This is a genomic window from Microbulbifer elongatus (assembly GCF_020524885.1).
Classification (GTDB): Bacteria; Pseudomonadota; Gammaproteobacteria; order Pseudomonadales; family Cellvibrionaceae; genus Microbulbifer; species Microbulbifer elongatus_A.
In genome coordinates this window covers 1-57,671 of the sequence record NZ_JAIVKJ010000006.1, presented here as the reverse complement: position 1 = coordinate 57,671, position 57,671 = coordinate 1, and the positions used below count along the sequence as shown (strand labels likewise).

The 57,671-nt window shown below is 57.5% G+C and carries 49 protein-coding genes, 1 tRNA gene and 1 riboswitch (1 of these 51 running past the window's edge); of the genes, 19 read left to right on the top strand and 31 right to left on the bottom strand.

Annotated features, from left to right (window positions below; all coding sequences use genetic code 11):
• From purM to LC059_RS16995, 9 genes are all read left to right on the top strand, one after another.
• Positions 1 to 350: the 3' portion of a phosphoribosylformylglycinamidine cyclo-ligase gene (purM, locus tag LC059_RS17035; RefSeq protein WP_226705075.1), read on the top strand. The gene continues 715 nt to the left of window position 1, outside the view; 350 of the gene's 1,065 nt are visible here — the last part of the coding sequence; its start codon lies beyond the left edge, outside the window; its stop codon occupies positions 348 to 350.
• Positions 351 to 357: 7 nt separating this feature from the next.
• Positions 358 to 1,029, top strand: a complete 672-nt coding sequence (gene purN, locus LC059_RS17030; protein ID WP_226705074.1) for a phosphoribosylglycinamide formyltransferase — start codon at positions 358 to 360, stop codon at positions 1,027 to 1,029.
• 61 nt (positions 1,030 to 1,090) lie between these two features.
• Positions 1,091 to 1,885, top strand: a complete 795-nt coding sequence (locus LC059_RS17025; RefSeq protein ID WP_226705073.1) for a DUF3108 domain-containing protein — start codon at positions 1,091 to 1,093, stop codon at positions 1,883 to 1,885.
• 229 nt (positions 1,886 to 2,114) lie between these two features.
• Positions 2,115 to 3,590 carry an OmpP1/FadL family transporter gene (locus tag LC059_RS17020; RefSeq protein ID WP_226705072.1) on the top strand — a complete coding sequence of 492 codons (1,476 nt, stop codon included), beginning with the start codon at positions 2,115 to 2,117 and terminating at the stop codon, positions 3,588 to 3,590.
• Positions 3,591 to 4,178: 588 nt separating this feature from the next.
• Positions 4,179 to 5,561: a CmpA/NrtA family ABC transporter substrate-binding protein gene (locus LC059_RS17015; protein ID WP_226705071.1), complete on the top strand. Its 1,383-nt coding sequence runs from the start codon at positions 4,179 to 4,181 to the stop codon at positions 5,559 to 5,561.
• A gap of 100 nt (positions 5,562 to 5,661) precedes the next feature.
• Complete coding sequence (locus LC059_RS17010; protein ID WP_226705070.1) at positions 5,662 to 6,654, top strand: ABC transporter permease; 993 nt, start codon at positions 5,662 to 5,664, stop codon at positions 6,652 to 6,654.
• 46 nt (positions 6,655 to 6,700) lie between these two features.
• Positions 6,701 to 7,579: an ABC transporter ATP-binding protein gene (locus LC059_RS17005; RefSeq protein ID WP_226705069.1), complete on the top strand. Its 879-nt coding sequence runs from the start codon at positions 6,701 to 6,703 to the stop codon at positions 7,577 to 7,579.
• Between the two features lie 162 nt (positions 7,580 to 7,741).
• Positions 7,742 to 8,965, top strand: coding sequence for an alginate export family protein (locus LC059_RS17000; protein WP_226705068.1), 1,224 nt, complete (start codon positions 7,742 to 7,744; stop codon positions 8,963 to 8,965).
• 105 nt (positions 8,966 to 9,070) lie between these two features.
• A complete protein-coding gene (locus tag LC059_RS16995) occupies positions 9,071 to 9,286 on the top strand; it encodes a hypothetical protein (RefSeq protein ID WP_226705067.1) in 216 nt (71 codons plus the stop codon).
• Positions 9,287 to 9,304: 18 nt separating this feature from the next.
• Here the strand turns inward: LC059_RS16995 and LC059_RS16990 are convergent, their stop codons facing one another.
• From LC059_RS16990 to LC059_RS16950, 9 genes are all read right to left on the bottom strand, one after another.
• Positions 9,305 to 9,601 (bottom strand): c-type cytochrome, encoded by a 297-nt coding sequence (locus LC059_RS16990; RefSeq protein WP_226705066.1) that lies wholly within the window; start codon positions 9,599 to 9,601, stop codon positions 9,305 to 9,307.
• A 171-nt stretch (positions 9,602 to 9,772) separates the two neighbouring features.
• Positions 9,773 to 10,537, bottom strand: coding sequence for a HesA/MoeB/ThiF family protein (locus tag LC059_RS16985; RefSeq protein ID WP_226705065.1), 765 nt, complete (start codon positions 10,535 to 10,537; stop codon positions 9,773 to 9,775).
• A gap of 40 nt (positions 10,538 to 10,577) precedes the next feature.
• Complete coding sequence (gene thiE / locus LC059_RS18075; RefSeq protein ID WP_226705064.1) at positions 10,578 to 12,128, bottom strand: thiamine phosphate synthase; 1,551 nt, start codon at positions 12,126 to 12,128, stop codon at positions 10,578 to 10,580.
• Positions 12,125 to 12,970, bottom strand: a complete 846-nt coding sequence (locus tag LC059_RS16975) for a thiazole synthase (RefSeq protein WP_226705063.1) — start codon at positions 12,968 to 12,970, stop codon at positions 12,125 to 12,127. The genes thiE and LC059_RS16975 overlap by 4 nt, the downstream gene beginning before the upstream one ends.
• A 2-nt stretch (positions 12,971 to 12,972) precedes the next feature.
• On the bottom strand, positions 12,973 to 13,173 hold the full coding sequence (gene thiS / locus LC059_RS16970) for a sulfur carrier protein ThiS (protein ID WP_226705062.1): 201 nt from the start codon (positions 13,171 to 13,173) through the stop codon (positions 12,973 to 12,975).
• Positions 13,173 to 14,252 carry a glycine oxidase ThiO gene (gene thiO / locus LC059_RS16965; RefSeq protein ID WP_226705061.1) on the bottom strand — a complete coding sequence of 360 codons (1,080 nt, stop codon included), beginning with the start codon at positions 14,250 to 14,252 and terminating at the stop codon, positions 13,173 to 13,175. The genes thiS and thiO overlap by 1 nt, the downstream gene beginning before the upstream one ends.
• A gap of 187 nt (positions 14,253 to 14,439) precedes the next feature.
• On the bottom strand, positions 14,440 to 16,374 hold the full coding sequence (gene thiC / locus LC059_RS16960) for a phosphomethylpyrimidine synthase ThiC (protein WP_226705060.1): 1,935 nt from the start codon (positions 16,372 to 16,374) through the stop codon (positions 14,440 to 14,442).
• A 126-nt stretch (positions 16,375 to 16,500) separates the two neighbouring features.
• Positions 16,501 to 16,599: riboswitch (TPP riboswitch) on the bottom strand.
• A 265-nt stretch (positions 16,600 to 16,864) separates the two neighbouring features.
• On the bottom strand, positions 16,865 to 18,232 hold the full coding sequence (gene safD, locus LC059_RS16955; protein ID WP_226705059.1) for a sulfoacetaldehyde dehydrogenase SafD: 1,368 nt from the start codon (positions 18,230 to 18,232) through the stop codon (positions 16,865 to 16,867).
• A 32-nt stretch (positions 18,233 to 18,264) separates the two neighbouring features.
• Positions 18,265 to 19,038 carry a sulfite exporter TauE/SafE family protein gene (locus LC059_RS16950; RefSeq protein WP_226705058.1) on the bottom strand — a complete coding sequence of 258 codons (774 nt, stop codon included), beginning with the start codon at positions 19,036 to 19,038 and terminating at the stop codon, positions 18,265 to 18,267.
• A 323-nt stretch (positions 19,039 to 19,361) separates the two neighbouring features.
• Between LC059_RS16950 and LC059_RS16945 the strand changes: the two genes are divergently transcribed.
• Genes LC059_RS16945 through LC059_RS16935 form a run of 3 tightly spaced genes read left to right on the top strand, consistent with a single transcriptional unit; the run spans position 19,362 to position 23,212 of the window.
• Complete coding sequence (locus LC059_RS16945; protein WP_226705057.1) at positions 19,362 to 20,912, top strand: thymidine phosphorylase family protein; 1,551 nt, start codon at positions 19,362 to 19,364, stop codon at positions 20,910 to 20,912.
• Between the two features lie 15 nt (positions 20,913 to 20,927).
• Positions 20,928 to 21,854, top strand: coding sequence for a ribose-phosphate diphosphokinase (locus LC059_RS16940; RefSeq protein WP_226705056.1), 927 nt, complete (start codon positions 20,928 to 20,930; stop codon positions 21,852 to 21,854).
• Complete coding sequence (locus tag LC059_RS16935; RefSeq protein ID WP_226705055.1) at positions 21,851 to 23,212, top strand: MBL fold metallo-hydrolase; 1,362 nt, start codon at positions 21,851 to 21,853, stop codon at positions 23,210 to 23,212. Before LC059_RS16940 ends, LC059_RS16935 begins: the two co-directional genes overlap by 4 nt.
• A 67-nt stretch (positions 23,213 to 23,279) precedes the next feature.
• Here the strand turns inward: LC059_RS16935 and LC059_RS16930 are convergent, their stop codons facing one another.
• The 11 genes from LC059_RS16930 to LC059_RS16880 form a co-directional block, all read right to left on the bottom strand.
• Complete coding sequence (locus tag LC059_RS16930; protein ID WP_226705054.1) at positions 23,280 to 24,236, bottom strand: acetyl-CoA carboxylase carboxyltransferase subunit alpha; 957 nt, start codon at positions 24,234 to 24,236, stop codon at positions 23,280 to 23,282.
• 253 nt (positions 24,237 to 24,489) lie between these two features.
• A complete protein-coding gene (gene dnaE / locus LC059_RS16925) occupies positions 24,490 to 28,020 on the bottom strand; it encodes a DNA polymerase III subunit alpha (protein WP_226705053.1) in 3,531 nt (1,176 codons plus the stop codon).
• Between the two features lie 391 nt (positions 28,021 to 28,411).
• Complete coding sequence (locus tag LC059_RS16920) at positions 28,412 to 28,654, bottom strand: DUF1289 domain-containing protein (protein WP_226705052.1); 243 nt, start codon at positions 28,652 to 28,654, stop codon at positions 28,412 to 28,414.
• Positions 28,641 to 29,195: a gamma carbonic anhydrase family protein gene (locus LC059_RS16915; protein WP_226705051.1), complete on the bottom strand. Its 555-nt coding sequence runs from the start codon at positions 29,193 to 29,195 to the stop codon at positions 28,641 to 28,643. The genes LC059_RS16920 and LC059_RS16915 overlap by 14 nt, the downstream gene beginning before the upstream one ends.
• A 124-nt stretch (positions 29,196 to 29,319) precedes the next feature.
• Positions 29,320 to 29,802 (bottom strand): methylated-DNA--[protein]-cysteine S-methyltransferase, encoded by a 483-nt coding sequence (locus LC059_RS16910; RefSeq protein WP_226705050.1) that lies wholly within the window; start codon positions 29,800 to 29,802, stop codon positions 29,320 to 29,322.
• Positions 29,799 to 31,295 carry an AlkA N-terminal domain-containing protein gene (locus tag LC059_RS16905; protein ID WP_226705049.1) on the bottom strand — a complete coding sequence of 499 codons (1,497 nt, stop codon included), beginning with the start codon at positions 31,293 to 31,295 and terminating at the stop codon, positions 29,799 to 29,801. The genes LC059_RS16910 and LC059_RS16905 overlap by 4 nt, the downstream gene beginning before the upstream one ends.
• Positions 31,296 to 31,454: 159 nt before the next feature.
• Positions 31,455 to 33,194, bottom strand: a complete 1,740-nt coding sequence (locus LC059_RS16900; protein ID WP_226705048.1) for a dipeptidyl-peptidase 3 family protein — start codon at positions 33,192 to 33,194, stop codon at positions 31,455 to 31,457.
• A 295-nt stretch (positions 33,195 to 33,489) separates the two neighbouring features.
• Positions 33,490 to 35,298, bottom strand: a complete 1,809-nt coding sequence (locus tag LC059_RS16895) for an ABCB family ABC transporter ATP-binding protein/permease (protein WP_226705047.1) — start codon at positions 35,296 to 35,298, stop codon at positions 33,490 to 33,492.
• Positions 35,299 to 35,390: 92 nt separating this feature from the next.
• Complete coding sequence (locus LC059_RS16890) at positions 35,391 to 36,002, bottom strand: NUDIX hydrolase (protein WP_226705046.1); 612 nt, start codon at positions 36,000 to 36,002, stop codon at positions 35,391 to 35,393.
• A gap of 89 nt (positions 36,003 to 36,091) precedes the next feature.
• Positions 36,092 to 39,250 (bottom strand): efflux RND transporter permease subunit, encoded by a 3,159-nt coding sequence (locus tag LC059_RS16885; RefSeq protein ID WP_226705045.1) that lies wholly within the window; start codon positions 39,248 to 39,250, stop codon positions 36,092 to 36,094.
• Between the two features lie 39 nt (positions 39,251 to 39,289).
• The gene (locus LC059_RS16880) at positions 39,290 to 40,609 is read right to left on the bottom strand and encodes an efflux RND transporter periplasmic adaptor subunit (RefSeq protein WP_226705044.1); all 1,320 of its coding nucleotides are present in this window, start codon (positions 40,607 to 40,609) and stop codon (positions 39,290 to 39,292) included.
• Positions 40,610 to 40,804: 195 nt separating this feature from the next.
• Between LC059_RS16880 and LC059_RS16875 the strand changes: the two genes are divergently transcribed.
• The 5 genes from LC059_RS16875 (at position 40,805) to LC059_RS16855 (ending at position 47,106) form a co-directional block, all read left to right on the top strand.
• On the top strand, positions 40,805 to 42,097 hold the full coding sequence (locus LC059_RS16875; protein WP_226705043.1) for a lipopolysaccharide biosynthesis protein: 1,293 nt from the start codon (positions 40,805 to 40,807) through the stop codon (positions 42,095 to 42,097).
• A 110-nt stretch (positions 42,098 to 42,207) separates the two neighbouring features.
• Positions 42,208 to 43,641 carry a basic amino acid/polyamine antiporter gene (locus tag LC059_RS16870; RefSeq protein ID WP_226705042.1) on the top strand — a complete coding sequence of 478 codons (1,434 nt, stop codon included), beginning with the start codon at positions 42,208 to 42,210 and terminating at the stop codon, positions 43,639 to 43,641.
• A gap of 56 nt (positions 43,642 to 43,697) precedes the next feature.
• Positions 43,698 to 44,966 (top strand): arginine deiminase, encoded by a 1,269-nt coding sequence (gene arcA, locus LC059_RS16865; RefSeq protein ID WP_226705041.1) that lies wholly within the window; start codon positions 43,698 to 43,700, stop codon positions 44,964 to 44,966.
• Positions 44,967 to 45,038: 72 nt separating this feature from the next.
• Complete coding sequence (gene nhaC / locus LC059_RS16860; protein ID WP_226705040.1) at positions 45,039 to 46,529, top strand: Na+/H+ antiporter NhaC; 1,491 nt, start codon at positions 45,039 to 45,041, stop codon at positions 46,527 to 46,529.
• Between the two features lie 40 nt (positions 46,530 to 46,569).
• On the top strand, positions 46,570 to 47,106 hold the full coding sequence (locus tag LC059_RS16855; protein ID WP_226705039.1) for an NUDIX hydrolase: 537 nt from the start codon (positions 46,570 to 46,572) through the stop codon (positions 47,104 to 47,106).
• 29 nt (positions 47,107 to 47,135) lie between these two features.
• On the opposite strand, the gene LC059_RS16850 is transcribed toward LC059_RS16855, so the two are convergent.
• The 7 genes from LC059_RS16850 to LC059_RS16820 form a co-directional block, all read right to left on the bottom strand.
• Positions 47,136 to 47,453 carry a YqfO family protein gene (locus tag LC059_RS16850; RefSeq protein ID WP_226705038.1) on the bottom strand — a complete coding sequence of 106 codons (318 nt, stop codon included), beginning with the start codon at positions 47,451 to 47,453 and terminating at the stop codon, positions 47,136 to 47,138.
• An 18-nt stretch (positions 47,454 to 47,471) separates the two neighbouring features.
• Positions 47,472 to 48,326: a thioredoxin gene (gene trxA / locus LC059_RS16845; protein ID WP_226705037.1), complete on the bottom strand. Its 855-nt coding sequence runs from the start codon at positions 48,324 to 48,326 to the stop codon at positions 47,472 to 47,474.
• Between the two features lie 120 nt (positions 48,327 to 48,446).
• A complete protein-coding gene (locus LC059_RS16840) occupies positions 48,447 to 48,761 on the bottom strand; it encodes a BolA family protein (RefSeq protein WP_226705036.1) in 315 nt (104 codons plus the stop codon).
• Positions 48,762 to 48,792: 31 nt separating this feature from the next.
• Positions 48,793 to 49,581, bottom strand: a complete 789-nt coding sequence (gene djlA, locus LC059_RS16835) for a co-chaperone DjlA (protein WP_226705035.1) — start codon at positions 49,579 to 49,581, stop codon at positions 48,793 to 48,795.
• Positions 49,582 to 49,783: 202 nt separating this feature from the next.
• Positions 49,784 to 51,052: a sodium ion-translocating decarboxylase subunit beta gene (locus LC059_RS16830; RefSeq protein ID WP_264189701.1), complete on the bottom strand. Its 1,269-nt coding sequence runs from the start codon at positions 51,050 to 51,052 to the stop codon at positions 49,784 to 49,786.
• Between the two features lie 56 nt (positions 51,053 to 51,108).
• On the bottom strand, positions 51,109 to 52,902 hold the full coding sequence (oadA, locus tag LC059_RS16825; RefSeq protein WP_226705033.1) for a sodium-extruding oxaloacetate decarboxylase subunit alpha: 1,794 nt from the start codon (positions 52,900 to 52,902) through the stop codon (positions 51,109 to 51,111).
• A 134-nt stretch (positions 52,903 to 53,036) separates the two neighbouring features.
• Entirely contained in the window at positions 53,037 to 53,282 is a 246-nt protein-coding gene (locus LC059_RS16820) for an OadG family protein (protein ID WP_226705032.1), read from the bottom strand.
• 344 nt (positions 53,283 to 53,626) lie between these two features.
• Here LC059_RS16820 and LC059_RS16815 point away from each other — a divergent pair, with 344 nt between their 5' ends.
• Positions 53,627 to 54,628: a tRNA dihydrouridine synthase gene (locus tag LC059_RS16815; protein WP_226705092.1), complete on the top strand. Its 1,002-nt coding sequence runs from the start codon at positions 53,627 to 53,629 to the stop codon at positions 54,626 to 54,628.
• Positions 54,629 to 54,886: 258 nt separating this feature from the next.
• Positions 54,887 to 54,963 (top strand) — tRNA-Arg (locus tag LC059_RS16810).
• A gap of 117 nt (positions 54,964 to 55,080) precedes the next feature.
• Here LC059_RS16810 and LC059_RS16805 read toward each other — a convergent pair.
• The 4 genes from LC059_RS16805 to LC059_RS16790 form a co-directional block, all read right to left on the bottom strand.
• The gene (locus LC059_RS16805) at positions 55,081 to 55,608 is read right to left on the bottom strand and encodes an arsinothricin resistance N-acetyltransferase ArsN1 family B (protein ID WP_226705031.1); all 528 of its coding nucleotides are present in this window, start codon (positions 55,606 to 55,608) and stop codon (positions 55,081 to 55,083) included.
• A gap of 132 nt (positions 55,609 to 55,740) precedes the next feature.
• A complete protein-coding gene (locus tag LC059_RS16800; RefSeq protein WP_226705030.1) occupies positions 55,741 to 56,598 on the bottom strand; it encodes a CPBP family intramembrane glutamic endopeptidase in 858 nt (285 codons plus the stop codon).
• A gap of 170 nt (positions 56,599 to 56,768) precedes the next feature.
• Positions 56,769 to 56,993: a hypothetical protein gene (locus tag LC059_RS16795; protein WP_226705029.1), complete on the bottom strand. Its 225-nt coding sequence runs from the start codon at positions 56,991 to 56,993 to the stop codon at positions 56,769 to 56,771.
• Between the two features lie 133 nt (positions 56,994 to 57,126).
• Positions 57,127 to 57,507: a hypothetical protein gene (locus LC059_RS16790; RefSeq protein ID WP_226705028.1), complete on the bottom strand. Its 381-nt coding sequence runs from the start codon at positions 57,505 to 57,507 to the stop codon at positions 57,127 to 57,129.
• Between the last annotated feature and the right edge of the window lie 164 nt (positions 57,508 to 57,671).

Sequence of the window (57,671 nt, the reverse complement as noted above, 5' to 3'; positions counted from 1 at the left end):
TGACGCTGATGAAAGAAGTTCAGGTCAACGCCCTGAGCCATATCACTGGTGGTGGCCTGCTGGAAAACCTGCCGCGGGTACTGCCGGAAAATGCGCGCGCCGTCATCGATACCAACAGCTGGGAGCTCCCGCCCGTATTCCGCTGGTTGCAGGAAGCCGGCAATATCGAAGGGCGCGAAATGTACCGCACCTTCAACTGCGGCGTGGGCATGGTGATCTGTGTACCTGCGGCGGACGCCGACAAGGCCGTCGCCAAACTGAAAGAACTGGGCGAAGACGCCTTCATCGTGGGCAGCATCGAAGCCGGTTCAAGCGCTGACGCCGAAGCTGTTGAGCTGGCGGGACTGTAAGCCGACGATGTCCACCTCTTCCTTATCAATGCCGGATGGCAAGTGCCGCGTTGTGGTCCTGATCTCGGGCAGCGGCACCAACCTGCAGGCGTTTCTCGACGCCGCAGCGAGCGCCGAGTGCGACTACACCGTTGAGGCCGTCATCAGCAACAAAGCCGATGCCTACGGTCTCACGCGCGCGCGCAATGCTGGCGTTGCTACCGACGTATTGAGCCATCGGGAATTCTCTGATCGCGAGAGCTTTGACCAAGCAATGATCAAAGTCATCGACGGCTATCAGCCCGACCTGGTGATACTGGCCGGCTTTATGCGCATCCTCACTCCGGACTTTGTCCGCCACTACAGCGGCCGTCTGTTGAACATTCACCCATCCCTGTTGCCCAAGTACCAGGGCCTGCACACGCACCAGCGCGTACTGGACGCCGGTGACAGTGAACACGGGGCGACTGTACACTTTGTCACCGAGGAACTGGATGGCGGGCCACCTGTGCTGCAGGCCGCCGTGCCGATCGAGTCCGGCGACACCGCGGACACGCTTTCACAGCGCGTTCAGGTACAGGAACATATCATCTATCCGCTGGCCGCCAGTTGGTTTGCCCAGGGGCGGCTGAAAATGGTCGGCGATCGCGCCGAATTGGATGGCGAGCTGCTGCCTCGCAGCGGCAAACGCCTCGACTGACAGGCCGTCTACACTTTCGGCCTGAATCATGGAATCAGAATTTCAGGCCGGAGGTGGAACCTTGTCTCACAACGCACTGTTCAAGAATGTATTCGCTAAGAAAGTACTTGGCTGCGCCGTATACTCCCTTCTGACATTACTGGCGGCAACGCCAATCAGTCATGCCGAGCCAGCGACTGGTGCAGCCGTTCAACCCGAAAGCCCCGTCAAAGTCCTGCTCCCCTTTTCCGCCACCTACGAAGCGAAGTTCAGCGGCTTTGCGGTAACTGCGGAACGCAAACTCAGTGGCTCGCCCGCCAGTTGGCGCCTGGATTTTTCCGCCCACTCAGTATTTGCCAAAATCGAAGAGTATTCGCGCTTTGCCCAGCAGGGTGGGCAACTGGTGCCTCAGCACTATGACTACCAGAAGTCCGGCCTGGGTAGAGATCGTCACACCGCGCTCAGCTTTGAAGACAACGCCAGCCGCGTGGTGAACGTCTACGACAAATCCCGCAGCATTGAAAAGGCGCCCGCCAACGTACAGGACAAAATCAGCTATCAGCTGCAGCTGGCCATGGATGTGGCGAATAAAAAATCCCCGCTCAAGTACCAGGTAGCCGATGGCAAAAAAATTCGTGAATACGAATTTCGCGTGGCGGGGAGAGAAAATTTGAAAACGCCAATGGGTGTGATCGAAACGGTCAAGGTTGAGCGCGTGCGAGAAGAAGGCGCAGAGCGCATCACCAACATCTGGTTTGCGCCGCAGTGGAACTATGCGTTAGTAAAGCTTATGCAGCAGGAAGATAATGGCAAAAGCTACCAAATCACCCTGACAAAATTATCCATTGATGGCAGAGATATCGTCACAAAAAATTAACGAGAAAATTTTTTTCACATCCTCCAAAAAATTTACGACAAGTCGTAGATTTTTCCGCTACAGACAACTATAAAGTCGTCGCATTCTCCCCGTGCGTAAAAATCGCACTGCTAGAATCAAGCTACTGGGAATTTGTTTGCTTGAAGCAAAAACTTTCTGGAAAAGCTTCTTCGCCAGTATTGGGGCAATTTCCCGCTGGCATAATTTTCAGCAATTAGAGTGGGACCTCATGACTATCAAAACTCTGCGTAAAGCCGCTCTGGCCGCAGCGATCTGCTCCGTCTATGGCGGCACTTTCTCCAGTGGCGCTCTGGCCGCGGGTTTCGCCCTTCAGGAATCCAGCACTACAGGCCTGGGTCGCGCGTTTGCCGCGGAAAACGCCATTGGCGACAACGCAGCAATTCTCGCCCGCAACCCCGCCGGCTCCGCACTCTTTAATGAGATGGCATTCTCTGTTGGCGTTACCTACGTAAACCCTGAAATCGATGCCGCCGGTACCACCGATTACTACCTGCTTACCTCCACTGGCCCGAGCCTCGCGGCTTCGGTTTTTGATACTGCAAACGACTACGCAAGTAGTGCTTTCGTACCAAATGCCTATCTGGCGGTTCCATTTGACGATTGCTGGTCGTTTGGCCTTGCCATGAATACCGACTACGGTCTCGAAACCGATTTTGACGCCGATTGGCCGGTAACCCACATTGCCGACAAGACTGAACTGCTTTCTGTCAATATCGCACCTTCCGTGGCGTTTGACTGGAACGATCAGTTCAGCATCGGCGTGTCTGCGAACTTCCTGTATGCAGACGCGACACTGAAGAGCAAAGTCCCCCGCGACTTCGTACTCGATGCCGCAGCCCAGCAGCTGCTCGGCACCTCGGTTTCCGACGCGCGCATTCTCGACGCGGACGGTGATGACTGGGATTACGGCTGGAGCATTGGCGCCCTGTGGCGCAGCGTCGATGGCCGCACCCATATTGGCGTTTCCTACCAGTCAGAACTGGATCCGGAGATTGAGGCGGACGTCGACTCCGACCTTCTGCAGGCGTTCAACAACGCGGGACAGCCAATCGGCACGTTCAGCAATGAACGCGCCAACCTGACACTGGACCTGCCCGACACCTTCGAGCTGGGCATCTATCATCGCTTCCACGATGAGTGGGGCGTAGCCTTCGGTGCAATGTGGACGGACTGGGACGACTTCGAGCGTCTGGAAGCCTTCTTCCCCGGCCAGGTTGCCGGCGGAGAACCAATCCCTGACTACAACCCCCTGCTGATCAAGGAAGAGAATTTCTCCAGTGGCTGGCGCTACAGCCTCGGCCTGGAATACTACCCATGTGATGAAGTCACCTGGCGTATCGGCTACGCCTACGATGAAGGCGCTGCGCGCAATGGCTTCAATGAAGACGCGATTCTTGAATCGCAGTCAGTAGGTTTTGTTCCCGATGGACTCCCGGTAACCTGGCGCACCCTGTCCATCCCCGATGCAAATCGTCAGTGGGTCACCTTTGGCGGCACCTATGAGTTCAACAATCAACTGAGCATCGATGGTGGCCTCGCCTACCTGTGGGGCGACGATGAGCGCATCCAGGAATTCCAGGCACTGCCGCTGACTCCGGACATCGGACTTGGAACCTACTTCGATGGCGGTACTACCAACCTCGAAGCCTGGTTGATAGGTGCGTCTCTGAACTACAGCTTCTGATAGCAGTCTCGTCAGAACTGACCTCAAGGCCGGGATTCATATCCCGGCCTTTTTCGTTATGGGCTCCGCGCATTTTTAGCGCGCGCGCACCAAATCGACGCCAGAACCGCACCGAAAGCGCCCCCTCCTGTTTTCCCGATAAAAATGCCATTGGCGCAGTATCAAACACCTCGCGCACCTCCGAAAGAATCGTTTCCACCTGCCCGCAGAGTGCTTCACTGAAACCGTCGACGCGGGGAAATCTCTCGAAAATACAGCAGGTTGCGCCATCCACTCGACTATTTCACACCGCTTTTTCAAAACCCTGCAACGCCCGCTTACCGAGTACACCTCCCGCTCGGCAAATCAAGTTGGCACAGAGCCTGCAAGGCTCCGGTAAACGCGGACGTAAAGTTCCGCACTGAATTCAGCATGCGGGCGACACGCCGCCCACATAACAAACAGACTGGCATCGCATAGCGTTGCCCTTGAGCAGAGGCGCTCACCGTTCCTGTCCGTGGAGACAGGCCAACGGTGGGCGTTTTTTTTTGGCTGAATTTTTTCGCACCTTCAAACATGAGCATTAAACGGACCAGGAGCACAATGACCATGCAATGGAAAAAGCCCTTTAAAAAAATTGCCGTATCGCTGGCACTCGCGGTGGGGTTCACCGCGAGCACAGCGGCAGTCTATGCAGAAGAGCTTGGCTATCCGGAAAAGGAAGAGCTGACCTTCGGCTTTATCAAGCTCACAGACATGGCCCCGATTGCCATCGCCTACGAGAAAGGGTTCTTTGAAGACGAAGGCCTTTACGTAACCATCGAGGCCCAGGCCAACTGGAAAGTTCTGCTGGACGGTGTCATCGATGGCCGTCTGGACGGAGCGCATATGCTGGCAGGCCAGCCTATTGCCGCCACCATGGGCTTTGGTACCAAAGCGGATATCATCACCCCGTTTTCTATGGATCTGAACGGCAACGGCATCACCGTCTCCAACACCATCTGGGAAGAGATGAAGCCGAATATCCCCAAAATGGCTGATGGCCGTCCGGTTCATCCGATCAAGGCAGATGCCCTCAAACCAGTGGTGGAAAAATACAAGGCGGATGGCAAGCCCTTCAATATGGGCATGGTATTCCCGGTTTCCACACATAATTACGAGCTGCGCTACTGGCTCGCCGCAGGTGGTATTCACCCGGGCTACTATGCGCCGCACAAGGGCGACATCTCTGGCCAGATCGATGCCGATGCACTGCTCTCCGTTACCCCTCCCCCGCAGATGCCCGCCACCCTGGAGGCAGGCACCATCTATGGCTACTGCGTAGGTGAGCCGTGGAACCAGCAGGCCGTATTCAAGGACATCGGTGTACCGGTAGTGACCGACTACGAAATCTGGAAAGACAACCCGGAAAAAGTGTTCGGTATCACCAAAGAATTCGCTGAGAAATACCCCAACACCACCGTGCGTATTACCCGTGCACTGATCCGCGCCGCCATGTGGCTGGACGACAACAATAACGCTAACCGACCGGAAGCGGTGAAGATTCTCTCGCAATCCAATTACGTGGGTGCGGACTACGAAGTAATTGCCAACAGCATGACCGGCACCTTCGAATACGAGAAAGGTGACAAGCGCGAAGTGCCGGACTTCAACGTCTTTTTCCGCTACCACGCCACCTACCCCTACTACTCCGATGCCATCTGGTACCTGACCCAAATGCGTCGCTGGGGCCAGATCGAAGAGGATAAACCGGACGCGTGGTACAAGGAGCTGGCAGCAAAAGTGTACCGCCCCGACATCTACCATGCCGCCGCCAAATCACTAATCGCCGAGAAGCTGGCTTCGGCGGACCAGTTCCCGGACTTTGATTCTGAAGATGGCTTCCGCGATCCGCAGACACACTTCATCGACGGCGTGGTCTACAACGGCCAGACACCCAATGAATATATCGACAAATTCTCGATCGGCCTGAAGTCTGGCCAAAAGCTCTGATTCAACAAACCATCAAGGGGCTCGGGTTCCGGGCCCGCACAAAAAAGAATTCAGAACCCAAATCATTGATCAGGTTTAACGAGTGCCGAGGTATCAGAAGATGAATACGACGAGCGTGAATACCGGAAAATTTTATGGCTTCAGGTTGCCACAACTGGATAGCGGCCTGGTCAGAGGCTTTATCCGGCTGGTGGCCCTGCCCCTGGTCGGCATCCTCGCTTTTCTGCTGCTGTGGTCAGTCACCGCACAGAATATCGATACCTCTCTGGGCAAGTTTCCCGGGCCATCCGCTGTACTCGAGCAATTCGACGCGCTCTATGGTGAGCACCAGCGCTCTCGGGAGAAAGAGCAGGCCTTTTATGAACGTCAGGAAGCGCGCAATGCAAAGCGGGTTGCGGAAGATCCAGGCTACGAGCCAAAGATCCGCGCCTATACCGGCAAGGAAACCTTTATCGACCAGATCGTCACCAGTCTGATCACTGTCATGAGCGGCTTCCTGCTTGCGGTATTGATTGCGATTCCCTTGGGGATTGCCGTCGGCCTCAGCAAGACCCTGAACAGCGCGGTCAACCCGATTATCCAGATATTCAAGCCGGTATCGCCACTGGCATGGTTGCCACTGGTCACCATGGTGGTTTCTGCGCTCTACACCACGCCAGACCCGATCGTCGCCAAGTCGTTCCTCAACTCCATGATCACGGTCACCCTGTGCTGCCTGTGGCCCATGGTAATCAATACCGCAGTGGGTGTTGCGGGTATTGATAACGACCTGGTGAACGTAAGCAAGGTATTGCGCCTGCCCGCCCTGCGCCACGTACAGAAAATCGTGCTGCCAGCCTCTGTACCCATGATCTTTACCGGTATGCGTCTTTCACTGGGTGTGGCCTGGATGGTGCTGATTGCCGCAGAAATGCTGGCGCAGAACCCGGGCCTTGGAAAATTTGTCTGGGACGAGTTCCAGAACGGCAGCTCCGATTCCCTCGCGCGCATCATGGCCGCTGTGCTGGTGATCGGCTTTATCGGCTTCCTGCTGGATCGCGGCATGTTGGCACTGCAAAAGCTGGTGTCCTGGGACAACACGGCGACCCAGTAACCGTCGTCATCCCGGTAAGATTCAAAAATTAACGGAGAAGGAAACAATGAGCGTACTTCTGGATATCAGCCATATCGATATGGAATTCCCCACCCCCAAGGGTCCATTTACTGCCCTGCGGGATGTGGACCTGAAAATTGCCCAGGGTGAATTCGTCTCCCTGATCGGCCACTCGGGCTGTGGCAAGTCCACGGTGCTGAATGTGGTGGCGGGGCTTTACCAGGCCACCCGCGGCGGGGTGATCCTGAACGGCAAGGAAGTAACCGAGCCGGGTCCGGAGCGCGCGGTAGTTTTCCAGAACCACTCCCTGTTGCCCTGGCTCACGGCCTACCAGAACGTGGAGCTTGCGGTAAAACAGGTATTTGGGAGCAGCAAATCCAGGGCCGAGATGCGCGACTGGATTGAGCACAACCTCGACCTGGTGCATATGAGCCACGCCATGCACAAGCGCCCGGGGGAAATTTCCGGGGGTATGAAACAGCGTGTGGGAATCGCCCGCGCACTCTCCATGCAACCCAAAGTACTACTGATGGACGAACCCTTTGGGGCACTGGATGCGCTCACGCGCGCGCACATGCAGGACTCTCTGATGGAAATTCAGGCGGAGCTGAACAATACCGTCATCATGATTACCCACGATGTGGACGAAGCAGTACTGCTCTCTGACCGCATTGTCATGATGACCAATGGCCCCGCCGCAACCATTGGCGAGATTCTGAGCGTCGATCTGGAGCGCCCTCGCCATCGCCTGGAACTGGCAGACGACCCACTCTACAACCAGTATCGAGCCAAGGTGCTGAAGTTCCTGCACGAGCGCCACAGCAAACCAGATGTACCGGCCCGCAAGGCACTGCCTGACAAAGCGGATACACCGGTCACCTCAAAACCTGAAGTGCAGGAAGAGACCGTCGATAACGCGGCCTGACGCCTGGCCTGACAGATTTCAATTTCATGCTGTACTCGTTCGGCATCGCTGTGTGGTGTCGGAAAGACGGCCCTGCGCCCAAATTTCCTGAATGCGGACGCAGGGACACAAAAATATTCAACGACTCGCTTTTTCAATTACTCCCTATCGCAGGAAAACAAAATGAAAAATCAAAAGCCTTACCCGCAAGCGTTGCTGTCCAAGAGCCTTATGGCGATGGCCCTAGGTGCTCTGGTTTCCACTCCCGCCCTGGCGCAGGAGATGGAAGAGCAGCAGGCAGCTGAAGTTACCAGTGTCGGCGATGCATTAGCGCAGGGTGACGTGACCCTCGGCTTCCGTGTCCGTACCGAATTCGTCGATGCCGGCGGCAGCGACGTGGACCTCACCAGCCTGAAAACCCGCCTTACATATTCCTCCGCCGCATACGAGGGTTTCAGCACTTTGATCGAAATGGACGACGTGACGCACATCACCGAGTTTGAGGGTGGCATCGGCGACCCGGAAGGTACCGAGGTAAACCAGGCCTACCTCGCATATGCCACAGGCGCCACCACCTTTAAATACGGCCGCCAGCGAATATTGTTAGACAATCAGCGTTTCGTGGGCGGTGTGGGTTTCCGTCAGAACGAGCAGACTTACGACGCCTTCAGCGTAACCAACACCAGCCTTGCGGACACCACGCTGTTCCTGGCCCGGGTGCGCAATGTCAACCGAATCTTCGGTGAAGACAGCCCGATCGGCGACCACACCAATGATACCTATCTGCTGAACGGCAAATATGCAGGCCTCTCCCCCGGTACGCTGAGCGGCTACGCCTACCTGATTGACAATGAAGACGCCGCGGCCTTTTCCACAGACACCTACGGCGTGCGCTTCGCCGGCAGTCAGTCCGACCTGAGCTATGCACTGGAATACGCAATGCAGTCCGCGGCCGCCAACAACCCGGCGAGCTACGATGCCGACTATGTACTGGCTGAAGGTAGCTACAAGTTCGGCACAGTGACCCTTGCTGCCGGTTACGAGTTGCTCGGGGCGGACGGTGCCGATGGCCAGTTCATTACCCCGCTCGCCACCCTGCACAAGTTCCAGGGCTGGAGCGATAAGTTCCTCGGCGGTGGTACCGGTAATATTGCTGGTGGCATAGAAGATGTGTACCTGTCACTGGGTACCAGCCTTGGCGGCGTCAAGTTCGCACTCAACTACCACCAGCTGAGTTCTGATGACAGTGGCGTGTCCGGGATGGACAAACTGGGTAGTGAAGCGGGCTTTCTGGTGGCCGGTAAACTTGCCGGCGTCAATCTCAGTATGAAATACAGCAGCTACAGCGCAGACGAATTCAGTGTAGACACAGACAAACTGTGGCTGACTGCAGCGGCCCAGTTCTGATCCCGCATACAGGATCTACAGACTCAAACCACTCGTTAAACCCTTTCCCGGCCGCAAGGCCGGGCCTTTTTCTCTCCCAACTTTCAGCCGCTCAGGACAGTGAAGATGAAATATGCCTTTACTCTGATAGTGTGCTGCCTGCTACTTCCGCTTGGCAGTGCTCCAATGGCCGAAGAAGGATTTTCAGCCAATACAGCATTCATTATGGGGGATGCCATCAACAAGGCAGATCGCCAGCGCATGTTGTCTCAACGCATCGCCAAGAATTACGTTGCCCAGTATGCGCAACTACTTAACGCGATGAAGATTGCAGCCCGCTGATACGGAATTAGAAAAAGACTACTTGGCAGTGGACATAAAAGTGACCAGTGCTGCGTAGTCCTCGTCGGAACAATGGAAGCACAGTCCCGCCGGTGGCATGGTATTGAAGCCATCGCGAACGTGCTTAACCATAGTATCCATGCCCTTGGCCAGACGAGGTTTCCAGGCCTCAACATCACCCGTTTTAGGTGCGCCCACGAGCCCTGTTTGATGACAACTACCGCAGGTCTGCTGGTAGGTCTCCAGCAGTTTCGGCGAGATATGTACGGTATCCACTTCTGTAACCGGCAGTGTCTCCACTTGCTGGTCAGTCATTTCCTGAACAGCGGCGTCGTGAGCTGCTTTCTCAGGCTTCGCCTCATCTGAAGATTTTTCTGTGCAACCCAAAAGCAGCACACTAAATACAATTGCGGCGAAGGCGCGGGAAAAGGTGTATGCAGACAAAAGAAGCCCCTCTTTTTTATTAGCGTTGCCCAGTTGTACTGGTTATCCGCAAACGGGGCAAGCGCTGTTTTTTGGCAAGGCCAGTGCGCGCCACTCCAGGCTGGCGGCCTCGAACAGCTGCAACTTGTTCAAACTGGTTACCGGTAAGCCCACAATCAGCTTGATCGCCTCAAGCGCCTGGGCGCTTCCCATCATACCCAGCGCCGGGCCAATCACGCCCACCGTGGAGCAATTTTCTGCTTCTGGTAAATCGCTTTGCTCGGCCGTCGGCGGGAATAGGCAAGCGTAGCAGGGGCTCCCTTCAGCCCGAAAATCAAAACTCACCAGCTGCCCGGAGAAACCCCGCACCGAAGCCATCACTACCGGTACTTTCTGTGCGCTGCACACTCGGTTGATGGTATGGCGAATGGTGAGATTGTCGGTGCAGTCCAGCACCAGATCGAATGGATGCTGGGATAGCAAGGCCGTCAGCCAGCTCTCATCGGCCATACGGCAGTGGGCGTGAAGGCGGATTTCCGGATTGGCGGCGCTCAGCTGCTGCGCCGCCACCTGGGCCTTGTCTTTGTCCCTGTGATTGGTTTTAAAGAGCACCTGGCGCTGCAGGTTAGAGATCTCCACCTTATCGCCATCCACCAGATGCAGCTCGCCGATACCTGCAGCGGCCAGATACAGCGCCGCGGGGCTGCCCAACCCACCGAGGCCAACAATCAGAACCCTCGCAGCACCCAGTCTCTCCTGCCCCGCTTCCCCAATCTGCGGCAACATGATCTGACGGCTATAACGCTGTAGTTGCTTGCGACTCAACACGGCTCAGTTTCTCTCGGCTTCTTTTTTGACTACTCGATGACTATTGATCGATCACTGCACTCAATTGTGCCACAGCAGTGCGGTAGTCGGGGGCCTCGGTTATTGCGGTCACCACCGCGATACTGCCCACACCGCTTGCGGCCACCGCCGGCGCCCGCTGAAGATTGATACCGCCAATGGCCACCAGCGGATAGTCGAGCAGTAGTGCCGCCATACGGGCCAACTTCCGGGGCCCTTGCAGTTGGCCGCTCATATCCTTGGTGTTGGTCGCGTAGATTGCGCCTATGGCCAGGTAGCTGGGCCGATATTGATAAGCGTACAGCAGCTCGAAAAAACCGTGGGTACTGATACCAAGCTTGAGCCCTGACTGCTGGATTGCCTTCAGGTCCGCGTCCTGCAGATCTTCCTGCCCCAAGTGTACGCCATAGGCACCGCACTCGATCGCTAGCCGCCAGTGATCGTTGATAAACAGGCGCAGGTCGTAGCGACGACCTATGTCTACAGCGCGCTCGATCAACTCTTTCAGGTCACTATCCGGACACTTGACGCGCAGCTGTAACGTGCGCACGCCCGCCTCAGCCAGCTTTTCAATCCACTCCACAGTGTCAACAACCGGATAAAGGCCCAGCTGATTGGTATCCGGACGTGCAAACTCGGCAGCAAAGTTGGTAGCCGCAGTCTCGCTGAATGTTCCGAATAATACTGCTCGCTCACTACCAGCGACCAGGACCTCGGGAAAGTCCCGCATTTCTGTAGGCCAGCCACAGTGCCTCACCGGGCCGGGGCCAGTGCCGATGTGATCACCGCTGCCCAACCGCAGCCCGCGGCGAACGTAAGCATTGGCGACCACACAGGCATCTTTCAGTGGATACCCCTGTGCCAGCAATGCCGCAATGGCCGAAGATAGAGTGCAGCCGGTGCCGTGAGCATTGCGAGTGTCGATCTTTTTGCCGATCAGCCAGTCGTTACTTGGGTGTTCACTGGAGCCGGTACACAGCAGGTCTGCCGTGGTGCCCGGTTCAACTTCAACATGCCCACCGGTCACCAGCAGTGCCGCGTCGTGATTACCTCGCACCTTGTGCGCGGCCTTGAGAATCCCTTCTGCGTTATCAGCGCCAATCCCGGCCAGCCATTCCAGCTCAACACTGTTGGGCGTGATCAGATCGCACAGTGGCAACAATTCCGTCAGTATGGCGGTACCGGTGTTGTCTTCGGTCAACTGGGCGCCGCTGCTGGCAACGGCGACGGGGTCATAAACGACCGGAATAATTTTGCCAATGGATTTCAGTTTGCGCAGTAATTGCGCTACCAGACGAACCTGCCCCACATTGACCAGCAGGCCGATCTTGATGGCCGCGGGCTGGAGATCAGCGAACAATGCATCTAGCTGTGATTGCAGCACCTCTTCGGATACCGCATTGATCGCCGGTACTCCGAGAGTGTTCTGGGCAGTATTGGCGGTGATGGCGCTGCAACCGTGAACGCCGAGATCGTGCATGGTGAGCAGATCCGCCTGAATACCCGCGCCGCCACCGGAGTCACTGCCGGCAATGGTCCATACGATGGGACGATTTTGTTCTGGGCTGCTCACACTTTCTCTCCCTCGCCTTTTGCCTCGCCTTTTTCCTCGCCTTTCTCCTCACTGACAGTCTGCTGCCAAAACGGCATATCCAGAGTGGGCGTGCTGGGGCTGGCGGTCTGGCGTTTCAGCATCAGGCCTGCGTTGCGCGCAGCGCGGCCGGATTCCACTGCAAGCTTGAACGACCCCGCCATCAGTACCGGGTTCTGGGCCTTGGCGATGGCGGTGTTCAGTAATACCGCATCGAATCCCATCTCCATAGCCTCACAGGCCTGGGACGGCGCGCCAATACCGGCATCGATAATCAGCGGCGTGTCCGGCAGGCGCTCGCGCAGGGTCTGCAGGTTGTATTTATTCATCAGGCCGCGACCGGTGCCGATCGGCGCTCCCCATGGCATCAGTACTTCACACCCTACATCCAGTAGCCTGCGGCATACCACTAAATCATCGGTGCAGTACGGCAGTACCTTAAATCCCCGTTTTACCAGTTCCCGCGCGGCTTCGATCAGGCCGAAAGGGTCCGGCTGCAGGTTGTAGTCGTCGCCGATGACTTCCAGCTTGAGCCAGTCGGTGCCGAAGATCTCCCGACTCATTTCCGCGAGTGCAATCACTTCTTTCGGCGTTTTACACCCAGCGGTATTTGGCAACAACTGGCAGCCGGTCTCCTGGATATAGTCCCAGATCATTTTGCCGTGCTGTTGTGCGGGGCTCTGGCGGCGCAGGGACAGGGTGATAATTTCCGAACCGGAAGCGGCAACGGATTCGCGCATGATGGCTGGTGAAGGATAGAGCGCGGTGCCAACCAACAGGCGGCTGTCGAATTCCTTGCCGTAGAGTTTCAGTTTTTCGGTCACGCTTAACCTCCTACTACGGGGGCGACGATATCCAGGCTGTCGCCGGTGTTCAGTGCTGCTTGCTCATAGCTCGCGCGCGGAACAAAGTCGCCGTTCAGGGCAACGGCAAAGGTTTCGCCGCTATAGCCCAGCTGTTGAATCAACGCGGCGACGGTGGCGCCCTCGGGTAATGAGATGGATTCGCCATTGACCAGTAATTGCATCAGGTCACCTGTTCTGTTGCTTGGGTTAATCTGGAGATTTCAGTTTCGGCCCGTAATACCAGCGCCGGGGCCAGCAGGTAACCGTGGCGAAAGAGTCCGTTGATTCGGATCAATCCCGGTTCGCTTTCCAGTACCGGGAGGTTATCCATGGTTGCGGGCCGGCAATTGACCCGGGTTTCGATTACGCGGGCTTCGGCAAATGCGGGGTGAATCGAATAGAGTGCGCTGGAGAGTTCCATGGTAGAGCGCAGTGATATCGGACTCATGTCTTCGCTTTCAATTTCGGTGGCGCCGATGACGGTCTGGTTATTTGCGCGCGGCACAGCGTAAAGCTGATATCGCGGATGCAACAGGCGCACTGGGCGATTTAGTTTCACTTCCGGGGTTTCCACCACCACCACTTCGCCGCGCACGCCACGCAGCCCTTTGATTTGATCTCTTGCACCCAGGCCGCGGGTGTCGATGACCAGGTCAAAGCTTTCATCACCGCTATCGGTTTTGATCCTTTCTGGGCCGCAATCTACCGGGGTATTTTCCCGGAGCTGGACATTGCTCTGGCTCAGTGCTTTGTGTAATGCCGACAGGAGTTTGCGGTTGTCGATGTCGGCCTCGGAGGCCAGGAACAGGCCCTGATCGAAGCGGTCGAGCTCTGGTTCCAGATTGTGCAGGGAGCTGTTGTCCAGCCATTGCAGTTGGTCGCGGTTGTCTGGGCCAAGTTTGGCGTTGAGCTCCTGCTGGAATTGCAGGAGTTCGCTGCGGTCTTGTGGGTGGGCGATGAGGATGCTGCCCTTTTGGCGGTAGTCGACACTTTCGCCTGAAAGTTCTTCCAGTTGGCGTACCCAGTGGGGCCAGTGTTGCAGGCTTTGCATGCCCAGTTGGTAGATGGGAAGTGGGCAGTGGAACAGTTCTGACAGTGGGGAGATCATGCCGGCGGCGGTTTGGCAGGCACCCGCGGGTTTTTCCAGACTGCCTGAATCGAACAGGGTTATCTGGTGGCCGACTTTGGACAAACGCCAAGCTAGTAGGCGGCCCATTAGGCCGGCGCCCGCTACTGCGATACTTAATTTCCGCTCTGCCACTTTAGGGTTCCGAGGTTCGTACTTGGGAGGTTCGGAGCGGCAGTGCTACGGGCAATTGTTTGCCAGACACGCCGTGAACCCATCCATGGGGGCTCTTCCGCGAGGTCCCTCTCGCGGAAGGTCGGGCAAACAATTACCCGTATCACTACCTATTCGTCAAACTAAGCAGTTTCTATTTACTTCGCGGTTAGCCCTTGTGGTAAATCTCTGCGCCTAGTTCTTTGAACCTTATGGCCATTTCTTCCATGCACTGCTCTGCTTCTTGCTTGGCGGCCTCTAGCTTTTTGGAATAGTCGCGCACGTCCTGGGTGATTTTCATCGAGCAGAACTTGGGTCCACACATGGAACAGAAGTGGGCGACCTTACCGGATTCTTTCGGCAGGGTTTCGTCGTGGTAGATGCGCGCGCGTTCGGGGTCGAGGCCGAGGTTGAATTGGTCTTCCCAGCGGAATTCGAAGCGGGCCTTGGAAAGTGCATCGTCGCGCTTGTAGGCACGAGGGTGGCCTTTGGCGAGGTCGGCGGCGTGGGCGGCGATTTTGTAGGCCATGAGGCCTTCTTTCACATCTTCTTTGTTAGGCAGGCCAAGGTGCTCTTTGGGGGTTACGTAGCAGAGCATGGCACAGCCCATGCTGCCGATCATGGCAGCGCCGATGCCCGAGGTGATGTGGTCGTAGCCGGGGGCGATGTCGGTGGTCAAGGGGCCAAGGGTATAGAAAGGTGCGCCGTGGCAGTGTTCGAGCTGTTCGTCCATGTTTTCCTTGATCTTGTGCATGGGCACATGGCCCGGGCCTTCGATCATGGTCTGGACGTCGTGTGTCCAGGCGATTTTGGTGAGTTCGCCGAGGGTGTGCAGCTCACCGAACTGGGCTTCGTCGTTGGCGTCGGCGATACAGCCCGGGCGCAGGCCGTCGCCTAAAGAGAAGCTGACGTCGTAGGCTTTGAGGATTTCGCAGATGTCTTCAAAGTGGGTGTAAAGGAAGTTTTCCTTGTGATGCGCGAGGCACCATTTGGCCATGATGGAGCCACCGCGAGAGACGATGCCGGTGACGCGCTTGGCGGTGAGTGGTACGTAGCGCAATAGCACGCCGGCATGAATGGTGAAGTAGTCGACGCCCTGCTCTGCCTGTTCGATTAGGGTATCGCGGAACACTTCCCAGTTGAGGTCTTCGGCAATGCCATTCACTTTTTCCAGGGCCTGGTAAATCGGTACGGTGCCGATGGGCACTGGAGAGTTGCGCAGGATCCACTCGCGGGTTTCGTGGATGTTCTGGCCGGTGGACAGATCCATTACGGTGTCGCCGCCCCATTTGATAGACCAGACAAGTTTTTCCACTTCTTCTTCGATGGAGGAGGTAATCGCGGAGTTGCCAATATTGGAATTCACCTTACACAGGAAGTTGCGACCGATGATCATCGGTTCCAGTTCTGTGTGGTTGATGTTCGCGGGAATAATCGCGCGGCCTTCAGCGACTTCGCGGCGGACAAATTCCGGTGTGATCTGCGGTGGAATATAAATACCATCTCGGGCTTTTTGGTAATCAGCGTCCGAGAGCTGCTCAGCCAGTTGTGCGCGGCCCATGTTTTCGCGGATCGCGATGAATTCCATTTCGGGGGTGATGACGCCCTGGCGGGCGTAGTGCATCTGGGTGACGTTGTTGCCGATCTTGGCTTTACGCGGTGCGGGCAGGTTGTCGAAGCGGATATGGTCGAGGCCCTGGTCGGCCATGCGTTTCTGGCTGTAGGCGGCCTGGCGGGTGTCGAGAATTTCGGTGTCGCCGCGGGATTCGATCCATTGTTGGCGCAGTTTGGGCAGGCCTTCGCGGACGTTGGGTTTGTAGTCGGGGTCGGAATATGGGCCGGCGGTGTCGTAGACCTGCAGGGGCTCGTTGGGCTCAAAGATTGGATTGGTTTCGTCGCCACCAACGAGGCTTTGACCGAGGCAGATTTCACGAACGCCGACGTTCACTCCGTCCTGTTCCCCTTGCAGATAGACTTTGCGCGAGTTGGGGAATTGCTGGGCGGTTAGGTTATCGAGGAATTCTTTGGCACTTTGCTGCTGTGCGGCGCGGCCTTTCTTGTTTGCCTTGTTAGTTTGATTCTGCGGTTCGGCGACCTGAGACATGCTGACCCCTTGCGTTGTAATCCTTGTTCATTGGATAACTTGCGGGGTGTCGATCTAGAGAGCGTGGGAAGGCAGGGTTTGAGCAAGCTGCACCGCAATTACGGGTGTATACCATACTCAAATAAAGCGAATTCAGATCTTGTTCCCTACGCGGGGGTTACCCCGATCAGGTTCAACGGATCTCGCTACTGCGATCTCAGCCCAAAGGCACTCCGACAAGTTGGGGCCGAGTATAGTGGTTGTTTGACTGGCAGGACAAGTTTTTAAGAAATTGGGGTTTGGTTTTGCGCCCTGAATTAGATTCCTGGTATTCCAGGGGCCCCTTGGGCTTCGTAGCAGGTTTAGTAGCGGCCAGTCACTGGGTGGCAGCTTTCAGGACCGCTGTGAATACATCCCTGTACGCTGCGTCGGCGACGTCCATGTCGCCGACGCTCCTGAAAGCTGCCACCCAGCGCCCGCCCTTCGATTCAGACTTTCGACTTCGTAGTGGTTAGATCACCAGTGTTTTCTGATAACTCATTTCACGAATCGCATAGCTCACGCCTTCCCTGCCGACGCCGCTTTCTTTAACGCCACCAAACGGGAAATGTTCCGCGCGGAACCCCGGACCATCGTTGACCGCCAGCAGCCCTACTTCGAGCTGGTTGTAGAGGCGCTTCGCCAGGGCGAGATTCTGGGTGAATACGCCGGCCTGCAACCCAAACGGCGAGCTGTTGATCAGGGAAACAAGCTCTGCTTCATCGTCGAATTTACGCAGCGGCACGACCGGGCCGAAGGTTTCCTCGGCAACGATCTCGGTATCGTCGGCAACATTATCGAGGATGGTTGGCCACAGGATATTGCCTTCGCGTTTGTGGCCGAACAATACACGTGCACCGGCATTGACGGCGGATTCGATGCGGCCTTCCACTTCATCGGCAGCGGCGGTGTGGATCAGGGGCCCTACGAAGGTGTCTTCCTGGGCGGGGTCGCCAACCTTGAGTTTGGCTGTGGCAGTTACCAGTTTTTCGGCAAAGGCTTCAAACACTTCACTGTGGACAAACAGGCGCTTGGCGGCGGTGCAGCGTTGTCCGGCGGTGGCGAAGCGCTGATTGATGGTGGCATTTACGGCGGCGTCCAGGTCGGCGTCGGGCATGACGATCAGGGGGTCGTTGCCGCCCAGCTCAAACAGCATTTTCTTGTAGCCGGCATTCGCGGCAATGGCGTTGGCGGCGGCTGTGCCACCGGTGAAGTTGATGGCCTGGATCTGTGGGTGCTTGACCGCGTAGCTGGTGGCTTCGATATCCGGGATCAGCATTTGCAATACGGACTTGTCCATACCGGCGGCATAGCAGAGTTCCACCAGCAGTTCGGCGGAGCGTTTGTTCTGGGGGCCGGGCTTGAACAGGATGGTGTTGCCGGCGGCAAACGCGGGGCCGATTTTGTGTACGGCGATATTGATCGGGAAATTGAATGGGGTGATGCACAGTACGGTGCCCAGCGGCTTCCACAGGACTACACCGATTTTTTCACGCATGGGTGGGAAGGCATCGGAGTCGAGCGCTTCGCCGTTGATGTTGCGCGCTTCCATGGCACTGGAAAGTGCGGTGTTGTACGCGCGGTCGATTTCTATGCGGCTGTCACTAATGGTCTTGCCGGTCTCTTCGGTAATCAGGCGCGCGAGATCTTCTTTGCGCTCCAGCATCAGCTGAGCGAGTTTCATCAGGATATTGGAGCGCTCGAAGGCCGGAGTGGCCAGCTGGATTTTTCGGCCTGCGACCAGTGTATCGATGGCATTCGCTACCTGCGCTTTGGTGTGGAAATCGTAGGCTTCAATCTGCTCGCCGTTATACGGGTTGATGATTCGGTAGTCGGCCATGGTAAATACCTGATTCTTTCCTGTGCAGTTAATTATTGTGCAAACAACTGGTATACGATGCGGGCGCCAGCAACCAGCAGGGCCGCGCGCATCAAATTGAAAAAGACTTCGCTGTTAATCCGATTCAGTAGTGCGATTCCAATACGGGTGCCAATCACAGCGGCAACGGTGAGTAGCAGAATCAGCCCCAGGTGCTCAGAAAATGCAAAGCCGAGATAGATAAACGCAGGTACTTTCAGTGCGTGGCACCACGCTTGCATTACGGATTTGTTGGCGACGATTTCTTTCGGCGTCATGTCCTTGCGCACGAAAAATGCGGCGAGAAGTGGGTCCACCGCACCCGCGACAATACCGAGTGTTCCGGTAGCAATACCCACCCAGAAAAAATTGCGCGGTTGCAGGCGGATTTCCGGTAGCTTCTTTGGCTTGAAGACCGTATAGAAAATCAGAACGGCGAGCAGGATCAATGGCAGCTGCTGCCAGTCCATGTTCGCCAGCCCGAGCGTCATCGCGGCGGAGCCAAGGGTACAGCCAATAAAGAACGGGATGCACTGGTCCCAGCGGATGTGCTCGCGCACATAGACGATACGGGCGAGATTATTCAGCAGCTGTACCGCACCGTGAATCGGCACCAGCATCCGCAACGGAATGGCCACATTGAGCGCGGCAAACATCAGGATGCCGCCAGCACCACCAGTGACGGCGGAGATAAACGCGCTGACCACACACACCAGCAGCAACAGCGCCAGTGTCAGGCTCGGGATCTGGCTGGATACCAGACTGAATACTTCCCCCAGTTCCGCCAAGGCAGACCTCGTCAAATTGGTAATGGTTGTTCGATGGTGGGGCGGTAACCCGTGATCTCCGGCTCTACAAGCGATTTCGCCGGCCGGATTTTCAGCAGTGGTGATTCTAACCTCAGGACAGGCACAAACCCAGTAGTCACGGGCCCCCAACTGGTCATTTGGGGACACACAAGAGCGCGAGTGAAGGCAAGCCGGTCGCAGCGGGCAACCGCCTATACTTCCGTAACCATGCCCTCAATGCAGTGGATATCCGGCCCGCCGGCAGCGCCACTACCGGGGTGAATGGGCCAGGAATCAATACGAGAGCAATCCGGTAGCGATACATGGCACGTGCACTGCCTCTACATGCCTGCAGAATGGGGATAGATACCCACGAAGAGCCGGTGGTATTCATGCGCAAGGACTGCGCTATCTGCCGCGCGGAAGGTTATACCGCCAACACTCGCCTGCAAATCAAGGCCGGCAGGCACACATTGATCGCCACACTCAATATCGTTGCCGAGAAGATCCTTCCCCAGGGGCATATCGGCTTTTCTGACAGCGCCTGGGAATTCCTGGATTTGCAGGACGACGCCCTGGTGCATGTGCACCATGCCCCGCTGGTGGCGTCCCTGAGCGCCCTGCGCAAAAAGATCTATGGCCACAGCCTCAACGCACTGGAAGTCACCAGTATCATCCGCGACATAGGCAGTCGCCTGTACTCGGATATCGAGATTGCCAGTTTCCTGACCGCCTGTGCTGGCGGACGCCTGAACAGCGCCGAAACCATCACCCTGACTACTGCGATGATCGACAACGGCAATCGCCTGCACTGGCCCGACTACGAGCGCGTGTTCGACAAGCACTGCATTGGTGGCCTGCCCGGTAATCGCACCACGCCTATTGTGGTGGCGATCGTCAGTGCTGCAGGGCTCATCATCCCAAAGACCTCCTCGCGCGCGATCACCTCGCCCGCCGGGACTGCCGATACCATGGAGGTGCTGACCAATGTCGACCTGCCGCTAGAGCAGCTGCGCAATGTGATCACCCGCACCGGCGCCTGTCTTTCTGCCGGTGGGGAGGTTGGTCTGAGCCCTACGGATGACTTGCTGATCCGCATCGAACGCGCGCTCAACCTGGACAGTGAAGGGCAGCTGGTGGCGTCGGTGCTATCAAAAAAAATAGCGGCAGGCTCCACCCATATCCTGATTGATATTCCCGTGGGCGCGACAGCGAAAGTGCGCAGCCCGCAGCAAGCTGCGCGGCTGGAATCCCTGTTTCACTCGGTGGCCAAAGGGCTCGGTGTGGAGGTTCGCTGTGTGCAGACCGACGGCAGCCAGGCTATTGGCGAGGGTATTGGCCCTGCAGAAGAGGCACGCGATGTACTGAGTGTTCTGCACAATGAAGAGACCGCGCCTGCGGATCTCAAGGAACGCGCCTTATTTCTTGCCGCGCAGCTTCTGTGTATGGCCAGTGACGTCAGTGAAGAGCAGGCGTACCGAAATGCACGGGAAATCCTAACTTCCGGCAGAGCCCTGCAGCAGTTCCTTAATATCTGCGAGGCCCAGGGCGGCCTTCGTGACATCCCCAGTGCCAGTCACCATATTGAACTGCGCAGCAAATGGGGCGGATGCCTGCGCAGCATGGACAACCGGCGCCTGGCACACCTGGCAAAGGTTGCCGGCGCCCCCTCTTCCCCGGAAGCCGGGCTGCGCCTGCGAGTAAAAGTGGGTGAAAAAATCGAAGCCGGGCAAGTCCTGGCCACACTGTTGGCCCAGACACCGGGTGAGCTCGCCTACGCACGGGAGTACTACCACCAGAACCGCGACCTGTTTGATGTAGCGCCCGTCGATACGTCTGTTGAAACACCCTTGGATACGCCCGTCGGGGACTGAAGAGGCGAGCACCAGATGGCACATCCAATTCTGTTTTCTCTCGAACCGGCACTCCCTCTCCAAGCGCCACTGGGCAAAGGACTGGGCGCCGAACAGGGCGCGCTGCAGATGCGCCGCTTTCCCGACGGCGAATCCTATATACGCGTCCTGTCAACGGTGAGCGGTCGCCACTGCATACTGCTCGCCAACCTGTTACAGCCAGACGAAAAAATTCTGCCGATACGGTTCCTTGCCCACACGCTGCGAGCGCAGGGCGCCGCGAGTATCGGGATGATAGCGCCTTATCTCTGCTATATGCGCCAGGACACTATCTTCAACCCAGGGGAAGCACTGACTTCCGCCATCTTCGCCGAGCTGGTTTCCTCGACCGTCGACTGGCTGGTGACGGTGGATCCGCACCTGCATCGTTACCACAATCTCAACGAAATCTATTCAATCCCTGCTCTCGCCATTTCCGGTATGCCTGCGCTGAAAGCCTGGATCGCCACCCAGCCAGATACGCTGCTGGTCGGGCCCGACGCCGAGAGCCGCCAGTGGGTAGAGACCCTGGCAAATGCGGCTGGCAGGCCGTTCCTGGTGGGTAACAAACAACGCCATGGCGATCGCGATGTAAGAGTGTCGCTGCCGGCAGACAGCAACATCACTCGCTACTGCACCGCGGTCATCATCGACGATGTCATTTCCAGTGGCCACACGGTGCTGCAAACCATCGCGGCTCTAAAGCATGCAGGCGTCAGACGAATCATCTGCGCAGCCGTGCACGGCGTGTTCGCCGAAGACGCGGATCGAAAAATTCTTGATGCCGGCGCAGACCAGCTCGCGGTGAGCAACAGCATACCCGGCGATCACAGCACCTTTGACCTGTCGCCATTAATCATTCCCGCGATTCACACAATGCTTGCAGACATCGACCGTGGAGGCCGCAGAGACCAACAATCATGAATATCACTTTTCTCGGCGGCACCGGCACCGTCACTGGCTCAAAATTCCTGATCAGTGTGGATGAACGCAAGACCGAGTTTCTGGTCGACTGCGGGATGTTCCAGGGCTACAAGTGGCTGCGGGAGCGCAACTGGGAAGCGCCGCTGTTCGACTACCGGCACTTAAAGGGCATCGTCCTGACCCACGCCCACCTGGATCATTCAGGCTATATTCCGCGTCTCTACCAGCTGGGCTATCGCGGTCCCGTCTACTGCCACCACGCAACCCGAGACCTCTGCTCTATTCTGCTGCCCGACGCCGGCCACATTCAGGAAGAAGACGCGCGCTATTACGAGCGCCACAAAATCGGCAAACACGCTCACCCACAACCTCTGTACAACGGCGATACCGCGGAGCGATGCCTGGAGCTTTTCCAGCCGGTGGAATTTGATGAAAAAATACGAATTGGCAGCGCCACACTGCATATTCAACCTGCGGGCCACATTCTGGGTGCCGGGAGTGTCATTCTGGAAGCCGATGGCAAAAGGGTGGGCTTTTCCGGTGATGTCGGACGCCCGGACGATCTCATCATGTACCCGCCGCGTCCGTTGCCAGCACTGGACCTGTTACTGCTGGAGTCCACCTACGGAGATCGTCGCCACCCCCAGGTTGACCACTGGCAACAACTCGCGGAAATCGTGAATAACACAGTTGGCCGCGGCGGTGTCCTGTTAATCCCGAGCTTCGCGGTGGGGCGCGCGCAGACGCTGCAATACCTGCTGCTCAATCTCATACGACAAAACCGCATCCCGAATGTACCGGTGTTCCTGGACAGTCCCATGGCCATCGATGCCTCGGAAATCTACGCGCAGTATCCAAAACAGCATCGCCTGAGCGCCGAAAGTTGCAGCTTTATGGGTAGCGGTATCCAGTACACTCGCGGCGTTGACCAGTCCAAGGCACTGGAAAATATCCAGTATCCGCACATCATCATCGCCGGCAGCGGCATGGCAACGGGTGGCCGCATCCTGCATCATATGAAACGGTTGCTGCCCGACCACCGCGCAACAGTATTATTTACAGGATACCAGGCAGGTGGAACCCGCGGCGCTCGCCTGCTGGCCGGCGCAAGGAGTGTGAAGATTCACGGCGAGTATGTGCCCTGCAAAGCACAGGTCGAAGTACTCGAGGGATTATCCGCCCATGCGGATTACGTTGAACTTGGCGAGTGGCTGATGCAATCCAAAATGCAGGCCGGCACCCGGATTCAACTGGTGCACGGCGAACCGGATTCCGCCGACTGCCTGCGTCTCTATCTGAATGACAATACACCCTTTGATGCGCGGGTTGCCGGATACCGGGAGATCCTGCGCTTGTAGCCTGGGCAAGCATAAAAAAAGGCGGCAACCGAAGTTGCCGCCTTTTTCATACCGGATCGCCAGCCGATCAACCGACGACGTTGCCGTAGCTCATCAGGCGCTGGTAACGCTTCTCCAGCAAATCGTCCAGCGGTACCGCCGTCAGTTTGTCCAGCTGCTCGGACAGACGATCGCGCAGGCGCGCCGCCATCAGGTCCGGATCGCGGTGTGCGCCACCGAGTGGTTCTGGCAGTGTCTCGTCCACAATACCCAGTTCTTCCAGCACGCTGGAAGTCACACCCATGGCCTCGGCCGCCAGTGGCGCCTTCTCCACGGTTTTCCAGATGATGTTCGCACAGCCTTCCGGAGAGATCACAAAGTAAGTGGAGTACTGCAGCATATTCAGCTGGTCACCCACACCGATCGCCAGTGCGCCACCGGAGGAGCCCTCACCAATCACCGTACAGATGATCGGCGTGCGCAGGCGCGACATCACCGCCAGATTCTTGGCAATCGCCTCGGAGATACCGCGCTCTTCACTGTCGATACCCGGGTAGGCTCCCGGCGTGTCGATGAGGGTAAGCACCGGCATCTTGAACCGCTCAGCCATTTCCATGATGCGCTGGGCCTTGCGGTAGCCCTCGGGCTTCGGCATACCGAAGTTGCGCTTCACCTTCTCGTTGACCGTGCGGCCCTTCTCTTCGCCAATCACCGCCACCGGGCGGCCTTCCAGACGGCCGATACCGGCAATGATCGCCTGGTCGTCACCGAAGTGACGGTCGCCGTGCAGCTCATCCCAATCGGTGAACATGCGTTCGATATAGTCTTTGGCGTAAGGACGCTGCGGATGACGTGCCACCTGCACGATCTGCCAGGGGGACAGGTCGGAATACAGAGACTCGGTAAGCTTCTCGCTCTTCTCCCGCAGTCGGTTGATCTCTTCAGCGATGTTGAGGTCGTTGTCGTCCCCGACGTGCTGAAGCTCCTTGATCTTGCTTTCCAGTTCCGCAATCGGCTGTTCAAACTCGAGAAAACTGAAGTTCATTTATTTCGCGCCTTGATAATTCTGAGGGCCTGCCAAATGTTGGAAAATGCGACCAAATCACCCCTAACGGTCGCAAACAGGCCTCGTGTACTGAAAATGGCGGCTAGCTTACCGGGCCAGGACCAACCAGTCGAGTGCACACCTCACTAACCTGCCCATTCAGTGTCCAAATTGCCATGGTTGCTGGCGAGGGTGCTGGCGAGCCGCCGGCAAGAGCCAGTACCCGCCACCCCGCAAATCGGACGGCCCCAAATTACTGCCGTTGATTGTAGTTGAGCTGCACCCGCTCCCGACCGATCACCTCCCGCAGGGACTGGATCAGCTGGTCATTTGGCTCCACTTTCCACTCTTCCGCCAGGCGGAATGTACCGCGGGCGTCACTGCGTTCCACTTCCACCATCACCGGACATGTGCCACCCACATAGGGCCGCAGGCAGGCACTCAAGCGCTGCCCCATCTTCGGCATCGCCTGGGCACTGTCGATTTTCAGGGTCACCCCAATCACACTGCCGCTGCGCAGGTCGTCCAGCGTAGACACGCTGTTAACGCTCATCTTCAGACCGCCGCTGTAATCGTCGTGCGAGATAGAGCCCTCCAGCACCAGCAGCGAATCCTTCACCAGCTTTTCCCGGTGCTCGCCAAACGCCTCGCTGAACACCGCCGCCTCTATCCGCGCACTGCGGTCATCCAGGGTCACGATGGCCATGGAATCGCCGCGCTTGGTCTTCATCACCCGCATACCGACACAGAGGCCAGCCACTTTCTGATTCTCACGGCCCGGTTTCAGGTCGGCAATCCGCGCCTTCACCAGGTGCTTCAGCTCTTCTTCGTACTCATCGATGGGGTGACCGGTGAGGTACAGACCGAGCGTGTTCTTCTCGCCCTCAAGACGCTCGCGGATACTCCACGGACGCGCATTGCGGAAATCCTCATAGACGTCGCCATCGGAAGCAGAGCGCACCACCTCACCGAACAGATCCATCATGCCGGCGCTGTCGTTCTTGCTCTGCTGCTCGGCGGACTTCACCGCCTCATCCAGCGCGTTGAACAGCACCGAACGGGAATAATCCAGGCCATCGGCGCTGTTGGTATCCGGGCCGATGCTGTCCAAAGCCCCGGAGCGCACCAGCGCTTCCAGCGCACGCTTGTTGACCTTGCGCGGGTCGATACGGGAACAGAAGTCGAACAGATCCGTAAAGGGCCCATTCTGTTCACGCTCGGCAATGATGTTGTCGATGGGGCCCTCACCCAGACCTTTGATCGCACCCAGGCCGTAGATGATGCGGTTGTCCCCACTCTCGGAGACAGGCACAGAGAACTGGTAGGTACCCAGGTTTACATCCGGCGGCACCAGGTCGAGCTTCATGGCCCGACACTCTTCGATAAAGGTCACCACCTTGTCGGTCTTGTCCATGTCCGAAGACATGGTGGCGGCCATAAATTGCGCCGGGTAGTGGGCCTTCAGCCAGGCCGTCTGGTAAGACACCAGTGCGTAAGCGGCGGAGTGGGATTTGTTAAAGCCGTAACCGGCGAACTTCTCCACCAGGTCAAAGATCTTCATCGCCAGCTCGGGATCGACGCCTTCCGACTTGGCGCCCTCCTCGAAGGTACTGCGCTGCTTGGCCATCTCCTCGGGCTTTTTCTTACCCATCGCCCGGCGCAGCATGTCCGCGCCGCCGAGGGTATAGCCCGCGAGTTCCTGGGCGATCTGCATGACCTGTTCCTGGTAAACAATTACCCCGTAAGTGGGCTCCAGGATCGGCTTCAGTTTTTCGTGCTGGTACTTGGCATCCGGGTAGGCCACCTGCGCGCGGCCGTGCTTCCGGTTGATAAAGTCATCCACCATGCCCGACTGCAGCGGGCCCGGACGGAACAGGGCCACCAGGGCGATCATGTCCTCGAGGTTATCCGGCTGCAGGCGCTTGATCAGGTCCTTCATACCGCGGGATTCCAGCTGGAATACCGCGGTGGTCTCGGCGCGCTTGATCATCTTGTAGGTTTCGGGATCGTCCAGCGGCAGCGCTTCAATCACGAGCGGCTCTTTGCCCTCTATCGCGCGCTGCTCGTCCACCATCGCCTTGGCCCAGTCGATGATGGTCAGGGTCCGCAGACCCAGGAAGTCGAACTTCACCAGGCCCGCGTCTTCCACGTCGTTCTTGTCGAACTGGGTAACCAGGCCTGCACCGGTTTCGTCACAGTAGAGCGGGGCAAAATCCGTAAGCTTGGTGGGGGCAATAACCACACCACCGGCGTGCTTGCCCACGTTCCGCGCCACACCTTCCAGCTGCAGCGCCATCTCCCAGATTTCCTGGCCTTCCTCGTCGTTCTCGAGGAATTCCCGCAATACTTCTTCCTGCTCGAACGCCTTCGCCAGCGTCATGCCCGGGTCGGGCGGAATCATTTTCGAAAGCTTGTCCGCAAGGCCATAAGACTTGCCCTGCACCCGCGCCACGTCCCGCACCACCGCCTTCGCGGCCATGGTACCGAAGGTAATAATCTGGCTCACCGCGTTGCGGCCGTAGTTGTCGGCCACGTAATTGATGACCCGGTCGCGCTTCTCCATACAGAAGTCGACGTCGAAGTCGGGCATGGAAACCCGCTCCGGGTTCAGGAATCGCTCGAATAGCAGATCGTATTGCAGCGGGTCCAGGTCAGTAATTTTCTGCGAGTAAGCAATCAGCGAGCCCGCACCGGAACCCCGCCCCGGGCCCACCGGAATATCGTGATCCTTGGCCCACTGGATAAAGTCCATCACGATCAGGAAGTAACCGGGGAACCCCATCTGGATAACGATATCCAGCTCAAAGCGCAGGCGATCCTCGTACTCTTTCTTGCGCGCCTCGTAATCCGGCGCGGACTTGTCGAGAATAAATTCCAGACGCTCGTACAGACCATCAAAAGAAATCTTCTCGAAGAATTCGTTTTCCGTCATCCCTTCCGGAATCGGGAACTGGGGCAGGAAGTACTTGCCCAGCTGGATCGGCGAGGAACAGCGACGGGCAATTTCCACCGTGTTTTCCAGCGCTTCTGGAATATCCTTGAACAACTCCTGCATTTCTTCCGGGGTACGCAGGTACTGCTCGGAAGAATAGCGACGCTCGCGACGCGGGTCGTCCAGCGCACGCCCTTCACGGATACACACCCGCACCTCATGGGCTTCAAACTCGCTGTCTTCAATAAAGCGCACATCGTTGGTGGCCACCACCGGCAGGTTCAACTTGCCGGCAAGACCAACCGCCGCGTGCAGATACTCTTCATCTCCCGGGCGACCGGTACGCTGTAACTCAAGGTAATAGCGCCCCGGAAAAATCCGCTCCCACTCCTGCGCCAACGTCTCCGCCTGCGAGTTCCGCCCAGCGATCAGCGCGCGGCCCACATCGCCATACTTGGCCCCGGACAACATCAACACGCCTTCCGAAGCCTGCTCAATCCACTCCCGCTCCACAAACCCGTGGCCGTGGTACTGCCCTTCCATCCAGGCACGGGAAATCAGCTCGGTGATATTGCGGTAGCCGGTGCCATTCATGGCATACAGCGTCAGCAGCGTAGGCTGCTCCTCACCACCTTCCTTCAACCAGAAATCGGCCCCGGTAATCGGCTTCACCCCGGCACCCATACAGCCCTTGTAAAACTTCACCTGGCCGTAAAAATTCGTCTGATCCGTAATCGCCACCGCTGGCATTTCCAGCTCGGCAACACGACCAATCAACGGCTTGATACGCACCAGGCCGTCGATCAGGGAGTATTCTGTGTGGATTCTTAAATGTACGAAGGATTGGGTCATATTTTTTCTATTTGATCTGGTTCCGGCGCTCGATCTACGAGCTCTGATCCGGGTACGCACCGAGAGGCGGTAAGCCCTTCCGGGACACGCGGTGTATACATCCATGTAGCTCTGCTCCGACATCCATGTCGGAGAAGGTCCCGGAAGGGCTTACCGCCCCTCGGTGCTCGTGCAATTCTGGTAATTTTTCACTTCGTAAGCCCAAGCAGCCCGAAGCAACCTGGTACCCAATAATTTCTGACGGAGTAATGCGGTCAAATGCGCAGGTGGAGTGCCGGGTGCAGGTTTTCAGGAGCGTCGCAAACAGGAAGTTTGCGCCGCAGCGCCCAGGGATGGGTCTACAGCGGTCCTGAAAACCTGCACCCGGTGCTCCACCGCCACAAAAACAAATTCAGTCGGACCACCAAACCCGCTTCAATTCCACAGCGCGTTCCTGGCACTTCCCCAATACCTGCTTCTTCTCAGCATTGGACATTCGCCCCCACTGACTGATCTCAGTGCCGGAGCGAAAGCACCCCTCACAGATATCATCGCGGTTCAACGCACAGACGGACACACAAGGCGACTTCACCGGAAAATCAAACTCCGCTTCCGGCTCTTTGTCCTTCACCTTGCTCCAATCACTCTCGCTCACTGGTTACCGCCTGAGGCATATCGACCTCGACCAACGCTTCCGCAAAGCGCTTGCCGTTGGCCACATAAATCTCACTGCTCGCCTTCAGCAACTCAAACGTCGACTCACCCAGCGTCTTTACCACCTTACCCGGGCTCCCCAACACCAGCGAAAAATCCGGAATCTCCGCATTCTCCGTCACCAGCGCATTCGCCCCGATAATGCAGCAACGGCCAATCTTGGCCCCATTCAAAATCACCGCATTCATACCCACCAGCGAATAGTCGCCAATCTGGCAACCGTGCAGCGTCACCTTGTGCCCCACCGTCACCCCGGTGCCCACAGTGAGTGGCACACCCGGGTCCGTGTGCAACACAGAGCCGTCCTGGATGTTCGCTCGCTCACCAATGGTGATCAGGTCATTGTCCCCGCGGATCACCGCGTTGAACCATACCGAACTGTGGGGCAGCAGCAGGACATTGCCGATCACCCGGGCACCGGGCGCGATGTAGTGGCCCTCGCCTTCCAGCGCAGGCTGCTTATCGCCCAACCTGTACAGCATTTGACCTCCAGATGAATACGGGTGAATACGGAGAGTTGGTGAAATTCAGCCGGCCATTATCCCGCCCAAGGCCCCCGATTGCCACCCTTGAACCATCGTGAAACAGCGTGACCAGCGGGACAGATCAGCCAATCAACACCCCTTCCAGCGCCAGCAAACGCGCCTTCATCTCCAGCCCGCCCGCATAGCCCGTCAGGGTCCCGTCTGCACCAATCACCCGGTGGCAAGGCACCACGATGGAAAGCGGATTAGCTCCATTGGCCCGCGCCACCGCACGCACCGCCTTGGGGTTGCCAATAGCCTCTGCCAGCTCACGGTAACTGCGGGTCTCGCCGAAGGGAATGGCGCAGAGCGCCTGCCATACGGATTGCTGGAATGGGGTTCCGGCGGCCGCGAAAGGCAGGTCGAATCCCTTTAGCTCACCGCTGAAATAGGCAGCAAGCTGCTCGGAGGCGGCATCCGTTAGGTGGGTACTCGCCCGCTGCCAGTCTTGTCGCACCGGCAGCGGCCGCTTGCCGGCCTGCAGGTCGATCCCCACCAGCCCGGACTCGCTGGCGGCGATACCGATTTCGCCAAAGTTACTGGGATAAATTTCATAACTGATCATTTTGACGATCTCTTGGTGGGCTTCAATTTAAGGGACTGCCACAGCAGTAGTGCGGCGTAGGCCCGCCATGGGCGCCAGGATTCCGCGCGAGCCAGGGCCTGTTTGGGGGTCGCTTTGTCCTCGCCATCGCCAAGCGCGATCAGGATGCCAAGATCCGATGCGGGAAAGGCATCCGGCATCGACAGGCCGCGCATGGCGGTGTAGTGAGCGGTCCAGTCGCCTATGCCCGGGAGTGCGGTCATTTGCGTACAGAAAGATTCCAGGTCCGACTCGTGAAAATCGATCTCGCCATTGAGCGTGGCGGCAACGAAGGTACGCAGAGTATTGGCGCGGGTGCGGGTAACGCCGATATCCGAAAAATCCGCATTCCGCAGCTGCTGCGGGCCCGGGAACAGCAACAGCGCCTCTCCCTCCGGCCCATCAAAAGTCTCCCCGTAGCGGCTCGCCACCCGCCCGGCGATGGTGGTCGCCGCGGCCACGGAAATCTGCTGCCCCAGGATTGCCCGCAAGGTGTATTCAAACGGATCCCAGGCGCCCGGCAGGCGCACGCCGGAACTCGATTTGAGCACATTCTTCAGCAGAGGATCCGCCTGCAGATGACCGCGAATTTCATCGCTGTCTGCGTCCAGGTCGAACAATCTGCGCAGTTTTTCCCGCAGCGGATACAGCACAGCGCCACAGCCATCGCCGTAGACACTGACGCGCAGCCGTCCCTTTTCCGACTCGTGGGCCACCCGCATCAACCCACGCTGGCCGAGCAGCTCGAAACTCCGCAAGTATTCGCTCTGCTCCGGATCTTCTGCAGCAATAACCTGCTCCACCCCCGGCAAAGTACGCGCGCCAAAAAATTCGAGGAGTGCAGGCCAATCGAATGGTGGCCGGTAGCTCAGGTAAATCTGCAGGGGCTTTACTCCCCCGTCTCCGGACTTCGTTGTTGCGGACTCGCGGCGCACTTCAGTAGGGGTGCGCTGGTAAACCTCCTTGAATACTCCATTGAAGCGACGGAGGCTACTGAAGCCCGCGGCAAACGCGATCTCCCCCACCGGCAGGCGGGTATCCCGCAACAGGCTGAACGCGAACAGCGCCCTCTCGGTCTGCCACACCTGTAACGGGCTCAGGCCGATATGCTCAGCGAATAACTTGCGCAGATAGCGACTGGTGATGCCCAGACGGTCCGCCAGCTGTTCGATGGATTGCGCTTCCCGCTCCGCTCGCATCAGATTCAGTGCGCGCTGCACCGTCGTGGAGACCAGCCCCCAGGCCGGGCTGCCGGGTGCCGCATCGGGGCGACAGCGCAAGCAGGGGCGATAACCCGCCGCCGCCGCTTCTGCCGCGGTGGCGAAATACTCTACGTTCTTCTCCAGCGGTGGACGCGCGGGGCAGATCGGACGGCAGAAAATGCGCGTGGTTTTTACTGCGGTGTAGAAACGACCATCAAACCGCTTGTCGCGGGCTAGGCGGGCGCTATGGCAGATATCGGGATCCGGTTTCACGTTCAAGTCACTGGCTAATGGCATGTGGACCAGTGTATGGGGTGAACCCTACAGAGACTAGTCAGATTCGGAACTGACTATTAAAGAGTGTGGTGGCCGCCTACCCACCACAAAAAAGCGGGCCCGAGAGCCCGCTTTTGTTGGACCGGTATCAGGAAATTATTGGAGGCCGAGCACTTCCTTACCCTGAATGAAGGTCACATCAACAGGAATACTGGCTTCGGCAAGACGGTCAAGATCTGCCTGCAGCTCGCTGCCAACCACACCCATGTTATCCAGCAGGTCCTTGGATTTCTTGTAGTCGCCGTCACCCTGGATGGTCAGGATCAGGTTCGACAACTTGGTCATTGCCGCCTGCATTTTCTCGAAGTCAACACTGTACTGGCCGGTGGCTTCATCGCGGGTAAATGCGCCTTCCTGCTTGAAGAAGTTGAAGCGCATCATGTTGGCCTTGCCGTGGGCGCTGGCGGCGCCGAAGCGAACACTGCGGAAGATACCGGCGAGGAAGGTGACATAGTTGTCCATCAGCTCACCCTCTTCAATCTCACCCTTCTCGTGCAGTTTGGTGATCATGTATAGGCCGAGGATATCGGCTTTGCCCTCTTCCAGCGCGGAGGAGGTTTCCTTCAGGGACTGGCGCACATTCGCCCCATCGGTGACGGTTTTCTTGATGCCAAGGCCATGGGCCACTTCGTGGAACATGGTGTTGCCGAAGAAGGCATCAAAAGTGATGTGCTTGCGCTGGTCTTCCGCGATCAGAACACCGCTGATGGGCAGCAGGATCTGGTCGAACTTCGCGCGCATGGCATTCTTCAGCTGCAGGCGACGGGTACCCTTTTCCAGCTGCACCTCTTCGTCGTTAGGCAGGTTGATGGCGATGGTTTTGGAGCCGGCGTTGCTGTGGCCCGCGTAGTAAAGCACGTCGTAGGCATTCAGATCGGAATCGGTTCCCGGGGTCTCCGCCTTGTACTTGTCATCTACCGGCAGGCCGCGCTGCAGTTCCGGCAGGAAGGCCGCAAACTTGGAAAGCTTTTCGCTCCAGGCCATGTCCTTCAGCAGTACGTAGGACTCGTAGGCGGTGCGATAGGCAAACAGCTGGTCTTCGTAGTTTTCGATCGGGCCGATCACCACGTCGATACGGTTGTCCTTCATATCCATCCACGCCATGTCACTGTCGCGGAACTGGTCGTCCAGCAGCGCATCGGCACGGAGCTTCAGGTATGCCGCAAAGTCCTGGTCTTCCGCCAGCTCGGAGGCTTCGCTCAGCAGCGTGGAGGCCTTTTCCAGCTCAGCCTTGTAGGCCTCGTGGTAAGGCACCAGCTTGAGTTTGCCTTCGGCGTCACGACGCACCAGCGAGTAGAGGCCATCCTTGCCCGGTTGCTCCCAGGCTTCGAATTCTTGCTTGGTCATGTCTTCCGGGTAGAACTCGGCACCCAGAGGCTTGTCCCCGTAGCCTTCGATAAACGGCTTGTTGTCATTCAGTCGATCCCAGGGGCCGTAATTGATATCGGCGAATTTGCGCGCGGCGCTATCGTCGATACCGCTCAGCAGTTCCTGCGCCGGGCCGTAGGACTGTAGCCAGAACAGTTGATCCATGATCTTGCTGGCGTCGATCAGCTTGCCAATCATCTGGCGCTGATTGTCGGACAGGGAGGAAAGGTCTGCGTTTAGCTCCACCGGCGCATAAATATCAAAGCGCGCGGGATCGATACCCTTGGCAACACCGCCCGCCTGTGGGCCGGTTGCCGGCTGTGCCGTAGTTTGTTCCGTCTCGCCCGCCTGTTGCGCAGCGCTTTCAGCCGGCACGGCGGTTTCCGCGGTGGTGGGTTTATCGTCAGAAGAACAGCCGGCAATGACGGCGAGCGCCAGTGCAGACGCAGCGAAGAGTGCAGATTTCATTCAGAGTCCTGCCTGTTGATTATTTGATCTGTTTTTTGTGCGAGCTATGCGAGCCGGCCTACCGGCGCAACGCAACTCTTGCGAGCCACATTAATTGGGGCCCCGTAGCTTGTCCAGCTGCGCACGACTGTTGCAGTGGTGCCAGATATTCGACTGCTAGTATGGGCAACTGCAGGTAATTTCGTGGCATGAATTGTTCAGGAAAAAACAATTCACGCCACTACCCGGGGTTAGTGAGGAAATACGCAGTGGAAATTAGGGAAGAAAGCCGCGGGAAATACAACGCCGCAGCAGGCTATGGAGACAGTGTTTCCGAATCCAGCGCACGCTCCCGTTGCTGCATCCGCCACAAAGACGCGTAATGTCCACCGGCAGCCACCAGGGTTGCGTGATCCCCCTGCTCCACCACACGTCCATGCTCCATCACCAGAATCATATCCGCATCCACTACAGTGGACAGGCGATGGGCAATCACCAATGTCGTCTGCTCGCGGGAGATTTCTTGCAGCGCGCGCAGAATACCCTGCTCCGAGTGACTGTCGAGGCTGGAGGTGGCCTCGTCAAACACCATGATCGGCGGGTGTTTGAGGATCGCGCGCGCAATGGCTACCCGCTGCTTTTCGCCACCGGACAGCTTCAGCCCACGCTCGCCGACCGTAGTATTCGCCCCCTCCGGCAGCTGTGCCACAAACGCGTCCAGCTGTGCGTGACGGATGGCTTCCATCACCTCATTATCGGTGGCATCCACGCGACCGTAGCGCACATTTTCCAGGATCGACTGATTGAACAACACCGTATCCTGCGGCACCACACCGATTGCACGGCGCAGTGAGTCCTGGCCGACTTCACGAATGTCCTGGCCATCGAGCAGAATACTGCCCTGGTCCACATCGTAAAAACGGAACAACAACTTGAACAGAGTGGACTTGCCGGCGCCACTGGCACCCACAATCGCCACCTTCTGCCGCGGCGCCACGCGAAAGCTGACACCCTTGAGAATTTCCCGGTCCGGGTTATAGCCAAAATGCACATCGCGAAATTCGATGGCGCCCTGCTCGATTTTCAGCTCGCCCGCGTTGTGCCGGTCTTCGATCGCCGGTTTGACATCGAGAATGGAAAACATTTTCTCAATATTCGCCAGCGCGCCCTTCATCTCCCGGTAGACAAAACCAAGAAAATTCAGGGGAATGAAAATCTGCATCATGATGGCGTTGATCAGCACGAAGTCACCAATGGTCATGCTGCCTTTGGTGACATTCACCGCGGCCATCACCATGGCGCCACACATGGCAGACGCGATGATCAGGGCCTGACCTGCATTGAGGCCGAATAGCGACAGGCGACTGTTGCGCCGGGCCTTTTCCCAGGCGGCCAGTTCGCGATCGTAGTGCCGGGCTTCGTGGTACTCGTTGCCGAAGTATTTAACGGTCTCATAATTGAGCAGGCTGTCGACCGCGCGGCTGCTGCTCTCGGATTCGGCCTTGTTCAGGTCCCGTACAAACCGGGTGCGCCACTCGGTGGCAACCACGGAAAACCCGATATACGCGGCCACGGCCCCCAGCACCAGCAGCGCGAAGCCGGCGCTGTAATTCCACCACAGCAAGCCCACCACCATCAGGATTTCCACCAGGGTGGGGACGATGTTGAACACCATGAAACGCATCAGGAAACCGATGCCGGCATTGCCGCGCTCGATATCCCGCGTCAGGCCGCCGGTGCGGCGGTTGAGGTGGTAATTCAGATCCAGGCGGTGCAGGTGCTGGAATACTTCGAGCCCCACCCGGCGCTGGGCGCGCTCGGTCACCCGCCCGAAGATCGTATCCCGCAGCTCGCCAAACAGCACCGAGGAGAAACGCACAAAACCGTAGGCCAGCAGCAGACCAAGTGGCAGGGCAATCGCCGCAGCGGCCCCGCCGGCACTGTCCAGGTCATCGACAATATGCTTGAGCAGGAACGGGAGACCCACGCTGGCGGCCTTGGCGCCCACCAGACACAACAGCGCCAGCAGCACCGGGCGCTTGAATTCCAAAAGGTAAGGAAACAGGGTTTTGAGGGCGCTCCAGTGGACATCTTCCAGAGCGACGGCGGACTTGGGTCTGGGCATGGTCAATCTCGGTAAATCAGGTGCGCAGTATACCTGACCGGCGCACCCTATCCGCACAGGACCTGCAGGCAGGCTCCGACCAATAAAGGTGGTTAGCTCAGCGCCCGCAGCGGAACATCATCGCGGCGACCAATAGGCACGTCCAGCACCCGCACCAGAAATTCCGTCAGCACGCCGGCGGTAAAACCCCATATCTCGTAGCCTTCGTACTCGTACGCGGGCAGGTAAATACGACGCTGGTCGATGGTGATACGGTCGGTGCGGACACGCGGATCATCAAAGAACCAATTCAGGGGAACACGGAAGATCGCATCCAGCTCGCCGGGATTGGGAGTAAGCGGCGCATCCGCTGGCACTATGCCGAGCCAGGGCGTGACTTCCACTTGCCAGCGAGTGCTGCGCGTCCACAGAGGGCCGAGAACACGCACCTGATCCGGGGGCAACCCAATTTCCTCATGGGTTTCACGCAGGGCGGTATATTCGAGGGAGGGATCGGTTGCGTCCCAGCGACCGCCGGGCAGGGAAACTTCACCGGAGTGACTGGAGAGCTGCTGTGAGCGCAGGGTGAGAATGACCTCAGGGTCAGGCTCATCGGTCAGGGCCAGCAATACCGCTGCGTGCCCGTGCAGATCCGGGCCCTTGGGCACCCGCGCCTGCAGTTCATCGCTCACTTCGGAAAACTTGCGTTCAATAATATCCAGCATTGTCTGCTTCTAATACCGCTGCCGCTCTATCAGACACTATACCGCTGCGGGGAAAATTGACCAGTGCAGTGCAATTCGGGCTGAGCCCACTAGGTCACTGTGTCTCCCGCGCCAGTATCCTTGGGCTTGTGCCCGCCTTTTACCTTCTCCCGCAAAGCTTGTACCAGGCCGTAGTAGATCGGCACGAGAAAGGTGGAGAAAACACTTGCAGCAACCATGCCACCAAACACCGCGAGCCCCAAAGAAACACGGCTGGCCGCACCTGCGCCCGTGGCGATGATGAGCGGGAAAATCCCGAGAATAAATGACATGGCGGTCATCAGCACCGCGCGGAACCGCAGGCGTGTGGCTTCAAGCGCTGCTTCCTCTACGGATTTCCCCTCGTCCCGCTGCAACATGGCAAATTCCACCATCAAAATCGCCGTCTTCGCGGACATGGCGATGAGCAGCATCAGACCAATCTGCGTATAGAGGTTGCTGTCGTGCCCCACCAGCCAGCACGCCAGTAACCCACCGGCAATGGCTACGGGAATCGCCAACAGAACTGCAATGGGAATCGACCAGCTTTCGTACTGGGCCACCAGAAACAGGTAGGCAAACAGCACCGCGAGCGAGAACAGGATCGGCGCCAGGTTGCCCGCACTGATCTCCTCCAGGCTGGAACCGGTCCACTCATAGCTATACCCCTGCGGCAACTGCGCACCCAGCGCTTCCATTGCTCCCATCGCCTCGCCGCTGGAGCGGCCGGGCGCAGGCACACCGTTGACGGTGATACTGTTGTACATATTGTAGCGATTCACCGTCTGCGGCCCGACGATCGGCATCACCTCGGCCACCGAACTGACGGGCACCAGCCCACCACTGTTGGCACGCACAAAGAAGCCGTTTAAATCCTGCTCATCATCGCGATACTGCGCATCGGCCTGCGCCATTACCCGGAACATTTTGCCGAAACGGTTAAAGTCGTTGACGTAAAAACCCCCGAGGTAAGTTTGCAGCGTCAAGTACACTTCCGATAACTGCAGCCCCAGGATATGCGCCTTGTCCTTATCCACATCCAGCCGTAACTGCGGTGTCGCGGCCTGGTAGGTAGTAAACGCGGCGCCAATTTCCGGGCGCTGGTTTGCCTCGCCGAGAAACGCATAAAGCACAGCAGCCAGTTCCTGTACATCCCGCCCCTGCAGGTCCTGAAGCACAAACTCGAAGCCACCTATAGTGCCAAGACCGGGTAGCGCGGGCACCGGAAAGGCCTGCACCTGCGCCTCGGGGACCCCGGCACCCAACTTTTGCACCTTGTCGAGAATCGCAAACTGATTCAACTCCGGTGCCGTACGCTCTTCCCAGGGATTTAAAATCACAATCATGAAAGCGGTATTGGAAGTCAGGCTGTTGGACAGCAGACTAAAACCCGGCACCGCCATCACATGTGCCACGCCGTCCAGTTTTCCAATGTCGTCACTCAGCCCCTGCACGACGTTATCCGTGCGCTGCAGCGAAGCGCCGTCGGGCAGCTGCACGTTCATCATGAAAAATCCCTGATCCTCGTCAGGAATAAACCCGGTCGGCACCGCGGTAAACAACCAGGCGCACAACGCACCCACCCCCACGATGGTCGCCAGCCCAATGATCGGCCGCAGCACACAGAAGCGCACAATACCGACGTACAGGCTGGTAGCACTGCGCAAAAACCGGTTAAAGAACCCGAAGACACCGGTCAATTTCTCCCCATGCTCCCCCTCGCCTTCTGTGGGGCGCAACAGTAAAGCACTGAGCGCGGGGCTCAGAGTCAGGGCGTTGAGACTCGAAATGAACACGGAAATGGAAATGGTCAGCGCAAACTGCTGATACATTTTCCCGGTGAGGCCGGGCATCAGCATCACCGGTACGAACACCGCGAACAGCACGGCGGTGGTGGCTACCACCGGGCCGGTCACCTCTTGCATGGACTGCATTGCTGCCTCTTTCGGCGCAAGTCCCTCCCCCATTAATCGCTGTGTGTTTTCCACCACGATAATGGCATCATCGACCACAACCCCGATGGCGAGAATGAGCGCGAACAGGGTAACGGTGTTTATGGTCATTCCCACCGCGAGCATCACCGCAAAGGTGCCGATCAGCGATACCGGAATTGCCACCGCGGGAATCAGCGTTGCGCGCCAGTCCTGCAAAAAAATAAATACCACCACGATCACCAGCAACAGGGCAATCAGTAACGTCTCGACCACTTCCTTGATCGAGGCGATCACAAAATCTGTGGTGTCGTACAGGATTTCGAATTTCAACCCTTCGGGGAATCGCAGTGAGAGTTCCGCCATCTTTGCGTCAATGGCCTCTGCCACATTCAGCGCATTGGCATCCGGCAGCTGATACACCGCCAGCACCGCCGAAGGCTTGTTGTCCAGCTCACCAAAAGCGCTGTAGCTCAGGCTGCCAAGCTCGATACGTGCGATATCGCTCAGGCGTACTATGGCGCCATCGGGATTTGAGCGAATACTGATATTGGAGAATTCTTCCTCGCTCTCCAGCCGCCCGCGCGCAATGATGGTGTACTGGAACTGCTGCTCCTTCTGGATAGGCGGCGCGCCAATACTGCCTGCGGCCACTTGCAGGTTTTGCGCCCGCACTGCGGCAATCACATCACTCGCCGTCACATCCAGCGCCGCCATCTTGTCCGGATTCAACCACAGGCGCATGGAATAATCCTGGGCACCCAGGAGCTGCACATCACTGACGCCGTCCAGGCGCGCCAGCTCATCGCGAATAAAGATCTCGCCATAGTTGGCGAGAAACAGGTTGTCGAATTTGTCCTCTGGAGACAGCAGGTTTACCACCAGAAGAATGGTATTGGACCTTTTCTCCACGGTTACACCGCTGCGAGTCACCTCTTGCGGCAGGCTCGGTGTCGCCTGCTGCACACGGTTCTGCACGTTTACCTGCGCGATATCCCCGTCATAGCCGCTCTCGAAGGTCACCGTCAGACTGTAGGTTCCGTCACTGCTACTGGTGGAGGACATATACTGCATCCCCTCCACCCCATTGACCTGTGACTCAATGGGAATGGCCACGCTGTCGCGCATCACTTCGGCACTGGCACCCGGAAAGGACGCGCTCACTTGCACGGTGGGAGGGCTGATGTCCGGAAACTGCGCGATGGGCAGGAGTGGCAGGGACAAAATCCCCGCGAGACTGATCAGAATCGAGATGACCAGCGCAAAACGCGGGCGACGAATAAATGTGGCGCTGATCATTGTCAGCGCACCTGAGAAAGGGTTGCGGTATGCCGAGGATTATTTGCCGTCAAAGTACGCATCCGGCTCTTCATCCTGTGTCGGATCATCCCGATCCCGCAGTAATTCCATATCAGAGGCGCCGGATTTCTTACGCTCCTGCTCCGTCACCTCACCTTCGCGCAATGGCATAACGGGGCTTGCGGTGCTGGGCGGTTCGACCGTCTTTAACCCCTTGTAGGGATCCAATTGCGTATTTTGCGGGGTAACCGGCTGCTCGGAATTCACCCGCTGCAGGCCGTTGACGATAAGCCGCTCGCCGGCCTTGATGCCCTCGGTCACCGCCCACAGCTCCCCTTCACGCTGGCCAAGCTTGAGATAGCGCTTGTGCGCGATGTTCTTGTCATCGACCACATAAACAAAGCGCCCCTGCATGTCTTCCTGTACCGCCGCCTGGGGAATCAAAGGCTTGATGCCTTCCCGGCCAGAAAACACGCTGATCTCCACCCGCACAAACTGCCCCTGGACCAGTAACTGTTCCGGGTTCGGAAAGCGCGCACGTACCAGCGCAGAGCCGGTGTTAGGGTCAATCTGGTTGTCCACAAAGACCAACAACCCCGGATACGGGTACATCTCGTCATTGGGCTGCTTGATCCGCACATCCCGCCGCTCCTGGGCAACCCCCTGTTGCCGCCGCCGTGCCGCCTCTTCCTGCACCACAAACAGCCGGTGTTCCGGCACCTCGAAATTAACTAGGATGGGATCCATGCGCACGATCGTCGTCAGCGGATCCGTAGCGGGGCCGACCAAAGAGCCTTCGGTAAACTGGGTGCGGCCAATGATGCCCGTCAGGGGCGCGCGGATTTCGGTGAAACTCAGGTTAAGCTCGGCCGTATCGACATTCGCCTGCATGGCCTCCATCTGGGATTGCGCTGCCTCGTAGTTGCCGGTGAGTTCATCCATCTGCACTTTGCTGATGGCGCCAGTACGCACCAGCTCTTCTCCCCGACGATAATTGCGTTCCGCGATGGCAAGCGCAGAGCGCGCCTGGGACAGGTTCGCACGCTGGTTCTCCAGCGCAGCCACGAATGGTCTCGGGTCGATCACATAGAGCAACTCGCCCTTGCGAACCATCTGTCCCTCGACATAATTGCGACTCTCGATATACCCCTCTACCCGCGGGCGCACCTTATATTCATCGGTCGCCTCTACGCGGCCTACATACTCGTAGCGTGGCACCACCTGGTGCGCGCGCACCGCCAGGACTTCCACTGGCGGTGCTGCAGGTGCTGGCGTCGCTTCGTCCTTGTCGGAACAGGCGGTAACACCCAGCAACGTGAGGGCGCCAGTCATCACCACCAAATAGAACAACCTGGACATCAGCAAATACACACCGCGAATTGCACTGAAACTCTTGCTTCAACTATAGATGGTGCACTCCATTGAATTGAGTGACAGGATCAAGCGTGTGTCAAAAAGCAAGATATCTCGAGGTGTTCTCGTCAAACTAAACTGAAGCGCAAAGCCCGGGCGGTACATGCCTCCCAGACAAAATCTTTTGAACCTTCAAACCTTATGTTGAGCACATCCAAACGTGAACACTTCAGTGAAGTCGGCAAGCTGGCATTGATCGCGTTTCCGGGGCACGGGGTTATATTCCTGATCAACCTGGTGTTGGCACGCAGTCTCTCCGTCAGCGCCTACGAACACTATGTGATTGCCGCCGCGGTGTTCCTTTTGATGCTCGCCGTTACGTCACAGGGGCTGGACAAGTATGCCCTTCGCATGATGCCGGGAAAGTTCGCCAGTAAGCAGTATGGACAGGCGGCGCGCTATCTTCGGTTCTCAATATCGCGCCTTTTGCTTGGCGCAATTATCGTCGCCGCGCTGACAGTATTTTGGGCACACGAGCTGCGCGACTTTCCTCCGGAGGCCATGAGCGTCATTTATATAACCCTGCTCGCTTTGCCGTTTGGCGCGCTGACCTACTTCCTGTGCGCAGCGATCAGTGCGGCGGGCAATTGCGTCCGCGCAGCTGCAGTCACGCATTTGATCGTACCCGCGCTTTCGCTCCTGTTGATTTGCGTTGCCTTGCTCAGCCCCATCAGGGCCACGGGTGCCACTGGTGTATTTTGCTGGTTGATTGCCTGGTGCCTTGGGCTTGCACTGGCAGCCTACTGGCTGAAACAGGCGTGGCCCGCCGCTTCAGGAGCGGACCATACAGAACAGCAGAATATTTCCTGGCGGGCGGAGGCGTTGCACTTCTGGTTCTACCGGCTCGCCATGAGTGTGATCGCGCAAATTCCGATTATCCTTCTCGACTGGTTGCAGCCCTCGGCAGCAGCTACAGGCGCCTACGCCGCCGCAATCTCCACTGCGGCCTTTGCCACCGTACTGACGGCAGCGACCAATCGCGTCTACGCGCGCGAGCTGTCGATCATTCAGGAGACGGGTGAATTCTCGGCTGTCCGACGCTTGCGGATACAGCGCCTGCAGTGGATGCTGCCCGCTCTGGGAATATTCCTGGTGGTGTCACTGACATATACCGAAGAAATATTGGGGCTGTTCCACCCAACGTTCGTCGTCGAGGGCACTACTGCATTCCGTATCCTGGCGGTTACCACCTCGGCCACCGTCGCCATGGGTATAGCACCGATTTTCCTCAAACATCGCAAGCAGAGTCGCATCATTTTTCCTGCACTGGTGGCGGCAGCATTGGTACAGGTCGCTCTTCTACTGGTTCTGGTACCCAGGCTCGAAGCGACCGGTGCCGCCATCGCCTATGCGATCTCGATGGTAGGACTGTATGGCTACTTCACGCTGGCAAGTCACTGGCAAATGCGTGCTTTACGCACCTCCAGTAAATAAATCGCTATATCCAACACCCGCTTCATAGCAAATCGTATTCGAGGATACGGACGTCACGTTCACCCCCAACATCTACACTGACAACAGCGATTTATCGGCTGTAAACCACTATGAGTACAGAGTCCCAGCAGAATTTAACGCGCACGACCATGATGGGCATGGTCGTTGGCTCCATGGTGGGCGCAGGGATCTTCTCTCTCCCGGCGACCTTTGCCAATGCCACCGGCCCATTCGGCGCGTTGATCGCCTGGTGCATTGCCGGTACCGGTATGTTGATGCTGGCCTTCGTGTTCCAGACCCTGGCCGTGCGCAAGCCTGATCTCGATGCCGGTATCTTCACCTACGCAAAAGACGGTTTTGGCAATTACATCGGCTTTATGGCCGCGTTCGGCTTTTGGGCCGGCAGTTGCCTTGGCAACACCACCTACTTCGTTCTGATCAAGTCCACCCTTGGCGCGGCGATTCCCGCCTTTGGTGAGGGGAATACCATTCCAGCCGTAGCCGTTTCCTCAATCATTCTCTGGTCCATTCACTTTATGATTTTGCGCGGCGTCAAACAGGCCGCGGCCATCAACAAGATCGTCACCGTGGCGAAGATCATCCCGATCATCCTGTTTATCATTATTATTGCGGTGGCCTTCAAGAAAGAGCTGTTCGTCGACAACTTCTGGGGCGGTGGTAACTACAACCTCAACGACGTTTTTACACAGGTCCGCCAGACCATGCTGGTCACCGTTTTCGTATTTATCGGCGTTGAAGGCGCCAGCGTGTTTTCGCGCTATGCGAAAAACCGTGCAGACGTCGGCTGGGCGACAGTGATGGGTTTTCTCGGCGTCCTCTGCCTGATGATTCTGGTAACCCTGCTGCCATACGGAGTCATGTTGCGACCGGAAATCGCGGAGTTGCGCCAGCCGTCAATGGCGGGAGTTCTGCAGGCGGTGGTCGGCACCTGGGGCGCGGTGTTTGTCAGCGCCGGGCTTATCGTATCAGTGCTCGGCGCCTACCTCGCGTGGACATTGCTCTGCGCGGAAGCGCTGTTTACCGCATCCAAATACGATCTGGTTCCGAAGGCCTTCGGGCACGAGAACAAAAACGGTGTGCCCTCCACGGCACTTTGGCTGACCAATAGCATGGTGCAGCTGTTCCTGATTCTTACCATTTTCGCCCAGTATGCTTTTGACCTGACCCTGGAGCTGACCAGTTCGATGACATTAATCCCCTATCTGCTGGTGGCGGGTTACGGGCTGAAACTGGCGTTTACCCGGGAGACCTACGAGTCCGATCCTTCACGGGTACGCACGCGGGAACTGGTTATTGGCTGTATCGCAACGCTGTACACCTTTTTCATGATTCTCGCCGGCGGACTCGAGTATGTACTGCTCTCCTGCATTCTGTTCGCGCCCGGGACCCTGCTGTTCATCTTCGCCCGCCGGGAGCTGAACCTGCGCACGTTTACCGCCAAAGAGCTGATTCTTTTTTCGCTGATCGTTATCGGGGCCATCATCGGTATCTACTCCCTGATCACCGGCGCCATAGTTCTCTAATAGATAGTTCTTTAATAGATGGCTCTTTAAAAAAAGTTCTTCAGATAGAGGTTTTCATGGCCAAAGCCAAGTCAAAATCCAATGCGACGCTGGGTGTTCACTCGGAGGTCGGCCAACTGCACAAAGTGATGGTCTGCGCCCCAAGCCTGGCGCACACCCGGTTAACGCCAACCAACTGTGACGACCTGCTGTTTGACGATGTGCTGTGGGTGCAGAATGCCAAGCGCGACCACTTTGACTTTATGACGAAAATGCGTGACTTCGGTGTCGAAGTGGTAGAGATGCACAACCTGCTGGCGGAGACGGTGGCCATCCCGGAAGCGCGCAAGTGGCTGCTCGATCGCAAGGTCACCGCAAACAATGTCGGCCTGGGCATGATGGCATCCACCCGCAGCTATCTCGAAAGCCTCGAGCCGAGGGAGCTCGCCGAATTCCTGATCGGTGGCCTGTCAGTAATCGACCTGCCCGACGAATTCTCCCGTTCCGATTTTATGGAACTTGCCCGTGAAGCCCATGGTGCCACCGAGTACCTGCTGCCACCGCTGCCAAACACCCTGTATACCCGCGATACCACATGCTGGCTATATGGCGGCGTCACCCTGAACCCGCTGTACTGGCCCGCCCGCAAGGAAGAAACCTTCCTCACCACCGCCATCTATAAATTTCACCCGATGTTTACCAAGGAGACTTTTGAGGTGTGGTGGGGCGACCCGGATACCAACTTCGGCCTCGCCACCGTCGAGGGTGGTGATGTGATGCCGGTGGGCAACGGTATCGTACTAATCGGCATGAGCGAGCGCACATCGCGCCAGGGCATCTCGCAGCTGGCGGCAGCACTATTTGAGAAAGGCGCGGCGGAACAGGTCATCGTCGCCGCCATGCCCAAACTGCGCTCGGCAATGCACCTGGATACGGTGTTCACCTTTGCCGATCGCGATGTAGTCACGCTCTACCCCGAGATCATGGACCAGGTGCACACACTGGTACTGCGCCCGCAAGACAACGGGCAGAAATTGCATACCACCCTGGAGAACAAGCCATTTGTGGATGTGGTGGCCAAGGCCCTGAACCAGAAAAAAATCCGTGTGGTGGAGACCGGCGGTGACCACTACGCGTCGGAGCGCCAGCAGTGGGACAGTGGCAACAACCTGGTGGCGGTCAAACCCGGGGTGGTATTTGCGTACGATCGCAATACCTACACCAATACCCAGTTACGCAAGGAAGGCATTGAGGTCGTCACCATCGTCGGTGCAGAACTTGGCCGCGGCCGCGGCGGCGGCCACTGTATGACCTGTCCCATCGTTCGCGACCCCGTCGATTTCTAAGGCTTCGTCATTCCTGCACGGGTATGGCGGCAACAACCGGCCGCCGCGCCCGCCAATTGAGACACCATCGCTATGGCCGAGCCAGGTGATCGCAAATCGATCCGTGCGCCGTCCGTTTTCGACGCACTGATACCACTGCTGACACTGGCTCTGCTGATCGGCGGTTCACTGGCGCTGTTCGGTATGGCCGCGCTGGACGGACCAATCCAGTCAGCACTTATCGTTTGCTGCATGGTGGCCGCACTTATCGCCCTTAAAAACGGGCATTCGTGGGCGTCCATACAAAAAGCCGGCCAGGGCGCCCTCGCTTCCATTACCAGTGCCATCTTTATCCTGCTCGCCGTGGGCGCGCTGATAGGCTGCTGGAACCTGTCGGGCACCATTCCCACACTGGTCTACTACGGCATCCAGGCACTGTCGCCTACCTGGTATTACGTGGCGAGCGCAACAATTTGCGGCGTGATCGCCATGGCCATTGGCAGCTCCTGGACCACCGCCGGCACCATCGGCGTAGGGTTGGTGGGGATCGCCACCATGCTGGAAGTATCTGCTCCGATCACCGCGGGCGCGGTCATTTCCGGAGCCTATCTTGGCGACAAGTTATCACCGCTTTCGGAAACAACGATTCTTTCCGCACAAATGGTCAAGGTGGATGTCTACACCCACATTCGTAACCAGGCATGGACTTCCGTGCCCGCGTTCCTGTTTGCCGCGGTGATTTTTACCCTGCTTGGCCTCGGCCGGGTGGATATCGAAGGGCAGACCGAGCTGCAAAAAGTGGTGGAGCTGGATTCGCTCAACGGTATCTACCGGATCACCGCCCTGAATCTGCTGCCGCTATTGCTGCTGGTTTTTATGTCGATCCGCAAATACCCGGCATCACTCTCGCTACTGACTTCGGCAATGTTTGCCGGGTTAGTCGGCGCCTTCCTGCAGCCCGAGGTTTACAGCGCATTTGTCGGGCAGAATCCGCTCGGCATTGGCGGCGCGGTAAAAGCTGTATGGCTGGCAATGGCAAACGGCTTCTCCATGGAGTCCGGTATTGCCGATGTCGACCGCCTGCTGTCCCGCGGTGGCATGTCGAGCATGCTGAATACCCTTTGGCTGATTATGGGAGCAGTGACCTTCGGTGCTTTGCTCGATGAATTTGGCCTGATCAAGCGTTTGATCAACCCGCTGATCTACCGCGCGAAAACCATCGGCGGCCTGTTTTTAACCGTCTTCGCCAGTGCCTTTGGCTTAAACGTGGTGGCCGGGGACCAGTACATCGCACTGGTGCTACCCACACGGATCTTTCGCGCGGAATTCGCAAAACGCGGCCTGGCACCACAAAACCTGTCGCGACTGGCTGCGGACTGCGGCACGGTCACATCGCCACTGGTGCCCTGGAACTCCTGCGGGGCCTTTATGGCCGCAGTGCTGGGTGTACCCACACTGCTTTACCTGCCCTTTTGCCTGTTCAATATGGCGAGCCCGGCGCTCAGCGTGCTGTACGGCTACATCGGGTTCAAGCTGGTGAAACTCGACGCGCCATCCGCCGCCTGCACATCCTCAAAAAACTGAGGCTGCTGACGCCATTCAGTACTGAGCGTATACTTGCGCGATGAAATTTTGCAGCCATTGCGGCCACACCGTTGTATTCGAGATTCCCGCCGGCGACGACCGCCCCCGCCACCTATGTCGGGATTGCGGCGCCATCCACTACGTGAACCCCCGTGTGATTGTCGGCACCCTGCCCTACCTGGGTGACCAGGTGCTGTTGTGCAAACGCGCCATCGAACCCCGCTACGGGCTCTGGACCTTGCCGGCGGGCTTTATGGAAAATGGCGAAAGCAGTGAGCAGGGCGCACTCAGGGAATCCTGGGAAGAGGCCCGCGCGAAGCTGCGGGTGGACGAGCTGTTTTCGGTCTACGACATTCCCCACATCAACCAGGTGTATCTGCTGTACCGCGGAGAGCTCACCGACACCAATTTCGGTCCCGGCCCGGAATCACTGGAAGTGGAATTGTTTGACGAAAAAGACATTCCCTGGGACGAGATGGCCTTTCCGGTGATGACGCAGACACTGAAGCATTACTTCAGCGATCGCGAGAAAGGGCAGTTCGGACTGCACCGGGGGATCATCGAGCGGAAGCTCTGACAGAAAAAGCTCGAATAAAAAGAAAAGTTTCAGCCGCAGCGGTCGTCCAGTTTCCACAGGTCAAACGCCGGCTCTTCATAGGGATGGGCGCTGCGCATAGCCGCCAGCACCGCATCCACTACTTCATCCGCGCAGACCGTTTCCACACGGTACTCGGCCACCGTTTCCACTTCCCCCTGCTGACCGATGAACGGCTGGCTGCCGTCGAGCGGGCGGAACTGCCCGCTCCCCAGCACCTGCCAGCAGCAGCTATCATAGTCACCTATACGCCCAGCGCCGGCAGCAAAGATGGCTCGCTTGACCGGCTCCAGGTGTGATTCGGGAATGTAGATACAGAGTTTGTACATGGCCTCGACCGGTTCTGCTCAGAACATCAGGGTCATCAGCTTGCGCTGGTAGGTCGTCGCCACCGGATCGCCGGCACCCAGCGCCTTGACGATATCCAGGTAGGCCTGCTTGGCGGCGCCATCGGCGAAGCCCATGTCCTTGCGCAGCAGATTAAGCAGGATTTCCAGCGCCTCTTCGTGGCGATCCGCCTGGCTGAGCTGTACCGCCAGTTTGTAGGCGGATTCGCTGTCTTCCGGATTCGCTGCCAGGGCCTGCTGCAGTGCCTTAATTTCCGGTGAGTCCGCCGCCTGCTGCTTCAGCTCCAGCTGAGCCATCAGCTGCTGGTAATCCGCATCCTGGTCGGCCATCAGAATTTTACCCAGCACCTCTTCGGCTTCCTTGGTGCGATTTTTCTCCAGCAGAACGGCAGCGTACTGCTTGGCGATGTCCGCACGCTCGCCGGAGTCACTGTAGGCCTGGCGCAGCAGCGGCAGGGCCTCATCCAGGCTGCCCTCACCCACCAGTTTCTGTGCCTGCTGTAGCTGCAGGTCCCAGGACTTCGGCAGGTATTTGTCCAGCATCTCGCGGATCTGCTTTTCTGGCTGGGCACCGGCGAAGCCGTCTACCGGCTGACCGTCCTTGAGTACCATCACCGTGGGCAGGCTGCGCACACCCAGCTGCCCCGCCAGCGCCTGTTCAGTATCCGCATTCAGCTTGGCGAGCAGGAACTGACCCGCATACTCCTTGGCGAGCTTTTCCAGTACCGGCATCAGCTGCTTGCAGGGCTCGCACCAGTCGGCCCAGACATCCACCACCACCGGGCGCTTCATGGACTCTTCAATCAATACCTGCTGGGCGTTCTGAGCGCTAACGTCGACAATAAATTCTTCCACGATTACTCCTGGATTTGTGTTTTTCAACGTGGTTTTAAACGTGGTGTTGTTCGCTGCGGACTCAATTCACAGCTTCGATGTGGCCGCATCATACTTGAATGGGGCTGCAAAAATGCAGAATCAACCCTTTCCGCCTTTGTCGCCACCCAGGCACTGCGGGCTTTCCGGCGCCTGGCCGGCCCACTCTTCTGCGGTGTACAGGTGCAGTGCCAGCGCATGAATCGGCCCCGCCATTTCGTCGGCCAGCGCCGCGTACACTTTCTGGTGGCGCTGCACCTTGCGCACGCCGGCGAACGCCTCGCTCACCAGCACCACGCGAAAATGCATCTCCGAGCCTGCGGGCACATTGTGCATATGGCTCTCACAATCCACCTCGATATGGGCGGGGTCAAACGCTCCGGTAAGTTTCTGTTGAATCTGCTCTGCCAGGGACATGTATTTAACTCCGACTATCCGATGGGTTGGCTCAGACCTGATCGACCGCGGCCTGACGCTTGCGCGCGGCGACAATGGTGTCATAAGCCACGGTGACGCTTTTCATCTGGTCTTCCGCGTGGCGCATAAACTCGTCCGGCAGGCCCTTGGAGGCAATCTTGTCCGGGTGGTATTCCGCCGCCTTGCGCCGGTAGGCAAGCTTCAGCTCTTTGTCGCTCGCATCCGGGCTGCACTCGAGAATATCGTAATGCGCTTGCAGGTTACCGGTGCTGGTAGCGCCTCCGCGATGCCCAAATTCATTGAACATGGCGGTAAAGATGGAAGCGTGCAACCCCAGGTCTCCGGGAATTCGACGCAGAATTTGCTCTTCCGCCGGATGCAACTCGCCGTCGGCAAACGCCACCGCAAACAATAAGCGGTAGACCATTTCCCGCATCGCCTGGTTGCGGATCAGCTGCCGGTACTGGCGCGCATAGTCATAGATAGTGAACTGATCATCCTTGGCATTCTGGAAAATCTTGATCGCCTGCTGGCGGTCTTCCGCGTTCAGGCGCAGATTGTTCTTGATGAAGTCATCAACCAGCTGGATTTCTGCTTTGGAAACCTGGCCGTCGGCCTTGGCCATTTTTGCCAGCATGGAAAACAGCGCGACGATAAATACCGCCTGCGCACCATCGCGATTCAGCGTGATACCTGCGTCACTGAGCTTTTTCAGCCCAGAGCCAAAGGAACTACCAACCCAGGCGCCCAGCGCCGCACCGATGGGGCCGCCGAACATCATACCGATGCCCGCGCCGATACCCGCTCCCAACCAGGACATAACCTCTCCTTTGCGGCGCGGCTCTCTACCAAAAGCCGAGACAATGCGGCGCCGCCAATTACAAAACGGCGGCCATATTACCACGGCGACCGCAGCCGCGCCCTTTCCCTATACGCAGCCCGGACCAGCCGGTCAAAGCCATCACCCAGATACAGAAAACCCCGCCGGAGCGGGGTTTCTGCGATCGGTGAGACGCCGCGGATCAGCCGGTCATCGCCCGCACCATCGTGATCATCACACCGGCCGCCACTGCAGAACCGATGACCCCGGCCACGTTCGGCCCCATGGCATGCATCAGCAGGAAGTTGTGTGGATTGGCCTCCAGCCCCAGCTTGTTGGAGACCCGCGCCGCCATCGGCACCGCGGACACCCCCGCAGAACCGATCAGCGGGTTGATCTTGTTCTTGCTGATCGCATTCAGCAGCTTGGCCATCAACACGCCGGCAGCCGTGCCAATGGCAAACGCCACGATGCCCAGTGCCAGGATACCGAGGGTCTTCGGATCCAGGAACTTGTCCGCCGCCAGCTTGGAGCCAACCGACAGGCCGAGGAAAATCGTGGTGATATTGATCAGTGCATTCTGCGCGGTATCCGACAGGCGCGATACCACACCGCACTCGCGCATCAGGTTACCGAAACAGAACATACCCAGCAGCGGCGCCGCGTCCGGCAGGAACAGCGCCACCAGGATCAGCAGTACCAGCGGGAAGATGATCTTCTCGCGCTTGCTCACCGGGCGCAGCTGCACCATCTCGATCCTGCGCTCCTGCTCGGTGGTCAGCGCACGCATGATCGGCGGCTGGATCAGAGGCACTAGCGCCATGTAGGAGTAAGCGGCAACTGCAATGGCACCAAGAAGATCCGGCGCCAGCAGGCTGGACACATAAATCGCCGTGGGGCCGTCGGCACCACCGATAATACCGATGGCGGCAGCGTCGGCGATGGAGAAGTCCATGATGCCCATGGCCGACATACCCACCGCACCCAGCACCGTGGCAAAAATACCGAACTGCGCGGCGGCGCCGAGGAACAGTGTGCGCGGGTTTGCTAGCAGCGGGCCGAAATCGGTCATCGCGCCCACGCCCATAAAGATCACCAGCGGCGCGACACCCGAAGCGATGGCAACACTGTAGAAGTTGTACAGCATGCCATTGTTAAAGCCCGCATCGGCCGCCACCTCGGCTGCACGTTGCTGGGCCGCTGCCGGCGCACTTTCCAGCGCCGCCTTTATGCCCTCGATAGATTCAGACGCAGCCAAACCAAGCGCCTGTGCCAGCTGCGCCAGCACACCGGCATCGCCGGAATAGATGGCCGCTTCAACCGCGGGCAGCGCCAAATTGGCACCGGGAATGTTGGCGAGAATGCCGCCGAAGCCGATCGGCACCAGCAACAGCGGTTCAAAGTTCTTGCGAATGGCGAGAAACAGAAGACCGAGGCAGACCACCATCATGGAGAACTGCCCGACCGTCATCTGGTTGGCGCCGGACGAAAGCCAGAGATTTGTTATGTTTTCCACAAGCGCCCCCGTTACGCGATGGTCAGCAGGGCATCGCCCACCGCCACGGAATCGCCTTCCTTGATGGTCACGCCGGTGACACTACCGGCACGCGGTGCGCTCACCGCCGTCTCCATCTTCATGGCTTCGAGGATCACGATGTTCTGCCCCTCGGTCACCTGGTCGCCCGGCTTCACTAGCACCTTGAAGATATTGCCGGCAAGCGGTGCCTTCACGGGCTCACCGGCCCCGGGCGCTGCAGCTGCCGGAGCAGCCCCACCAGCGGGCGCAGCGTCACCGCCCACTTTCACCATGCCGGTTACGTCACCGCCATCGGCGACCGTTACCGTGTAGCTCTGCCCTTCCACCGAGACGGTGTAAACACATTCGCCCTGGTCGTTTTTCACTTCCGAGGATTCGTTACCAGTCGGCACCGGCTCGAAAACGTCGGGGTTGTCACGGTTCTTCAGGAACTTGAGACCAATCTGCGGGAAGAGCGCGTAAGTCAGCACATCGTCAATCTCGCCCTCACCACCGGTGAGTTCGATATCGTCTGCCACGGCTTTCTCTTTCAGCTCATCGGCCAGCTTGTCGAGTTCCGGGGTCAGCAGGTCCGCGGGGCGGCAGGTAACCGGCTCAGCGCCTTCGAGAACCTTGTCCTGCAGCTCTTTGTTAACGTCTGCCGGGGTCGCGCCGTACTCGCCCTTGAGCACCGCAGCGGTTTCCTTGGAAATGGACTTGTAACGCTCGCCGGTCAGCACATTCAGAACCGACTGGGTGCCAACGATCTGGGAAGTGGGTGTCACCAGGGGGATATAGCCCAGGTCCTTGCGCACGCGAGGGATTTCCTCGAGCACCTCGTCGAGGCGGTCGCCGGCACCCTGTTCGCGCAGCTGGTTTTCCATATTGGTAAGCATGCCGCCGGGCACCTGGGCAACCAGAATGCGCGAGTCGACGCCGCGCAGGGAGCCTTCAAATTTCGCGTACTTTTTCCGCACGTTACGGAAGTACGCCGCAATCTCTTCCAGCAGGTTGATGTCCAGGCCGGTGTCGCGATCGGTTCCCTCCAGAATGGCAACCACCGCCTCTGTGGGGCTGTGGCCGTAGGTCATGGACATGGAGGAAATAGCGGTGTCGATATTGTCGATACCCGCTTCCACACACTTGAGCGCGGTAGCAGTGGAGAGGCCGGTGGTCGCATGGCACTGCATGTGGATGGGAATATCCACCGCCGCCTTCAACTTGGAAACCAGCTCGTAACCCTCATAAGGGCGCAGCAGGCCTGCCATATCCTTGATCGCAATGGAGTCCGCACCCATGTCCTCGATCTGACGCCCCAGGTCGACCCACAGGTCCATATCGTGAACCGGGCTTACGGTGTAAGAGATGGTGCCCTGCGCATGCTTACCCTGCTTTTTCACCGCCGCCAGCGCGGTTTGCAGGTTACGCATATCGTTCATGGCATCGAACACACGGAACACATCCACACCATTGGTGGCCGCGCGCTCGACAAATTTTTCGACCACGTCGTCGGCATAGTGGCGGTAGCCGAGAATATTCTGGCCGCGGAACAACATCTGCTGCGGCGTATTCGGCATGGCTTTTTTCAGTTCGCGAATGCGCTCCCAGGGATCCTCACCCAGATAGCGGATACACGCATCAAAAGTCGCGCCGCCCCAGGACTCCAGAGACCAGAACCCGACTTTGTCCAGCTTCTCCGCAATCGGCAGCATGTCATCCAGGCGCAGGCGGGTTGCGAATAGCGACTGGTGGGCGTCGCGCAGGACTACGTCTGTAATCCCCAATGGCTTTTTAACCTCAGTCATGGGTCGTCTCTCTTCGAAAGTTGATCTTGAATAATGGGTGAAGCGGCCGGACCAGATCGCGAACGCCATGAAGCGCAGCGGGCAGTATTAAAAAATCCGGGCACGCCCAAAACGATTTAATTTGCGATGCCGTTTCAGCGACGTTTATTGCGATGCTGTTCGATGGCGGCCTTAATAATTTTTTTCAGGCGCTCATCCCCTGCCGCCCCAGCAGCAGTATTCGCAGCTGGCGCCACAACAGGCTCAGCCTCGGGGAAAAAACGGGTAATCAGGCGGGACATGACGGTGGTGCAGATCACCAGAACCAGCAAAAAAGTAAAAACAATCCCCATGCCGAACAGCGTGATATCAAGACCTTGCTGCATCAGTGACTCTTGCACTTATATTCCCTCGCAAATTGCTTTTTATGACTCTAATTCGATTTTGCGGGCGATATTATCAATACAAGAACCCTTAGAAATCAAACACTTATTAGTTACAGAAGCAACCAAGAACCCGCCAGATACCGATCTTTTCCGCCATTATCGCTACCAATTTCAACCACAAGGGCGCGTAGCCCCATGGCGCCGGCAGGCCTGCCGAAAATTTGCACAACCCCACAGAGAATTTCGTACAATAGCCATCCGATCTAAAAATCTCACTCGCAGTAAAACAGCCGTCACCGATGCAAGAACCGCAGTACCCGACACCCAAGGCCCCGCAAGCCGACAAAACGCCGCGCCCGATGATTTATCAGGCGCCAATGGAAGGTGTCATCGACCACCATGTTCGCGCCCTGCTCTCTCGCATTGGCGGGGTTGATGTATGCGTCACCGAGTTTGTCCGCGTCACCCACACCCGACTCCCCCGCCGGGTTTTCACCCGACTGTGCCCGGAGCTGGAACAGGGCGCGCAAACCCCAACCGGCACACCGGTCAAACTCCAGCTGCTGGGTGGCAACCCGAAAGCCATGGCCTACAATGCCGCCAAGGCCGTAGAAACGGGTGCCATATCAATCGATCTCAACTTTGGCTGCCCCGCCAAGTCGGTTAACAACAGCGATGGCGGCGCCTGCCTGTTGCAGTCACCATCCCGGGTAGAGGATATAGTCGCGGCAGTCCGCAACGCCGTGCCCAGCGAAATTCCAGTTTCGGCCAAGATACGACTGGGTTACCAGGACCGTAGCAGCTACCTCGACAACGCCCGCGCCGCTGAAGCGGGCGGCGCCTCCGAGCTGGCCGTTCACGCCCGCTCCAAGGTCGACGGCTATCGCCCTCCGGCGTACTGGGAATACATTGGCGAGATCCGCCAGCAACTGGGTATTCGCGTCATCGCCAACGGCGACCTGTGGACGTTGGAAGACTTCAAGCGCTGCCGCGAAGTAACCGGCTGTGACGCCTACATGTTTGGACGCAGCCTGCTCGCGAGGCCGGATATCGGCCTGCAGATACAGGCCCTGTGTGACGGACGCGACTACCAGCCCCTGCAATGGCATCAGGTTGCCGCACTGCTGTACGACTATTACTCGACCACCCAGGACCTCTACCCCGCCAAATACCTCGGCAACCGGGTCAAACAGTGGCTCGCCTACCTGAAACTGAGCTACCCCGAAGCCACCGCGTTCTTTGAGCGCATCAAGCGCCACCGGGACTCAGACGTACTTGAGCAGGCATTTGCCGAGCACATGCAGCCCCGCGAACCGTCAATGCCACAAGAGTCAACGCACCCCGAATCCAACGCCGCCTAGGGCAGCCTGGACCGGTAGATTTCGACGGCAATAGCCTTCGAGCCTGGCGGAAAGAACCCCCGCAAAAAAACCTGAAAAAAGTACTTGCAAAGACCCGGGCAGCGCGGCAGAATGCGCGCCCTATCGAGCTGAACCGCACCAAACGGAACAGCGGCAAAGTTCGGTAACTTGCGGATTTTTAAAGAGTTTTTAAAAAGTTTCTTTAAAAAACAGTTGACGAAGCCAAGGCAAGTCACTATAGTTCGCAACCACAACGACGCGCTCGTAGCTCAGCTGGATAGAGTACCTGGCTACGAACCAGGCGGTCGGAGGTTCGAATCCTCCCGAGCGCGCCATACAAAGAAAGCCCCGAACTTGCAAAAGTTCGGGGCTTTTTTCGTTTTCGCCTTTAAAGCAACGCAGCAGTATTCTCATCACTCCTGCTTACCAACACTTCCATTTTCCTTTTAAGTTCAGAGATCTAAGCAAGCAGTAGACTTTCGCTCTTGCCAGGTGGGAAGCAGGCATTGCCAATAACCAACATCCACCCACCTATCGAACTTGCGGCCTACCTCTCTAAAATGGGCCACCTTCGTCATGCCAAACTTTTCATGCAGCGCGACACTCGCCTCGTTCGGCAGCGCGATGCCTGAAATGACCGCATGAACATTGATTTCCACTAACTTCGCAAATAGTGCTGAATATAACTCAGAGACCCAGCCCTTAGATGCCGCAGCAAGATCAAGATATACCGTAGCTTCAACAGAGTGCTGGTAAGCACAACGTCCTTTCCATTTACTTGCGTAGCAATAACCAATAACTAAATTTTCGTGCTCCGCAACGAGCCAGGGTAGGTTATTGACCTCACACTCTGAAATGCGAAGTGACATCTCGCCCTCCGATACGGGATCTACTTCGAACGTAATACATGTATTCATCACATAGTAGTTGTAGATCTCAGCAATCCTTGCTGCATCTGTCTTTTTAGCTTGCCGTATCATCTTAGTTTTTGCTAACCCTTAAAGTCAGGGATTGGAGCGGACTCGAAGCTGCTAAGCCGGGGAAAGACAGCCCCTGCCCCATAGGAACGACAACAGCCGTATGTTATGCATGGCCACCCTACCCTCAATGACCTAACGCTCCGCGACTAACGAGGTAGGAGTCAAGACAGCTCGCGCGATATTACGTCGGTGAATAAACCAAAAGGCAAATGTGAGAAGTGTGAAAATTGATAGATAACTAGCCATACCGACCGCCTGAGTCAACTCGAGCGCCTCCTCTTCAACAACCAACTGCAACAAGCCCGTTTCAGCTCTGCTTCCCGCAGACCAGCTGGTGAAGTTCCAGGCTGCGTGAAGCCCGATAGGCACAGCAATTCCTCGTGTGGCTATCGCGCTCATCCCCCAAAGAAGACCGGCCGGAACCACACCTAGCATAATGGTCTGCATATCCCAACCGTAAAGGAAGTGACTCATTCCAAAGGCCACTGCCGTCAGCCATACCGCAGGCCAAGGCCCCAATATTGGGGCGAGTCGCCGTAACGAATAGCCGCGGAAACCCAACTCCTCCATACAAGAGGTGGATAAGAACCGTGCAAAGTAAACCAGGGCAGTCAGGGCCCCTACGCCCGGCACAAACTCAAAGCGAATAGGACCAGCGAAGGTTGCGACAACACCGACGTGGATTCCAAACGACACCCCGCCCAAAAGCAGGCCAAATAAGAAGTTTCTCAAACTCGACGCGCGCACCCTCAGGCAAAGATTAGTAACGGAGCCCCCCTCGATCCGCCTGAACAAGAAAGTTAGAGCGAGCAACCCGCCGCTGCTGGTTAGCCCCCAAATAGTAAGCTGTAGAACCTCAGAACTTATAGTGCTGGATGTGACGAAGCCAACAAAAAGCGTAATTGCCACATATCCACACCAAAACAACAATACTGAGGTGAAAACCAACCCACTCACCTTGTTTAGCGCCTGACTCGATTCATTTATCATCTGTGGGCAAGTCTTACTCTTAACGCGCGCCGCAAAGGCGATCAATGCTATGCACATATGGTGCGAAACTGGGAGCGAAGCGACCCTTACAATATGTGCATAGCGTTAGGCGTCCCGCTAAGGCCCAACGGACCGGAGCATTCAGCCTGCGATTTTTAAGTGATTCAGGCTCACTTCTCGAAGTCAAGAACCGAACCCTCTGTGAGTACTATTTCAACTGCCTTTTCGAACATTTCCGTGCATCCTTCGCTCGACGACTCCCATGGCCCGACTAACTCCAGCTCTGCCACAATGCCGCGAGCATCAACGGCTCGCCCCGCTTCGAGCCGACACTCTTCGAGAAGGTATTCAGCCATTGCTAAGTAAGCTTGCTTGATGGTTATTAACTTTTCCATACGCGAGATATTCACTTAACGCCGCAATCAGATGCGGCTTAAATTGTGCGTTTTTTGCGCTAAAATGGAAGCACAGCGACTGCGTAAAAAATGCGCAAAGTAAGATGTTAGTCTGCCGCACCTTGTTAGTAGCTTACTCCGAACTACTCTTCAACAAAGCGGAGAATTCAGGAACAGAGTTCTCATAGAAGAGCCGCAATATATTCTCAACTTCAACTGAAGTTTTATCTATAAAAATGCCAAATGTATTAACTTTGAAAAATGGCCCGAAAAAACGTCTGCGCTTCGACGTTGCCGCTGATATGCACCACGCGCCTTCGTCAAAACTAGAAATAGACAAAGATGCCTCATCGAATTTATGAGATTGAAAAATCAATAACTTGGAGGAGGAATCCTCTTTATAGTTTTCCCATTGGAAGCTCCTAAAAAGACTGACGGCCTCATCCAACGTTGGTTTTATAGGTATATTTTGCTCCGCCTCTTCATCGTAGTAGCTACAAAATATTCCCTCCATCAACATTTTTTCCTTAAAAACAAGCGCGCGACACGAATAGACTATTAACGCCCGCAACAGGGGCGACCAATGCTATGCACGTTTTGTGCGAAACTGGGAGCGTAGTGACCCGCACAAAACGTGCATAGCGTTGGGCGTCCCGCGGAGGCCCGAAGGGCCGTAGC

Bases quoted from the DNA above. Each gene is read 5' to 3' on its own strand.
- thiC (WP_226705060.1), bottom strand. From the start codon at position 16,374: ATGTCTCAGGTCGCCGAACCGCAGAATCAAACTAACAAGGCAAACAAG.
- thiS (WP_226705062.1), bottom strand. From the start codon at position 13,173: ATGCAATTACTGGTCAATGGCGAATCCATCTCATTACCCGAGGGCGCC.
- oadA (WP_226705033.1), bottom strand. From the start codon at position 52,902: ATGACTGAGGTTAAAAAGCCATTGGGGATTACAGACGTAGTCCTGCGC.
- LC059_RS16945 (WP_226705057.1), top strand. From the start codon at position 19,362: ATGGCACGTGCACTGCCTCTACATGCCTGCAGAATGGGGATAGATACC.
- dnaE (WP_226705053.1), bottom strand. From the start codon at position 28,020: ATGACCCAATCCTTCGTACATTTAAGAATCCACACAGAATACTCCCTG.
- LC059_RS16880 (WP_226705044.1), bottom strand. From the start codon at position 40,609: ATGTCCAGGTTGTTCTATTTGGTGGTGATGACTGGCGCCCTCACGTTG.
- LC059_RS16890 (WP_226705046.1), bottom strand. From the start codon at position 36,002: ATGCTGGATATTATTGAACGCAAGTTTTCCGAAGTGAGCGATGAACTG.
- purN (WP_226705074.1), top strand. From the start codon at position 358: ATGTCCACCTCTTCCTTATCAATGCCGGATGGCAAGTGCCGCGTTGTG.
- LC059_RS16790 (WP_226705028.1), bottom strand. From the start codon at position 57,507: ATGGAGGGAATATTTTGTAGCTACTACGATGAAGAGGCGGAGCAAAAT.
- LC059_RS16995 (WP_226705067.1), top strand. From the start codon at position 9,071: ATGAAATATGCCTTTACTCTGATAGTGTGCTGCCTGCTACTTCCGCTT.
- LC059_RS17010 (WP_226705070.1), top strand. From the start codon at position 5,662: ATGAATACGACGAGCGTGAATACCGGAAAATTTTATGGCTTCAGGTTG.
- LC059_RS16805 (WP_226705031.1), bottom strand. From the start codon at position 55,608: ATGATACGGCAAGCTAAAAAGACAGATGCAGCAAGGATTGCTGAGATC.
- LC059_RS16870 (WP_226705042.1), top strand. From the start codon at position 42,208: ATGAGTACAGAGTCCCAGCAGAATTTAACGCGCACGACCATGATGGGC.
- LC059_RS16915 (WP_226705051.1), bottom strand. From the start codon at position 29,195: ATGCTGTACAGGTTGGGCGATAAGCAGCCTGCGCTGGAAGGCGAGGGC.
- LC059_RS16795 (WP_226705029.1), bottom strand. From the start codon at position 56,993: ATGGAAAAGTTAATAACCATCAAGCAAGCTTACTTAGCAATGGCTGAA.
- LC059_RS17000 (WP_226705068.1), top strand. From the start codon at position 7,742: ATGAAAAATCAAAAGCCTTACCCGCAAGCGTTGCTGTCCAAGAGCCTT.
- LC059_RS16830 (WP_264189701.1), bottom strand. From the start codon at position 51,052: ATGACGGTCGGGCAGTTCTCCATGATGGTGGTCTGCCTCGGTCTTCTG.
- arcA (WP_226705041.1), top strand. From the start codon at position 43,698: ATGGCCAAAGCCAAGTCAAAATCCAATGCGACGCTGGGTGTTCACTCG.
- LC059_RS17005 (WP_226705069.1), top strand. From the start codon at position 6,701: ATGAGCGTACTTCTGGATATCAGCCATATCGATATGGAATTCCCCACC.
- LC059_RS16990 (WP_226705066.1), bottom strand. From the start codon at position 9,601: ATGACTGACCAGCAAGTGGAGACACTGCCGGTTACAGAAGTGGATACC.
- LC059_RS16875 (WP_226705043.1), top strand. From the start codon at position 40,805: ATGTTGAGCACATCCAAACGTGAACACTTCAGTGAAGTCGGCAAGCTG.
- LC059_RS16815 (WP_226705092.1), top strand. From the start codon at position 53,627: ATGATTTATCAGGCGCCAATGGAAGGTGTCATCGACCACCATGTTCGC.
- LC059_RS16910 (WP_226705050.1), bottom strand. From the start codon at position 29,802: ATGATCAGTTATGAAATTTATCCCAGTAACTTTGGCGAAATCGGTATC.
- LC059_RS16895 (WP_226705047.1), bottom strand. From the start codon at position 35,298: ATGCCCAGACCCAAGTCCGCCGTCGCTCTGGAAGATGTCCACTGGAGC.
- djlA (WP_226705035.1), bottom strand. From the start codon at position 49,581: ATGTCCTGGTTGGGAGCGGGTATCGGCGCGGGCATCGGTATGATGTTC.
- LC059_RS16940 (WP_226705056.1), top strand. From the start codon at position 20,928: ATGGCACATCCAATTCTGTTTTCTCTCGAACCGGCACTCCCTCTCCAA.
- LC059_RS16840 (WP_226705036.1), bottom strand. From the start codon at position 48,761: ATGTCCCTGGCAGAGCAGATTCAACAGAAACTTACCGGAGCGTTTGAC.
- LC059_RS16850 (WP_226705038.1), bottom strand. From the start codon at position 47,453: ATGTACAAACTCTGTATCTACATTCCCGAATCACACCTGGAGCCGGTC.
- safD (WP_226705059.1), bottom strand. From the start codon at position 18,232: ATGGCCGACTACCGAATCATCAACCCGTATAACGGCGAGCAGATTGAA.
- LC059_RS16930 (WP_226705054.1), bottom strand. From the start codon at position 24,236: ATGAACTTCAGTTTTCTCGAGTTTGAACAGCCGATTGCGGAACTGGAA.
- LC059_RS16800 (WP_226705030.1), bottom strand. From the start codon at position 56,598: ATGATAAATGAATCGAGTCAGGCGCTAAACAAGGTGAGTGGGTTGGTT.
- LC059_RS16900 (WP_226705048.1), bottom strand. From the start codon at position 33,194: ATGAAATCTGCACTCTTCGCTGCGTCTGCACTGGCGCTCGCCGTCATT.
- LC059_RS16935 (WP_226705055.1), top strand. From the start codon at position 21,851: ATGAATATCACTTTTCTCGGCGGCACCGGCACCGTCACTGGCTCAAAA.
- nhaC (WP_226705040.1), top strand. From the start codon at position 45,039: ATGGCCGAGCCAGGTGATCGCAAATCGATCCGTGCGCCGTCCGTTTTC.
- LC059_RS16855 (WP_226705039.1), top strand. From the start codon at position 46,570: ATGAAATTTTGCAGCCATTGCGGCCACACCGTTGTATTCGAGATTCCC.
- LC059_RS16885 (WP_226705045.1), bottom strand. From the start codon at position 39,250: ATGATCAGCGCCACATTTATTCGTCGCCCGCGTTTTGCGCTGGTCATC.
- LC059_RS17015 (WP_226705071.1), top strand. From the start codon at position 4,179: ATGCAATGGAAAAAGCCCTTTAAAAAAATTGCCGTATCGCTGGCACTC.
- LC059_RS17020 (WP_226705072.1), top strand. From the start codon at position 2,115: ATGACTATCAAAACTCTGCGTAAAGCCGCTCTGGCCGCAGCGATCTGC.